Below are 57,671 nucleotides of genomic sequence, written 5' to 3'. Positions count from 1 at the left end.
GGACGCGGGCTGCGTGGACCCGGTCCGGCGTGGCAGGGAGTTCCTCCACCACGCCGTCGGGCTCCTCGCCGAGCACGGCCTGGAGCAGTTCCTGGACCTGGGCTGCGGTCTGACGACCGGCGCGCCCGGCACCGCGCTCGCCCCGATCCACAGCTCGGTCCTGGCCGCGCAGCCGGGCGCTCGGGTCGTCTACCTGGACCACGACCCGGTCGTCATGGTGCACGCCCGGGCGCTGCTCGACGCCCCGGCACCGGCCCGGATCCGACACCTGCGGGCCGACCTCGCCGCGCCCGGCGCGGTGCTCGCGACTCTGCGGGAGCAGGCGGGCCTGGTCTGGGAACGCCCCGTGGCGGCCGTGCTCGGCGACGTCCTGCACGAGCTGAGCGACCCGCAGGCCCGGTCCCTGCTCGCTGCGTTGCACCAGGAACTGCCCGCCGGCAGCGTGCTCGTGCTCGGCCACCGCACCGCGGGCACCCACAACCCGGGCCGCGCCGCACGCGTGGCCGCCTGCTGGGCACGGGCCGACCTGCCGTGGCACCCCCGCACCCCGGCCGCCGTCATTGCCCTCCTGGGCGGCTGGGAGCGGCAGGCGCTCGGCGCCGAACCCACGGGGGGCGTGCCGTGCCGGGCGGGTACGCGGTGGTGGCGGTCGGCGGCACGGCGCGCCCCCGTCACGCACGACAGCGGGGCCAGGGCGGCCCTCGAGCCGTAGGCGGCGCGGCGGCGTCGGGCCGGGGGGAGGGGACCTCCGGTCCGGCCGGCATCGATCGCCTGACACGCCGTCGGCCGTGTCCGGGTGTCCGCAGTCCGGTCCGCGGGAGTACGCGGTGTGACCCCGTCGACGAAGCTAGGCCGGCGGGCGGGAACTGGCGATCACCGAGGCGCCGTCCGTGCTCGGGCTGCGCCGAACCCGTCGGCGAGGCGGCCTCGATGGACCTCGCTCTGGCCACCGGCCGGGGCCCGCGATTCTCCCGGGACGAACGGCCCGGTGCTCGGATCAGAGCAGCTCTGATCATTCGATCTTCAGGTTATAGTGCGCACGTCAAAATGTACGGGCGGGCCTCTGCGGGGCCTGCCCTGACGCCGGATCACCTCCGCCGTCCCGAAGCAGGAACCGATACGACGTTGCCCAGAACGCGAGTTGCCGTCCCGGTCACGGCGCGGAGAGTCGAACTCACCCGCCCGGACACGGTGCACGGATCCGCGTTCCGCCGCCTCCGCCGCCCACTCGCGGGCGGGGCTCCTCGGTTCCTCGCCGCGGCCCGCGGCCCCGGCCGCCGGAGACCCCGCCGCCGCTCGGCCCTCGTCTGAGAGCGAAGTCGGCCGCTCACCCCTTACGTCACCGTCACCCGGCGCTCCTCGTGCGCCCGCGCTCTCCGAGAGGTCCGCCCCGTCATGGTCGACCCCCGCTTCAGCATCCTGTCCGAGGACCTCGCCGCCGAGCACGCCCCCGTCTCCACCGCGGACGGTACGCACACCACGGACCACCGCCGGCACGAGGAAAGAGGAGCCGCCATGGCAACCGTCGGAGAGCGGCTGAGCAGCGCCCGGGTCCGGGCCTTCATCGGCCGCGACGAGGAGCTCGCCCACTTCGCGCGCGCCCTGGCCGGGGACCCGCAGGCGCCGTTCGCGTTCTACCTGTCCGGTCCGGGCGGCATCGGCAAGTCGACGCTGCTGCGCCGCCTCACGGACCACGCCCGCGCGGCGGGACGGCCCCTGCTGGAGCTGGACGGCCGCTTCGTCAGCCGGGATCCGGCCGACTTCGAGCGCGTCGCCGCCTCCTTCCTGACCGTCCCCGGCACGGTGCTGTTCCTCGACTCGTTCGAGCACTGCCAGTGGCTGGAGAGCTGGCTGTGGCAGCGCTTCCTGCCCCGCGCCGCCGCCGACACCCTGGTGGTGCTGGCGGGCCGCCTCGCGCCCCAGCCGCAGTGGGCGGCCGATCCCGCCTGGGCCGGACTCCTCCACGTCAGTGAACTGGGGCAGTTCACCGAGGAACAGGCCCGGAGCCTGCTCACCACCGCCAGGTCCTGCCCGAACTGCGGGAGCGGGTGCTCCGTTTCGCCGGCGGCAACCCGCTGGCGCTCTCCCTGGCGGCCGCGTCCGGCATGGCGGACTGGACGAGGGAGGAGGTCTGGGCGCCCTCGGCGGATGTCCTGCGCACCCTGCTGTCGGGCCTGATCGGCGAGGTGCCGACGGCGGCCCACCGCCGCGCGCTGGAGCTGGCCGCCCAGGCCTACTCGACCTCCGAGGAGCTGCTCGCCGCCGTCCTGCCCGAGGAGGACGCCCACCCGCTCTTCACCTGGCTGCGCGACCTGCCGTTCATGGAGTCCACCCACCGCGGGCTCCACCCGCACGACGCCGCCCGCGAGACGTTGGCCACCGACCTCCGCTGGCGGGCCCCCAACGCCTTCGTGACGATGCGCCGGCGGCTGGCCGAGGAGTACCTGCGCATCCTGCGGGAGGCGCCGGAGGAGCGGGTCTGGACCGTCACCGACGAGCTGTTCTACCTCTTCCGCGAGGGGGAGATGGTCGCCCGTCTGCGCACCTTCTCCCGCGAGGACGAGGTGCACGACCGGCCCCTCCACCCGGACGACCTCGACACGGTGCTGCGGATGGCCGAGCAGACCGAGGGCCCGGCCTCGGCGGAGCTCGTCCGCTACTGGGCGCGGCGCCAGCCGCAGGCCTTCAGCGTCTACCGCCTGGTGAGCACGGGCCGCATCGTGGCCTTCACGGCCCGCCTCGCCCTGCCCGCCCCCGCCGACCCGGAGGACCTGGCCGCCGACCCGGTCGTGGCGGCCGCCTGGGAGTACGCCGAGGCCGCCGGGCCGGTCCGGCCCGGCGAGCACATCGGCGTCAGCCGCTTCTCGGTCTACCCCGAGCGGTACCAGGTGCCCTCGCGCGTCATCGACCTCAGCAGCTCCCGCGCCCAGGCGGAGTCCGCCCGCGCCCGCGGCCGCGCCTACGGCTTCGCCGTCTGGCGGGACGCCGAGACGTGGTCGGCGCGCGTCAAGGGCAGCCTCGCCGACACCGGCGCCCGGCCGCGGGTCGGCGAGCACACCTACGGCCTGTTCGCGGTCGACTGGCGCCAGGTGCCCGTCGAGACCTGGCTCCGCCACTTCATAGCGGCCACCGCCGTGCCGACCCGGGCCGGGCCGTCGGGCGTCTCGCGCGCCGCGTTCGACCAGGCCGTCCGCGATGCCCTGACGCACTGGCGCGACGCGGGCGCCTTCGCCGCCTGCGCGCTGCTCCGCACCCGCCTGGCGGCCGACTTCGGCGAGCCCGTCGAGGAGTTGCGCGCCCTGCTGCGCGGGAGCGTCGACGACCTCGCCCGCGATCCGCGCGGTGTCCGCGCCCGCGACGCCGTGACCGCGGGCTACTTCTCCGGTGCGCCCACCCAGGAGGCCGCCGCCCGCCGGCTCGGCCTCCCCTACGGCACCTACCGGCGCCACCTGCGGCAGGGGCTGGACCTGCTCAGTGAGGCGCTGTGGCGGCTGGAGCTGCACGGTCCCGGTCCCGAGTGAGGCGGCGCGAGCGCACGCGTGTGCCGGCCGCCCCCTCCCGGCACCGGCAGAAAGCGGCTGGTCACGGGCGCCGGACTGTGGTTCGATGCCGCGATGAGAATTGAGAGCGGGTCCGGCCCGGGGGTCCGGTGTCGTGACGACCGTGACCTCGGTGCGTGCGTGCGGGTCCTGGCGGAGGTCCATGCGCGGGACGGCTACCCGGTGAACTGGCCCGAGGCGCCGACGTCATGGCTCACGCCGCCCGTCCTCATCGGCTCGTGGGTGGCGGAGCTGGACGGCCGGATCGCCGGCCATGTCGTCCTGTCCCGCAGCGGCGCGGGCGACGCGGCGCCGGGGCTCTGGAGCGCTCGGGCGGGGGTGGGCGTCGACGGGACGGCGGTGGTCAGCCGGCTGTTCGTCGCCCCGTCCGCCCGTGGCCGCGGGATCGGCGCGCTGCTGATGGCGCGGGCGGCCGAGGAGGCCCGGGCCCGCGCTCTGCACCCGGTGCTCGACGTGGTGGCGTCCGACACCGCCGCGGCCGCGCTCTACGAACGCCTCGGCTGGCGGCTGCTGGCCACCGTCGAACAGCGCTGGAGCCCGGAGCAGCTGGTCGCCGTCCGCTGCTACGCCGCCCCGTAGCGCGCGGCGACGGCGGACGCTCCGCCCGGCCGCGAGGAGGCCCGGGCGAGCCCCGGGCTCACCGGCCGTAGGCCGTGTCGATGTGGGCGAGCACCGGGGCGGCGCCGTCCTCCGTGGCGATCCGCCGGGCGAGTTCGGCCGCGCGGCTCCGGTGGACCGGCTCGGTCGTACAGGCCGTGATCGCGGTCCCGAGGGCCTCGGCGCTCAGCTCCTCGAACGGCAGCACCAGCGGGGCGACGCCCAGCCGGTGCAGCCGGTCCGCCCAGAAGGGCTGGTCGGCCATGACGGGGACCGGTACGGCCGGTACCCCGGCGCGCAGCCCGGCCCCGGTGGTACCCGCTCCGGCGTGGTGGACGACGGCGGCCGTGCGGGGGAAGAGCCAGTCGTGCGGTACGTCGCCGATGGCGAGGACGTCGTCGCCACCGCCGCCGAGGTCGGCCCAGCCCGCCTGGACCACCGCGCGCACCCCCGCCCGCTTCACCGCCGCGGCCACCAGGTCACTGAGCCGTTCCCCGTGACCCGGGGCCATGCTGCCGAACCCGATGAACACCGGTGGCGGCCCGGCCTGGAGGAAGTCGACCAGCTCGGCCGGGGGCCGCCAGCCGTCCGGCCGGGCGGGCCACCAGTAGCCCGGGACCTCGACCCGGGTCGGCCAGTCCGCCGGGCGCGGCAGCACGGAGGGGCTGAAGCCGGCGAAGACCGGGCGGCGGTCGGTTTCCGACGGTGCCGGTGCCGCTTCGGGCAGCCCGAGGCGGGCCCGCAGCCGGGTGGCGGCGCCCGCGAAGAGCTGGTCCCGGCGGCGCACCACGTCGTGGCCCGCGGCCAGGTTGCCCTCCGGTCCCAGGCCCTCGGCGTCCGTCGCACCGGGCAGCGCGAACTCCCGGGTGGCGAACGCCGGTACGAGGTGGGTCTCGAGGACGGGCACGCCGAGCGCCTCCCCGGCCGTCTCGCTCAGCGGAGCCGGGGCGAAGGCGGTGAGCACCAGGTCGGTGCCGTCCGCCACGGCCCGCTCCACACCGTCGGCGAGCCCGTCCACGTACGCCCTCGTCAGTGCCCGGGCCTCCTCCCGCGACGCCGCCCGGGACCAGCCGCGGATCAGCTCCTCCGGGTCCCCCGGCAGCGGCCGGTACCCGAGGCCGCACCCGCCGACGAGTGCGGCGAAGGCCGGATGGGCCGCCACGGCGACCTCGTGTCCGGCGTCCAGCAGGCGTCGCCCCAGGCCGGTGAACGGTGCGACGTCGCCGCGCGACCCGGCGGTGATGATCAGAATCCGCATGCCGCGATTCTCCCCGACGGGCGCCGCCCCGTTCACCGTTCCCGGGAGCCCACCAGCCGCTCCGGGCGGGAGGCGGTACCGGCACCTCTCGTCGGCTGCCCCGGCCCGCGGGTTTCCCGGGGAGCGGCGAGCCGGGAGAATGCGGGCATGGTGATCACGGCGCGCGCCCTCAACCGCTCGACCCTCGCCCGGCAGTTGCTGCTGGCGCGGGAGCCGATCGACGCCGCCGACGCGGTGCGGCGGGTGGTCGCCCTCCAGGCGCAGGAGCCCGCCTCGCCCTACCTGGCACTGTGGAACCGGATCAGCGGATTCGACCCGGCCGGACTCGACAGCGCCGTGGCCGGGCTGCGGGTGGTGCGGTCGACGCTGATGCGGATCACGCTGCACCTGGTCCACAGCGAGGACTACCGGGCCTTCCGCGAGGCCGTGGAGCCGACCCTGCGCGCCTCCAGGCTCGGCGACGCGCGCTTCACGGCGTCCGGGCTGACCGCCGCCGACGCCGACGCCCTGCTTCCCGAGCTGCTGGACTTCGCCGACCGGCCGCGGACCGGCGCCGAGGCCCAGGCCTGGCTCGGCGAACGCCGCGGCACACCGGTCGAGCTCCCGGCGTGGCGGATGCTGCGGCAGTACGCGCCGCTGTGGCACGTGCCCGCCGGCGGGCCCTGGTCGTTCGCCTCCCGGCCGTCGTACGTCGCCGCCGCCACGCGGCCGGTGCTGACCGACCCGGACGCCGTCCTCGACAGCACGGGGCCGCTGATCCGCCGCTACCTGGAGGGCTTCGGCCCGGCCTCGGTGGCGGACATGGCGCAGTTCGCCATGATCCAACGGGCCCGCGCCAGAAAGGCCGTGCAGGCACTCCGCGACGAACTCGAAGAGCTGGAGGGCCCCGACGGCACGGTGCTGTTCGACCTCCCCGGCGCGCCCCGGCCGGACGAGGACACCCCGGCGCCGCCCAGGCTCCTGCCGATGTGGGACAGCACCCTGCTGGTCTACGCCGACCGCAGCCGGGTCCTCCCGGCCGCCTACCGCAAGCTGGTGATCCGGGTGAACGGGGACGTACTGCCGACCCTGCTGGTCGACGGCCACGTCGCCGGCGTCTGGCGGAGCGTCGACGCGGGGATCGAGGCCACCGCCTTCCACCCCCTCCCGGAGGAGGTCTGGGAGGCGCTGGCCGCGGAGGCCGGTGCGCTGTTCGCCTTCCTCGCCGACCGCGACCCGCGGGTCTACCGGCGCTACGACCACTGGTGGGTCAAGGGCCTGCCCGCCGCCGAGACGCGTCTGCTCACACCGGCCTGATGCCGTCTGATCCATCTATCGATAGTGAGCGCATGATCCGTCACCGAGGAGGCCGGAACCCTGCGCCCCCGCGACGCGCTCGCGGGGGCGGGGGCGGCGGGGATCCCGCACGGTTTCGACGTCGGCGGGGCGCGGAGGCGTGCCGTACATCCGACAGGCCACGGTGATGACGCGGGGGAACGACGCTGCTCGCCGAACCGGCGGGCCGGTACCGATCGGCCGTGCTTCCGAGGGTGCTCCAGAAGCTCCGACGGCCCGCGCGGCAGCGCCGCCCACGAACGACAAGCTACGGCCGCGTAGGCCTTGACACCTTTTGACCTCCCTGACACCTTCATGGTTAAAGCTGCTCACAAGGCGCTCGGTTCAATCATCTATAAGCAGGTTCGGCGCGCTCTTGCGTCATGTGCCTGATGCCGCCGCCCCACCGCGCGGCACCCGGCACGGCAGGAGATCCGGCGCTCCGCTCACCGGCGCACCGGGGGGGATGCCTCGGGGCCCGACACCAGCTGCCGAGCCCCCGAGTCACCGCCCCCGCCGACACCCACCACGCGCCTCCCCGACCGTCCACCCGGTGTTCGGTCCCGTGCCTTCTTGCCCGAGGAGTCAACATGCGCAGGTCGCACCGACGAGGCAGACGCCTCGTCGCACTCGCCACAGCCGTCGTCACCCTCCCGCTCACGGCCACGCTCTCCCAGGCCGCCGCCGCTCCTCCCGCCCCCAACCCCGCCCCCTACGCCCTGGTACCGCAGCCGGTCTCGCAGCAGGCAGTGGCGGGCGCCGGGTTCACCCTCACCCCGCGGACCCGCATCGCCGCCCTCTCCCGGGACTCGGCGGCGGTGGGCGTCGGCACCTACCTCGCCCAGTTGCTGGCCCCCGCCACGGGCTACACCCTCGCGGTGGTCAAGGACGACCGGGCGCCGAAGAACGCGATCGTGCTCGATCCCGACGGCCCCAAGAGCCTGGGGGACGAGGGCTACACCCTCACCTCCGACGAGCGCGGTGTCGTGGTCAGGGCGCACGGCGCCCAGGGCCTGTTCCGCGGCGTGCAGACGCTCCGGCAGCTGCTCCCCGCCGCCGTCGAGTCCCCCACCAGGCAGTCCCGTGCGTGGACGGTGTCGCCCGTGAAGATCTCCGACTCGCCCCGCTACGAGTACCGCGGCGTGATGCTGGACGTCGCCCGCCGCTTCTACCCCGTCGCCCAGGTCAAGCGCTACATCGACGAGGCGGCCGCGTACAAGATCAACACCCTCCACCTGCACCTGACGGACGACCAGGGGTGGCGCATCGCCATCGACGGCATGCCGAAGCTGACCTCGATCGGCGCCAGTACGCAGAGCGGCTTCACCGGCGGCAGCGACTGGTACTACTCGGCAGCGGACTACAAGGAGATCGTCTCCTACGCCACGTCCCGCTTCATGACCGTGGTGCCCGAGATCGACGGACCCGGCCACACGGAAGCCGCCCTCGCGTCGGTACCGGGCCTGAACTGCGATGACAAGGCGAAGACCCCCTACTCGGGCTTCGACGTCGGCATCAGCCTCTACTGTCTGGAGGACGCGGCCCACATCGGAAACACCAGACGCTTCCTGGCGAAGGTCATCAAGGAGGTCGCCAAGCTCACCCCCGGTCCCTACATCCACCTCGGCGGCGACGAGACCCCGGACGCGTCCCCGGAGGAGTACGCCGCCTACGTCAAGGCGGCCACCTCGGCCACCACCGGCCGCGACAAGACCGTGATGGGCTGGCACCAGCTCGGCCAGTCCAGCGTCCCCGCCAACAGCCTCCTGCAGTACTGGGGTGAGGACGAGGACCGGGAGAGCATCGGCACCACCGAGGAGACCAAGAGCATCCGCGAGGTCCGCCAGGGGGTCGCGCAGGGCGCCAAGTTCGTGATGTCCCCGTCTGACCACGCCTACCTGGACATGAAGTACGAGGTCGCCACCCCGTACGGCCTGAGCTGGTCCGGCTACGTGTCGGTGCAGCGCGCCTACGAGTGGGACCCGACAACCAGCACCGCCAAGCCCGACGGCACCGGCTCGGTCGTCCCGGCCGAGAGGATCGCCGGCGTCGAGGCCGCCCTCTGGGCCGACCGTGCCTACGAGGGCAGTAACGGCCTGCCGACCCCGGACACCCGCTGGCCCGCACCGCAGGACTACGCCGACTACATGAGCTTCCCCCGCCTCCCCGCGCTCGCGGAGGTCGGCTGGAGCCCCCGGTCCGCCCATGACTGGAACAGCTTCCGCCAGCGCCTGGCCCAGCAGGGCCCCCGCTGGACCGCCGCCGGGATCGGCTACTACGCCGCCCACGGCATCCCCTGGCCCGGCGTCGTGAAGACGGTGCCGGGCGCGCACAGCGTCGAGACCGGGGGCAAGGCGCTCGACAACCCCGGCGGCTCCACCACCGACGGCACCGCACCGGTGCTGTGGTCGCCGAACCGCGGCCCCAACCAGACCTGGACCTTCGCCCCCCAGCCCGACGGCTCCTACACCATGACCAACAAGTCGTCCGGCAAGTGCGCCGAGGCGACCGGCGCCGCCGGCGGCGCCGTCGTCCAGCGGACCTGCGACAACCAGACCGGTCAGCGCTGGAAGATCACCCCCGGCGACAACGACCAGTACACCATCGCCTCCGCCGCCACCGGCCTGCTCGTCACCGCCGCCTCGGCCGCCGACGGCGCCAAGGTGACCCAGCAACCCGACACCGGCTCCGCCCTGCAGCACTGGTCCATCGACTGACCGACCCCGCCCCGGACCACCGCCCGCCGCCGCCGCTCCCCACACCCCGACCGGAGCGGGGGCGGGCGGTGCCCGTTCCCTGACCGCCGCGCTCCCCGCAGCCGCGTCGGGCGCAATAGGGTCGGCGCATGCTCCTGTGGATCAACGGCCCCTTCGGCGGGGGCAAGACGCAGACCGCGCACGAGATCCGGCGGCGGCTGGCGGGCAGCGTCATCTGCGACCCCGAGCACGTGGGTTTCGGCCTGCACCGGATGATGCCGCCCTCGCTGCGCGGGGACTTCCAGGACCTTCCCGCCTGGCGGCAGGGAGTGTTCGAGGTGCTGGACCGTGCTCTGACCGAGCACGACGGCGTGGTGATCGCGCCGATGACGGTCGTGGAACCGGCGTACCTCCGCGAGACCGTCGGTCGGCTGCGGGAGCGCGGCCACGACGTTCGGCACTTCGCGTTGCTGGCGGAGCGCGCGACGGTGCTGCGACGGCTGCGCGAGCGCGGCTTCGGGCACGTCGTGCAGTTCGTCGCCGGGAAGGACACCGCTCCGCGCCGGGAGAGCTTCGCCCTGTCGAAACTCGACGTGTGCCTGGAGCGCCTGCGCCAGGACGAGTTCACCGAGCACCTGTGGACCGACCGCCTCACCGTCGCGCAGGTCGCCGAGCACATCGCCGCCGCCTCCGGACTGACGCTCGCCCCGAACACCGACAGCGCGCTCCGCGGACGCCTTCGGCGGATGTGGACGGGTGTGAAGCACATCCGGTTCGACTGAGCCGCCGCTACCTCCTCCCCCGGTTCCACGGCCCGCCGCCCGGACTGCCGCGGCGTCCGAAGCCCTGTGCGCTGCCGACGACCTGACGCCGCACCCGCACCCGCACCTGTTTCCGGCCCAGGCCCAGGCCGACGGAAAACGGCTTGCCTTCGAGCGGTGACCTCGATCAGGATCGGCCGCATGGACCTGTAACGGCTGCCACGTAGCGAGAACCACCCTGTCGCGCGATCGATCTCGGAGCCTGATGGCTCGGCCCCGAGGCGATCAGTCGCGCCCGCGTGTGCATCCGTCAGATCCAGGAGCCGCAGCACCGCCTGCGAGAGCTCCTGCCGAGTCCTGAAAGCAATCACCTCCATGCATACCGACCGCAAGGCCCTGTGGGCCGTGCGCCAGTCCGCCCTGCCCACCATCGTGCGCCCGTGCCCGGACTGCTACAGCACGCGTCACCGTCCCTCGGGCAAGATCCGCGTCAACGCGAACGGCAAGCTCCTCGACGTCTGGCTCCTCCTGAGTTGCGCGGGGTGCGACCGGACGTCCAAGGTGCCCGTCCACGAGCGCGTCCACGTCTCGTCGCTGGAGCCCGCCCGCCGGGTGGCGTACGAGACCAATGACCCCGCCGTGGTGCGGGAGTTGACGATCAGTGCGGCACTCGCCGCGAAGACCGGATACCGCCTCGACTGGACCGGCACCTGGGGCCTGGAGACCCGCACGCCCCTCTACGCGCTCGACGACCCGACCCCGCTCAGGGTGCTGGTCACCTTCGAGCTGCCCGCGCCGGTCCGCGTCGAGCGGCTCCTCGCGCTCGGGCTCGGGCTGAGCCGCGCGCGGATCCGGCGCATGCTCGGGGACGGGCGCATCCACCTGCCGCCGGCCCTGGGCGCCAAGGCGCACCGGGACTTCGAACTCACGATCCAGCGTCCCGGCTCCGTCGACGTGGCGAAGCCCGCGACGCTCCTCGGCACCGCTGCGCCGACCGGCGCGCGCACTGCTCCGCACCCTCTCGGGTCGCTCGACACGGCGCGGCAGCTGTCGCGGTCGGCGGGAGCGTAGGAGAGAAGCGGTGGGGCCTCCCTTCGAGTCGTCGGGAGGCCCCACCGCCGCGGCACCCGACCGGGCGCCGCCGTTGCCTCCCCGCAGCACCGCGGCCGGTCCCGTTCCGAGGCTGATGGTGCGGCGCGAGCTCGCGCCGCACCGTGCGGGGCGGGGCAGGTTCCCCGGTCCCCCGCGGCACCCCTGGGTCGCCCCGTCTCTGCGCCCCGTCGCGGTGCCCCGTCGCGGTGCCCCCGCAGGTTCTCCCGGACCAGTGGCCCGGGGCGGCCGTGCCCGGAGGCGTCGGCAGTCGTTGTCGAAACTGTCGACCCATTCCACACGAAGGCAGGCGGACACCGTGACCGACATCGACTGGGACCACCCCAAGGACCCCGCGCCGGGCACCTGGCAGCTGGACCACGTCAAGCAGTACGTGGGCTCGAACGGCGCCGAGGGGCAGCACTGGAAGGGCACCCAGACCCTCCTGCTGACCACCGTCGGCCGGGTCTCCGGGCAGGCCGTCCGCACTCCGCTCATCTACGGCGAGGACGGCGGCCGCTACCTCGTCGTCGCCTCCAAGGGCGGGGCCGACGACGCGCCCCTGTGGTACCGGAACCTGACGGCCGACCCCCGGGTCCGCGTCCAGGTCGGCCCGACGATCGTCCAGGGCACCGCGCGCACCGCCACCGCCGCGGAGCGGGCCGCCTTCTGGCCGGTCATGGTGGGCCACTGGCCCGCGTACGACGAGTACCAGGCCAAGACCGACCGCGAGATCCCGATCGTGGTCATCGACCCCGCCTGACCGGCGCGCATGGGCGCACCGCGGGCGGGCGGGTGGCCCCCGGTGCGCTCCACGCCCACCGCCGGCCGAACCGGGCGCGACGTCCGCACCGGCTCCGGGCGGCACCACCCTCACCCGGGTGGCCGCCGGTGGATCGGTACTGTGGCCGGACACCCCGTCGAGAGGCGCCCTCCCCATGGCCAAGAACGCCGCCGAACCACGTGCCGCGGCTCGCAAGCCCCTGCTGCAGCTGACCGGCGTCAGCCGCTCGTACGGCGAGCGGGAGGTGCTGCACCCCGTGAGCCTGTCGCTGGCCGCCGGAGAGTGCGTGGCACTGCTCGGCCACAACGGATCGGGCAAGTCGACCCTGCTCAGGGTCGCGGCCGGACGCGACGCCCCCAGCAAGGGCACCGTGGTCTTCGACGGCATCCCGATGGACGAGAACGACCCCCGGGTCCGGGCCCGGGTGGCGGTGGTCGGCGACACCGTCGCCTGCTACCCCGACCTGACCGTCCGCGAGCACCTGCTCCTGGTCGCGGTCGCGCACGGGGTCGCCGACGCGCCCGACTGGGTCTCCCAGGTACTGACCGACCGGATGCTCACGGCACGGGCCGACGCGCTGCCCTCGGCCCTCTCCTCCGGACAGATGCAGGCCCTGCTGCTGGCGTGCGCGCTGGTGCGCCCGCGCGACCTGCTGCTGCTGGACGAGCCCGAGCAGCGGCTCGACCCGGACGCCCGCCGACACCTCGCCGACCTGCTCAGGGCGGAGCTGGCCGACGGCGTCGCGGTGCTCCTGGTCACCCACCACACCGACCTCGCCCTGGACGTGGCCGACCGGGTGGTGGTGCTGGAGGACGGCAAGATCCTGAAGCAGGGCGCGACCCGCAAGGTCCTGGCAGCGGATCTCGCGGCCCGCACCGCCGCCGGCTCGGCGGGTGCCCGGTGACCACGACCCACCCGGAGGCCGACCGCGACCTCGCCGTCGAGGCCTGGACGGACGACGACGACTGGACCGACGAGACGCTCGCCCTGCTCCGCGCCCTGCGGGCCCCCCACCGGCGCAACCGTGCCAAGTCGGTCGGCTTCGCCGTCTACTGCGTGGTCCTCATCCTGATCATCTGGGGCGGCGTGCCCAGCCTCGGCCTGTTCCTCCAGGCCTCCATGGGCGCCGACTACACCGGCCACGGCGGCGATCTGCTCGCCGCCATGCCCGCCGGGATCACCGCGATCGGGCTGCTCACCTTCGTCCTGCTGGTCCGGGACGGCCTGTGGCGCGGCCCGGTGGTGCCGCCCCGGGCGGCGACCGACTGGCTGCTGATCCACCCCGTCCGGCCCCGTCCGGTGCTCCGACCGTGGTTCTGGCTGTCCTGCGCCGTGGCCGCCTTCCCCGGCCTGGTGGCGGCGGTCGGCGGCATGGTCGCGCTCGGGCTGACCGTTCGGGTCGGCCTGCCGGCCGCGCTCGGCTGGTGCCTCCTCGGGGGGCTCTGCGCACCGCTGCTGGCCACCTGCGCCGCGCTGGTCGTGGAGCGCAGCGACCGCGCCGCCCGCTGGGTGCGCCGGCTCACTCCGTACCTGACCGTGCTGATCATCGCGCTGGCCGGCCAGAGCGCGCTGGCCGTCGCCGGACACCCGGTGCACTGGCTGGAGCTGGTCGAACTGTGGTCGGGGCCGTGGGGCTGGGCCGCGATCGCCGCTCTGGCGCCGACGCCGGCCGCCGTGGCGGGCGGCTGGGTGGCCGCCGCACTGCTGTTGCTGTCGACCGTCGCCGCCCTGGCGCTCGCCGACCGGGCCGCCGCGACGGTGCCACTGGCCCGGCTGCGGGAGCGGGCCAGGACGGCCGCCGGGGTGCTGGCCGCGCTCCGCACGGTCGAGCTGCGCAGCGCACGACTGGCCGTGAACAGCGCCAACGGCAGCGACCGGCAGCGCAGGCTCCGGCTGCCGGCGCCCCGGCGGGCGTGGCAGGTCGTGCCGTGGCGGGACACCCTCGCCCTGCTGCGCTCGCCCGCCCGGCTGGGTCGCGCGGTGGTGCTGGCGGTGCCCGCGCTGCTCTGCGCCGTCCTTGCGCACGGCGCCACCGGTGGGCTGTCCTGGCTGACCACCGCCGCCGCCCTGGTGTTCGGCTACCTGGCCGTGGCACAGCTGCTGGAGCCGGCCCGGATCGAGACGGACGACGTCCGGCGGGCCTCCTGGTCGCCCTATCCGTTCGCCGCCCTGATGCTGCGCCACGCGATCGTCCCGACCGTGGCCGGGCTCCTGCTGGGGCTGGCCTGCGCCGTGGCGCTGCTGGCCGCGGGCAGCGGCCCGGCCGCCTGGCTCGCCCCGGCCGCCGCACCGGCACTGGTCGCCGCGGGGCTGGTGAACGCCTGCCGCGGGGTGCTGCGCAAGGACCTGATGCTGTCCCCGGCCCAGGGCGCGGGCGGCGGGACGGGCCCGCTGCTGTTCGCCGCCTGGTACGCGGCCGGGCCTGCCGTGGCGGTGGCGGTGCTGACGCCGATGTTCTCCACCGCCCTGCGCGGCGGGACGGCCGTCCCGGTCGGCAAGGCCGCCCTGATGGCGGTGGTGGTCGCCGTCCTGCTCCTGCGCTGGGCGCAGGCCAGGGCGACGAAGATGAGCAAGGCCCGCCCGGGGACGAGCGCTCCCTAGCCCCGTCCGTACGTCGCGGGTCGTCGCTCCGGACACGTCGGCGCACCACCACCCGGGCCGCTCGCCCTCACGACCACCGAGCCGCCGCCCACCGAGCCCGCGCCCCACCCTTGGGGCGGTGCAGAGCGCCTGCGTGACGACGCCGCCCTGCACCGAAGCCCACCCGGGCCGGGCCGGGCCGGGCTAGGCACATCGCGCTCGTCAACGTGCCGGACGTGAAGTCGGTCCGCCGGTCTGCCCCGATCGCCCTGGCGTCCGGGGCAGCCGGTTCAAACCCCTGCCTCGGCCTAGGAGGTGACGTCCAGCGGGCGCAGGAAGCGGCGCTCGTACCGCTTGATGCAGCCGGTGCTCCGGGCCAGTTCGAAGGCCGCCTGGCACTCCGGGTCGGTCATGCTGTCCGTGCGGTACCGCTCGTACGCGGCGAAGCCGGGAAAGGAGAAGAGGGCGTAGGCGATGTCGCTGTCTCCCTCGCTCGGCAGGAAGTAGCCGTGGTGCGTCCCGCCGAACCGGTTGACGAGCCCGACCCAGCGGCGGCCGTACTCCTCGAAGTCCGCCAGCTTGTCAGCGTCGATCTCGTACTTCAGATGAATGGTGATCATGCCCCCATGAAAGCGGCCGCGCGGACCCGAACGCAACGGGCGGCGATGTCCTCGACCAGATCGAAGCGCCCCCACGAGCTGAAGCTGCCGGCCGACGCCCGGGGGGCCGGGGGCCCGGAATCGGCCGACGACTCGGGCCGTCCGATCGTCCCCTATCCTCCAGCGGGAAGAGGAGGGTGGTTTGGCGATCACGGTGCAGTGGATCAGGACGTCATGGACCAAGGCATCCCGGGGCGGTGAGGCCGCGTGTTCCTGTCGGCACCGCCCGTCCTCGTCGACGAGTGCGGGCCGCTGCGCCAGCGTCACCGCGTCGCTCCCCCGTCTGACCTGCGGCGCAGCCGGTGCGGCCGGGTGACGGCGGGCGGCGCGGGGGCTCCGTTGTCGAGGCACCCCCGTGCAGTGTTGTCACAGGCCTCTTGGATAATGATCGTCTCGCCGTCGGCACGATTCGAGCACACTCTCCATCGAAACCGACGCGAAACGAGACATCACTCCCAAGGAGACCCACTGTGCCCATCCGACGCCGCGTCGGCCTGGCCGTCGCCGTCGCGAGTTCCGCGGTCGCCGGCGCCGTACTGCCGCCGCTCGCCCACGCCGACTCCGCCGACTCCGGCGTGCTCTACGTCGACAACGCCTCCCACGCCAACTGCTCGGACACCGGCGTGGGCACGAGCGCACAGCCGTACTGCACCATCCAGGCCGCCGCCGACGCGGCGCAGCCGGGTCAGACCGTCCGGATCGCGCCGGGCCGCGGCAGCTACGAGGAACAGGTCACTGTCAGGCGGTCCGGGCTGCCCGGTAAGCCGATCACGTTCAGCGGTGAGCTGGTCTACCTGTCAGGGACCGTCCCGGTCGGCGTGCGATCCTGGAGCGCCGGTACGCAGCCCGCTCCGCACGGCTTCGTCCTCGCCGGTGTGCACGACGTCACGGTGACCGGCCTGGGGATCGGAGGCCCGCAGGAGGGCGTGCTCGTCCAGGACTCCGAGCGGATCGTGCTGGACCGCAACAGCGTGGCCGCCGGCAACCCCGTCTCCAACGGCGTCCGCGCGTACCCGAACGCGGCCCCGGGTGTGCGCATCGTCGGCCGGAGCACGGCCGTCACGCTGAGCCGCAACGTCATCAGTGACGTGGGCACGGCCGGTGTGGCCGTCGACGCCGGCGTCACCGGGACGGTCATCACCACCAACCAGGTGACCAACAACCCGGCGGAGGGCGTGCTGATCACCGATGCCCCGGGCACGGTGGTGGTGAGCAACACCTTCGCGCAGAACTGCGGGAGCGACCTGTCGCTGGCCGGGAACTCCTCGGGCGCGACGGTCGAGAACAACATCATCTCCAAGCTCCCGGCCTTCTCCTGTGCGAACGGCCTGCAGTCGCCGTACGCCAACCTGACGGTGTCGGCGGGTTCGACCGCCGGCACCAAGGCCGACTACAACGTCGTGGCGCCCGCCATCGGCGGGTCCGGGTACTCCTGGGGCGGCGCGACCTACGCGAACCCGTACGCGTTCAAGGCCACCGGCCAGGGCGCGCACGACTACGGCGCCGACCCCCAGCTCGGGTACCGCGCCAGTGGTTTCGGCGTCGTGCAGTACGCGCCGGTCGCCGCCCAGGGCGTGACGGACGCGGCCGACGAGTCCGCGCCCGGCATGCTGGACAGCGATGTCTATGGCCGCCCGCGGGCCGACCACCCGAAGATCGCCGACACCGGAACCGGAACCGGCTTCGTCGACCGTGGCGCGGTCGAGCTCCAGGACACCATGTCCGCCTCCGTCTGGACGACGCCTTACCCCCGCGCCGGGCACCCGCTGCAGGCCCGGATCGGCTACGCCTACACGGGGGGCTGGGCCCCGGCCGGCGCTCGCCTGGACTTCGGCGACGGCAGCCAGCCGGTGTGGGCGAACCCCGGAACCGTCGAGATCGACCACGACTACCCGACCGCCGGTCCCTACACGGTGACGCTCACCGCCACCAGTGAGACCGGCCTGACCCGCACCTCGGTCAGCACGGTGAACATCGCTCCGGCCGGCCCCATCTCGGCCCGCCTGTCGGTCGCCCAGGACGACAACACCGTCGCCCGGATCAAGGTCACGGACAAGAGCGACGGCCCCTGGCCGGTGAGCCGCTACACGGTGGACTTCGGCGACGGATCCGCCCCCGTGGCGACCGACGGCTCGGCTCCGCCGAACGGCCTGACGCACGACTACGCCGTCTCCGGCACCTACACGGTGACCGAGACCGTCACCGACGACCACGGCCGCTCCGCCGGCGCGTCGGTGCAGCAGTACGTCCACGGTCCCCTGGCGGGCGTGCCGTTCACCGGCAGCTTCGCCGGCCCCAGCACCCACCTCGGCCTCTTCGACAACGGGCGCTGGGCGCTGTCCACCCAGAAGTCGTCGGCCCAGGCCGGCACGATCTGGATGTTCGGCAGCCCGGGCGACGTCCCCGTGGTCGGCGCGTGGGACAACGCCTGCCAGTGCCGGCTGGGCATCTACCGCCCGAGCACCGGCACCTTCGCCCTCAAGCACAACGACGGCTCGGTCTCCGCCGTGCAGTTCGGTGACCCCGGCGACATCCCGGCCGTCGGCGCGTGGGACCGAAACGGGCACGACCAGCTGGGCATCTACCGCCCGAGCATCGGCACGCTGGCCGTCCGGCACGACGACGGCTCGGTGACCACGATGCCCTTCGGCGACGCCGGGGACCTCCCGGTGGTGGGCGACTGGGACGGCGTGGGCCACGCCCAGTTCGGGCTGTTCCGCCCCGGTCGGAACCCGGGCGACCCGAACCTGTTCATCCTGCGTCACGACGACGGCAGCGTGTCGACCGCCACCTACGGCGTCAAGGGCGACCTCCCCGTGGTCGGCGACTGGCTGGGCAAGGGCCGGACGACGTTCGGTGTGTTCGGTCCGAGCACCCGTCTCTTCACCCTGAGCAACGCGTATGCGGGCCAGGCCGACGTGAGCTTCACGATCTACGGGTGACCTACGGCTGAACCGGACTCCGGTGAGCCGGAGTTCGACAGCGCGGAGTTCGACGGCCCGGAGTTCGACGGCCCGGAGTTCGACGGCCCGGAGTTCGACGGCCCGGAGTTCGACGGCCCGGAGTTCGACGGCCCGGGGCGCGAGGTTCTCGCGCCCCGGGCCGTTGTCGTGGTGACGGCTGCGGAGCGGAACCCGACGGCGCCGCCGCCGGGATGCTGACGCTTGGTCCGGTGGCGGGTTACCTGGCCGAGGCCCGCCGGTCACGCCCCCGGAGAGCCGGTGGCCTGCCGGCCGCGCCGAGCAGCCACCAGCCGCGGCAGGGCGTCGGCGGCCACGACGAGGGCGAGGTGGTCGTGGAAGTCCCGGCTGCGGACGATCAGACCGTCGCGGACGCTGCTGGCCGGAGCGCAGCAGGCCGGCGCGGTCGGCCCGGAGCTGCGCCTGCCGGAGCTGATCGCCTTGATCGCCGGCGCCAGTACGACGATGGAACTCCTCGGAACCGAACCGGCGGCCCAACAGCGGATCTTCGAAGTGGTCTTCGACGGCCTGCGGGCCCGCTGACCGGCAACACATAAGACGTTGCGGGTTACTGACGCTACGTCAGGACTCCTCGCCGGCAGGCCTGATCGGCCCAACTCTGCCCTCCAGCGGCAGGCGTCACGATACCCTCCGCCTCCTTTGCGTCGGGGGCTTCACGACAGCCAAGGGAAGCTTATACATCTGCGTCTGCCATGCTGTATTCCTTATGACTAGGCACCGCGCGGCGGCCGCGATGCCGCTCCGAGTCGATGTGAGGATGTGGCGATGCGGACGATCGGCCTGATCGGTGGGATGAGCTGGGAGTCGACGGCGGAGTACTACCGGTTGTTGAACAAGTTCACGCGGGAGCGCCTCGGCGGACTCCACTCGGCGCGGTGCGTGATCTACTCGGTGGACTTCGCGGAGATCGAGCGGTTGCAGGTGCAGGGCCGTTGGACGGAGGCCGGCGAGATCCTGGCCGCGGCCGCCCGGGCGCTTGAGGCGGCCGGCGCGGACATGGTGCTGATCTGCACCAACACCATGCACAAGGTCGCGGACCGGGTCGAGGCGGCGGTCTCCATCCCGCTGCTGCACCTGGCCGACGCCACCGCGACGGCCGTGCGGGCGTCGGGCCTGCGCCGGGTCGGTCTCCTGGGCACCGCGTTCACCATGGAGCAGGACTTCTACCGGGGCCGGCTCGAAGCCGGCGGACTCGATGTGCGCGTCCCGGACGCCGACGGGCGCGCGATCGTCCACCACGTCATCTACCAGGAGCTCTGCCTGGGCGTCGTGCGGGAGGAGTCACGCGCCGCCTACCGGAAGGTCATCACGGACCTGGTCGCCGACGGTGCGGAGGGGATCATTCTCGGCTGTACCGAGATCGAGCTCCTCATCGGTTCCGAGGACAGCCCCGTCCCGGTCTTCCCCACCGCGCGACTCCACGCGGCGGCCGCCGTGCACGCAGCGCTGTCCGGCACCCGGCACGAGGGACCCACCGCATCCCGCTGACCACCGCCGAGACGGAGTGCGGGGATCGCGGGCGGGATTCCCCCGCGCAGAGACGAGCGAACGAACGACCTACGAGAGGCGGGACCTTCCAACACCCCTACGCAGAGGAGACGTTCGCCGCCGACGTGGCCCGGGCCCGGGCGGCGGCCGACAAGTGCCGGGCGAAGGGGGGACGTGCTTGCGCAACTCGCGCAGCTTTCCGCGTCAGCACGATCCACGCGCCGAGGCGGACTCGCCGGGGCTCCCGGGACGGGGGCGATCAGATGCTGGTGAGGCTGACGCTCTCGAAGCTGGGCTGCGGGATGTTCGTCGCCGGCTGCGGGATGGACGGCACGATCGAGACGGTGAGCGGACCGTCCGGCATCAGCCCCTGGTCCTTGAGGCGTTGGACCTGCTCGGTGACGTCGTAGCTGGCGTCGTGCCCGCCGGCGCCGGCCATGCCGAAGAAGGAGATCCAGCCGACGAAGTAGGGGCCCTCCGGGTCGAGGTCGCCGCCGGGGCCGTTGAGGAAGACGTGGAACGGCGTCCCGGGCGGGATCTCGGTGTACACGTCGTGCACGGTGAGGATGAGGTTGGTCTGCGGCTCGTCGCGGGCGGCGAGCGAGCGCATGGCCCCCTCGACGCCGCTCGGTTCCAGGGACACCGTGGTCGCCGCCCGGACGTCGAGCGGCTGCCGGGGGTTGGCGACGGAGGCCGCCAGGACCCGCTCGCCCGCCCGTGGGGCCTGGACCGGCGGCAGGATCACCGGCCGGGTGCCCGACCCGTCGGTCAGCGACTCGTACGCGTAGTCGCGCGCGTCGTCCATGACCACCTTGCTGGTGGGCCGTTCCTCCTGTCCGTTCCCGTCGAAGAAGATGAACGCGTGGTCCAGCCAGGACGTGTGGTCCGGGTTCTGGTTGCCCTTGTCCAGCCAGCCCGACCAGAGCCGGTCGAGGTTGGCGTGGTGCAGCCAGAAGATCGGATCGCGGGCGGAGCCCTCCACCCGGCCCATCCAGCCGCCGACGCCACCGTGGACCTGGTTGTGCGGGACGTTCTCCAGCTCGCCGAAGCCGGGCTGGAAGTGGGGCATGACGGTGTAGCTGACCTCGCTGCCGAAGGTCGGCTGGACCGGCGTCCGGCTCTTCGTGGCGGCGAAGATCGTCTCGCTCATCGCCCTGAAGGGGTTGAGGTCCACGTAGGGGAGGACCTGACGGGCGCTGTTCTTGTCCTTGGCGCGATGCGGGGCGGCCCAGAACTCCGCCTCGGTCGTCGGTTCCAGGTCGTCCCGGAGGCAGAGCGGGTTGTCGACGGTCAGGGTGGTGCCGCCCGGGCGGTCCGGCATCTTCGGGCTGCGGAACGCCGCCGGGAGCGCGCGCGAGGTGAAGGTCGAGGGCGGGGTGGCGGAGGGCGCGTCCAGCGCGTAGTCCCAGTACGGCAGGGCCCAGGTGGTGGAGGGGTCGGGGGTGATGTGCTCCTCGGCGGCGATCTCCTTGATGGCCGCCCGGATGATCCGCTCGAAGTACCAGAGGTAGCCCCGGTGCCACGGCAGGAAGAACCAGCCTCCGTGCGGACACTGGCTGAAGGCTTCGTGCGTCTGCGTGACGGTGGGCGGGATGCCGTGGATGCACCCCTGGAAGACCCAGCTCGTCGGCTCGGTGGCGGGTCGCTGCTGCATCCTTCCGACGGCGCGGGCGTACCAGTACAGCACCGGATCCCACTCGGCCATCTTGCTGGCGTCTCTTCGCATGAACGTTCCGTTCGACATGTCACTCCTAGGGTGGGCCGGGCGCCTGGCCGGGCGGCCCGGATTCCCGGGGCGGCGGCGGCCGCCCCGTGGTGCTTCGTCCACAAGCCTTCGAGGAGGTAAACCGGGCCCGCTGTCCGGACGAGCAGCGGGTGGGCGGCACGGGGCGCCCGCAGGACCCTGGAACGAGGTGCCCGATCCGCCTCACCAGTCCAGGAGCCGCACTCGGGTGGCCCCGCCGGGCAGACCGCGAGCTTCCTGGCGGTGCGCCGCGACGGTGCGTGACCCGGTCACCGGACGGCCCGCCGTCAACTCATGCCGAGCAGCATGTAGGCCATGCCGATCGACATCACCGTGCGCCGCGCGGCGACCAGGTCGGATGAGGTCAGGGCGGCCGGTCCGTGGACACGGGCCGGCCGCCCTGCCGGTCGTTCCGCCCGCGGGCGGTCCCCGGCGGCCGGGCGCGGCAGGAGCGTGCCCGCGCCGCGGGCCGCGTGGACCAGGAAGTAGGCGACCAGCGCCAGCAGGGCCCACTCCGGCACCGCGGCATGGCCGCCCCCGTGACCGCCACCGGTGTGGCCGGTGCCCGCGTGGTGCTGCGCCGGTGCCATCAGCAGCACCAGGGCGGCCATCACCGCCGCGCTGAGGATGTGGTGCGGATAGTGACGCAGGGCGCCGATCGGGGCCGAGCGGTGGTGACGGCCCATCCGCCCCGCCAGCAGGAGCGCCGGCCAGGCCGCGGCCGCGGCGAGCAGGGCGGCCCACAGGACTCGCGGCAACGGGTCCGCCGCCGGTGCCACCATGGCGACCATGGCGAGGGCCGTCACGAACTCGATCGGCTCCAGCCGGCGGTCCGGACAGCCGCGCCCCGCGGCGGCGAGGGCGCAGTGGACCGCACACCAGCCGGTCAGAGCGATCAGCAGGGCGGTGGCGATCACGGGCTCTTGCACGGGAGACCCCCGTTCCATGGCCGTACCCCTCATCTCCACGGTAGGCCGCGGTGCGGCGGGGCGCACGGGGAAACGGGACCGCCCGGCCGGCGCTCACCGCCGGCCCCCTCGACCGTGGGAACAGGGAGTGACCGGGGCTGCGATGCAGCCGAACTGACGGAGCGTCATCGACTACGGAGCGTTGCCCGGCCACCGGTTCCCGGACCTGGCGCGCGGGCACACTCGCAGTCGAGCGGCGACACCACGGACGGCCATGACCCAGTAGGTGAGGATGCCCGCACCCAGCCCGGGCGAGACGCGCACCAGTGCACGCCCACCGGCCGGTAGCGCGAGCAGGCGAGGGCACCGGCGACGGCGTCGTCCGGGCGCGGTGGCGGACCGACCCGACCCCCGGCGACCGGGACTGGGCCGTCTTGAAGACCCTGCACCGTGGAGGTCGTCACCCGGCACGGTGACCGGGATAGCCGACTTCGGCGTCACGTTCGTGGACATCGGTGGCTTCACCGCGATGATCAACCGCGTCGAGGACCGCCAAGACGGCATCGAGGGGCCGGTACACACGACAACCAGCTCGCAGAGCCGCCGGCAGCCCGGCCCGAGGACGTCGTCGAGGTGGGGCGGCCTCCTCACTGTGACGATCCTCGACGTGGGCCTGGAGCGGCACCGCATCGCGCTCTTCGCGCTCGACCGGCGCCCGCGAGGGATCGCCGGAGGGCCCGTGACGGGAGCAGCCCCCCGTCACGCGGTGCCTCGGGTCAGCTGGGTGGGCCCGAGAAGACGAGATTGCCCTTGGCGTCCTTCACGATGGGCGTCCCCGATCCGTAGAGCGAGAGGTCGCGGGCCCGGTGTTGACGACCGTGATCCTCACCTGGACGATCCTGGCGTCCTTGGGGGGATCGAAGACCCGCCGCCTCCTCGGAGCCAGTCGATACCCGCACAGCAAGTACGTGCACGAAGTTGGCCGAGAATACACTCCCCCTTCATTGTCGTGCACGGGACAATTGGGCCGGATCCCGCACAGAAAGGACCTACCGATGAAGCTGTCCGTCCGCCGCTCCCTCCGCGCCACGGCCGCGGCCCTGGCCGCGCTGCTCGCGCTGGCCACACCCGCCCTCGCGGCCCCCACCACGACCGCCGCTCCGGCCGCCCCCGCGGCCTCGGCCGTCGACCAGCGCCAGGCCATCTACGCCATCGCGCACCGGGTCGACACCCTGGACGGCGTGGACGCCGCGCTCAACCACGGCGCCAACGCGATCGAGATCGACGTCTGCGCGTGGTGGAACCCGAACGAATGGCGTGCCTACCACGACTGTTCCTCGGCCGGTGAGAACCGACTGGGCCCCAGCTTCGACAGCATGATCGACCGTATCCTCTCCAACGCCGACGCGGGACGCCGGCTCGCCCTGGTCTGGCTGGACATCAAGGACCCGAACTACTGCGGGGAGCAGCCGAACCGTACGTGCAGCGTCGCCGGGCTGCGTGACAAGGCGCAGCGGCTGACGGCCGCCGGGATCCAGGTGCTCTACGGCTTCTTCGAGTACCACGGCGGCAGCACCCCGGACGTCGGCGGCCGGGGCTGGCAGAGCCTGGCGGGCAGGCTCGGCCCGCTGGAGGGCATCACCTCGACCGGGACCCGCGACCAGGTCCAGGGTGCCTTCAACCGGTCCGGCAACGGATTCCCGGCCGGGCACCGGGCGATGGACTACGGCGACTCCGACATCACCAAGGGGTTCGGCAACTGCACGGAACCCACCTACAACACCTGCGCGGAGCTGAAGAAGGGCGCCGGTGACCGGGCCGCCGGGCGGCTCGCGGCCACGCTGTCCTGGACGACCACGTACAACGACCCGTGGTACGTCGACAAGCTCCTCGGCGATGCCCGCGTGGACGGCATCATCGCCGGCTACGGCGCCTTCACCGGGGTGCGCGAGTACGACAACAGCTGGCAGTGCGCCAACGCCGTCAACCTGATCCGTGACTGGGTGAACCGCCACAGCGGCACCCACCGGATGGCCAACGCCGGCGACCGCCTCTTCCGGTAGCGGGACCGTCGCGGCCGGGAGCCCCCGGTCCCGCGACCGGCGCCGCCCGTGGACCGGTCCGACAGCCGTCGGGCGGGACTACGGGCGGCGTCCCCATGCGGAGATCATCGGAGCGGTGGCGAGGTCGAGCCGCCCGGTGGCGACGTTCGCCAGGTGCCGGTCGATCTCCTCGTCGGTGGCGAGCCCGTGCTCGACCAGACGGTGGCGGATCTGCCGCACCGTCGCGTCCTCCAGTACGGCGCACGCCGGTGAGGTGATCGGGAAGTACGCGTCGGCCCGCACGTCCTCCAGGCCGGCTTCGCGCAGCACCCTGGGCAGGGTCCGCCCGTAGGCGAGGTCCGCGCCGCGCGCCGCCATCAGGGTGCGAAACCCCGTGCGCAAGCGGTTGGCGAGCCGCTGTTCGGGACCGGACTCGTCCGGGCAGAGCAGCGGCTGCAACGCGGGATCGGCGTCCTCCAGGAGCAGCCGGCCACCGGGGCGCAGCGCGCTGACCATCCTGCGCAGGGCCTCGGCGCGGTCGGCGACGTGCACCAGGACCAGCCGGGCGTGCACCAGGTCGAAGCCGCCGGGCGGCGGTGGATCGGCCGCCACGTCGTGGACCAGCACCTCGATCGCGCCGCCGGCGATGTCCCTGGTCCAGCCGACCTCGAGGTCGGTGGCGACCACCGCACCGGTCGGGCCGACGCGTTCGGCCAGACCGAGGGGGACGGAGGGTCCGCCGGCGCCGACCTCCCAGCACCGCATGCCGGGGCCGATGCCGATCCGGTCGACGTGCCGGAACGTCACCTGGTCGAACAGCTCGGCGAGGGCGCCGAAGCGAACGCCCGCCTCGGCCTGCTTGTTGTCCAGCAGGTAGCCGTGGTCGGTGCCGTGCTCACTCATGGGGCGATTGTGGCACCTGCGCCTGTACCCGCGCCCGCACCGGCTCCGCTCGCCGGCCGCCGGCCGCCAGCCAGGTGGGCGGTGCGTTCGTCGGTGGAGCGCGCCACGATGGGTGCGGCCGCTCCGGGGGCCCGGTCCGACCCGCGACGGCGGAGCGGCGGCGCCAGGTGGCGGGCCAGCGCGAGGGCGGCGAGGAGCGCCACCAGAGCGCAGACGGCCGGCCATCCGGCGAGGCCGTAGACCCGGACGCCGAGCCAGGAGTTGACGCTGCCGCCGAGGTGATCGGAGGTCATGCAGGCGGTGTCGAGCCGGGGGCGGGCGTCGGGGCGGAGCTCGTAACCGACTGCCCGGCCCCGGGGGTGACGGGAGGTCGACCCCGAGCTGTCGGGCCATCAGCCGCACAGGGCGGCCGTCTGCGCCTCCATCAGTCCCGTACTCCGCGGGACGGGCGGCGCGCCCTTGAGGTCGGCACCGAGGTCGTAGAGGTTGACGGCCAGGACGAGCTGCCGTTCACCGTCGACGGTGGTGAGGGACACGCTCGTGTAGCCGGGGCCGCCGCCGTCCGTCGCCCAGGTACCGACCTGCCTGGTGTCCGGCTCGGTGCCGCACTCCACGTCCCGGCGCTGCACGCCGAGTCCGTAGGCCGGTTTGTCGGGGAAGTCGACCGTGGTCAGGAGTTCGCGCTGCTGGGCGGGGCGCAGCAACCTGCCGGCGAACAGGGCCCGGTGGAACCGGGACAGGTCGTCGACGGTGGAGATCATGGCGCCGGCGGTCCAGTCGTACGACGGGCTGAACCGGGTGACATCGTGCCCCGCGAGGTCGTAGCCGTGCAGATGGGGACCGTGGATGTCGGGGTCGGTCACCGGGAAGGAGGTGTCCTTGAGGCCGAGCGGCGCGATGATCCGCCGCTGGATCTCGGCGGGCGCGCTGCGATGGGTGACCGCCTCGATGACCAGCCCGGCGAGCAGGTAGTTGGTGTTGGAGTACGCCCAGTCGGTGCCGGGGGCGAAGAGCGGCGCGTGCCGGACGGCCAGCGCGACCACCTCCCGCGGGGTGTAGACGTAGTCCCGGTCGTGGTGTTCCAGGTAGGGGGCGAAGAACGCCGGCTCGGTCGTGGGGTCGTAGATGCCCGAGGTGTGGTTGAGCAGTTGGCGGACGGTCACGGCCGCGCCGTCGTTGCCGTTCCCCCGGACCGTGCCCGGCAGCCACCGCTCCACGCTGTCGTCGAGGGAGAGCCGCCCCTCGCCCTCCAGTTGCAGCAGCACCGTCGACACGAACGACTTGGTGTTGCTGGCGATTCGGAAACGCTGGTCGGGCCGGGCCCGCTCGCCGCTCGCGGTGTCGGCGAGCCCGGCCGCCGCGCGGGACTCCCGCTCGCCGTTCCGGGTGTACGCCACGACACCCGGGAACCCGTCCGCGACCGTCTGTTCCAGGGCCGCCTTGAGGCCGGCCGGTGGGGCCGCCGGGCGGTCCGCCGCGGCCGCGGCCCCCGGGAGGATGCCCGCTGCCGCCACCACGCACACCCCCACCCACACTGCCGCGGCCCCCGTACGTACCTTCATTGGTTGCTCCTGTCCTCGTTGCCCGTGTTCGTCCTGACTCATCGTGCCGGGCCGCCGCACCGGCTGCCCATCCCGCTGACGCCCGTGTTGGTACGGGGGTTGTCCCCACCCCGCACCCTCCGGTTCGCTCCATAGCCCGTTCGAGGGGATCCGGGGCAGGTCGGGGTAGGCACCGCGCGGAACGGGGAAAGCAGCCGCCGTGTCCACCGGGACACGGGCGCACCGCTCGTGCGTCCGCCCACCACCCCACCAGGCATCGGGAACGTGATGACGAACATCGACCGCAGGCACGCCCTGCGCGTGGCATCCGCGGCAGCAGTCGGCATGGGTGCGACCCTCGGCGCGACCGGGACCGCCAGGGCGAGCCGACGGGCCTCGACCCTGAACCTGAAGGGCAGGCGAGCGGCGGCCGACATCCCGGGCGTCCTCACCGCCGGCGCACCGTACTTCGTCCACTACGAACTCCGCGACACCGACGACAATCCGGTCGGCACCGAAAGCGCGCACAGCCTGCCGATCACCGTCGGGCCGACCGGGTCCCTCGTCCTGGCCACCGTGGCGCTGCGCCTCACCGACGGGATGCTCACCGCCGCCGGTGCCTTCGAGCGGCCGCTTCCGGCGGTGACCGAGGTGGCGCTGGGCTACCAGCCGTGGTCCCACACCTTCGCGATCACCGGCGGGACGGGCGACTACACCGGCGCCTCCGGCGAGCTCCGGATCGACCACCTCAGCCGCGACGACTCCGCCCTCACCATCACCCTGGCCTGAATCCGAACCCGAACCCGAACCCGGTCCGGCCCGAGCGCCCCACGGCCCCCGGGAGTCGCCAACCGGCCTTCCCAGCCAGGATTTTGGACTTGCCGGTCCATTTTGAGCCGCCTAACGTGCTGACCGTTCCCTCACGAAGAAGCCCTGCAGAGAGGCGGCACCATGCACGCGATCCGGATCGAGAAGCACGGCGGCCCCGAGGTCCTGCACTGGACCGAGCTGCCAGACCCCACCCCCGGTCCCGGCGAGGCACTGGTACGCCTGGGGGTCGCCGGGGTCAACTACATGGACATCGGTGCCCGCACCCAGGGCGGTCCCGGCTGGGCGGCCCCGACGGTCCTCGGCGTCGAGGGCACGGGGTACGTCACCGCGCTCGGCGACGGGGTCCGGGGCCTCGCCGTCGGCGACCGGGTGGCCTGGTTCTACCACCCGGGCAGCTACGCCGAGTTGCTCGCCGTCCCGGCGGACTCCCTGGTCAAGGTACCCGACGGCGTCGACGACGAGACGGCGGCCGCCCTGATGATGCAGGGCCTGACCGCCAGCCACCTCAGCACCGAGACCTACCCGATCGGCCCGGGCGACACCGCCGTGGTGCACGCCGCGGCGGGCGGCGTCGGCCAGTTGCTCACCCAGATGGTCAAGGCCCGTGGCGGCGACGTGATCGGCCTGGTCTCCCGCGAGGAGAAGGCCGCCGCCGCGAAGGAGGCCGGCGCCGACCACGTCCTGGTCCACTCCGGCGGCGGCTTCGAGGGCCGGATCAAGGAGCTGACCGGCGGACGCGGCGCCGACGTCGTCTACGACGGCGGTGGCGCCGACACCTTCCGCTCCTCCCAACTGGCCCTGCGCCCGCACGGCGTGCACGCCTACTACGGCCCCTTCATGGGCGTCCCGACCCTGCGGCCCACCGACCTGCCCAACAGCATCCTGCTGACCTATCCCGTGGTGCACCACCACGTCGCCACCCCCGAGGCGCTCGTCCGGCGCACCGGTGAGGTCTTCGACCTGGTCCTGGCCGGCCGCCTCACCCCGCGGGTCGGCGGCCGGTACCCGCTCGCCGACGCGGCCCGCGCCCACGCCGACCTCGAATCCCGCCGCACCACCGGCAAGCTGCTGCTCCTGCCGTGACACCGCCGGGCCGGATCCGCTTCGATGGGAGCCGACAGCTCGTACCGGGAGGACACATGCCGCTCACCCGCAAGGGCGCCGCGACCAGGCAGCGCATCGTCGAGGGCGCCGCCGAGCAGATCCGCGTCCAGGGCGTGTTCGCGCTGCGGCTGGAGGACGTCATGGCCCACACGGCGACCAGCAAGAGCCAGCTGTTCCACTACTTCCCCGACGGCAAGGACGAGCTGCTCCTCGCCGTGGCCCGGCACGAGGCGGCCCGGGTGATCGACGACCAGCAGCCGGAGCTCGGCTCCCTCACCTCGTGGGCCGCCTGGCAGCGGTGGCGCGACAAGGTCGTCGCCCGCTACCGCGCCCAGGGCACCAACTGTCCGCTGCACACCGCCCTCGCCCAGCTGGGCCCGGCCACCGACGCCACGCGGACCGTGGCCGGCGGCCTGCTCGACCGGTGGCAGCAACAGCTGGCCGCGGGCATCCGCCACCTGCGGGACGCCGGCGAGACCGACCCCCACCTGGACCCCGACCGCGAGGCCGCCGCCCTGCTGGCCGGCATCCAGGGCGGCGTGCTGATCCTCCTCACCACGGGCGCGACCACCCACCTGGAGGCCGCTCTGGACGTGGGCATCGCGCGCCTGCGCGGCCGGACCGCCGCGGCCGTCGAGAACGACACCTGCCGCGCGGCCCGCTCGGCCGTGGCCGAGTGAACCCGCCCGGCGGTGGCCGGTCCCCCCGCGATCGCATCGCGCGGGGACCGGCCACCGTGCCGCGGTCAGGACACCGAGGACCTGGGCGGCCCGGGCGGCCCGGGCGGCCCGGACGGCCGGTACGCGGCGACCTCTAGTAGAGCGTGACGGAGCTCGCCTTGTCGTTGACCCCCCACGGGACGTTCACCGGTGCGCCGTAGGGCCCGGAGCCGATCAGGTACCCGGTGTAGCCGGAGCCGTCGAACAGGCTCAGGGTGCCGCCGCTCCTGTTCCAGAAGGCGCTCGTCCTGTCGTTCATCCCGAAGTTGGCGAGCTTGAAGGACCCGGCGCTGGGCACCACCCAGAGCTGGCCGCCGCCGTTGGTGTCCGAGAACAGGCACGCCTGGCCGTGCAGACAGTTGTCCCACACCGTCGCCAGGGAGTCGGCGCCGACGGCGATCGGCTGGATCACGGCGGGAGCGGCGCCGGTCTCGCCGGCGGGGGCCTGGGCCGCGGCGGTGCCGGCCGCGGAGGCGATCATCAGGACGGCACCGGCCGTGGCCAGGGCGAAGTGCTTCACCATGTGTGCTTCCTCTTCCTCGTGGATCGTGCGGTTTGCCGTACTCTCCGTGCGCGGTACTCGGACGACCGGCGGTGCTGGGGACACCCGGCGGTGCTGGGGACACCCGGCGGTGCTCGGACGCCCGGCGGTACTGGGACCACCGGCGCCCCCTGCCGAACGGGCTCACGCCCCGGGGACCTCGTGCTGCCGGTGTCGGCCGTCCCGCGCTGCGTGGACCGGACCAGTTCCCGGGTGCGGTGCCGTTCGCGACCGAGCGCCGGAACCCGAGGATGCCGCGACGTGTGCCGGCCGTGCTCCTCGGCAGGAACGGCTGCGCCACGGGACCCACCACCCCGTCCGAAGAACCGGTGGTGGCCCCACCCTGCGACCCGATGTGATTGTCCATCTACAGGAAGGCGGCAACCGGCAGCTGGGCGGCGGACAACCCGGATTGGCCGCGGACAAGGCAGCGGTACCGGCGGGCGGCGCCGCACGTACGCGGCGAGGACGCCGGCGGCGGGCCCGACGGGTGACGCCCGCGCGGGTCGGGGGCCGATAGGGCGGGGCACCGGGGCTCCCGTGCCGATACTGCGGGGATGAGACCCTCCCGCCGGACCTCCCTGCTGTGCCTCGCCGCAGCCACCGCGCTCGTCGCCCTCGGCGCCCCGGTCACGACCGCCAGTGGTGCGGCCGGAACCGCCGGCCACCACCGACCGTGCGTCAGCTCCGCCGCCCCCACCGAGGGCGCCGCGCTCGACGTGCTGCGGATCGCCGAGCAGGCCAGAACGGAGATGGACCTCAAGTCCGTGATCCTGCGGGTCACCGTCGACGGGCGCGAACTCCTCACCTCCGCCCTCGGCGAGTCGATGACCGGGGTCCCCGCCGAGCCCGCGATGCACTTCCGCAACGGCAACATCGCGATCAGCTACCTGGGCACCGCACTCCTGCGGCTGGTCGACGACGGCAAGGTCCGCCTCGACGACCCGATCGGCCGCTGGCTGCCCGACCTCCCGCACGACTACGGCGACCGGATGACCCTGCGGATGCTCGGCGCCTCCACCACCGGCCTCGTCGACTACGTCACCAGCCCCGGCTTCGGCGAGACGGTCTACGCGGACCCGTTCCGCCAGTGGACCCCCGAGGAACTGGTGGGCATCTCCACCGGCCAGGACCTCTGGTACGAGCCGGGGACCAACTGGAGCTACTCGCACGCCAACTTCGTCCTGCTCGGCGCCGCGCTGGAGAAGATCACCGGCACCCGGCTGGACGTCCTGCTCCAGCAGCTGGTCACCGGCCCGCTCGGACTGCACGAGACCAGCAACAGCTTCACGCCCGACATCCCGACACCCGTCCTGCACGCCTTCACCTCCGATCGCGGCACCTACGAGGAGTCCACCTTCTGGAACCCCTCGTGGACCACCGCACCCGGCGCGGTGGAGACCACCGACATCTGCGACCTGGCCCGCTCGGCCGTCGGCCTCGGCTCGGGCGAACTGCTCTCCCCGTCCTCCTACCGGGAGTTCCTCAACCCGGGGACGGTGGGCCTGGGCACGCCGACCGAGAAGTGCCCCGCCACGGTCTGCATCGCGCAGACCCCGGCCACCCACTACGGGATGGGCGTGCTCGTGCTGAACGAATGGATCTCCCAGCACCCGCTGTTCTTCGGCTACTCGGCCTCGCAGAACTACCTCCCGTGCGAGCACCTGGCCATCGCCGTCTCCACCACCGACGGCCCCACCGCCCCCGGCGGCCACAGCGCCCACACCATCGCCCAGCGCATCGCCGCCGCACTCGCCCCCGACCACCCCATCCCCGACTTCGGCTGAGAACGTGTCGGGCAGCGGTCGGCCGGCGCGCGCCGGCCCGGGTGGGCGACCGTCCGCGGTCCGGGGTTCGACGGGCGACCGGATGACCGCAGGTAGGGCGAAGGGCCTGCCCCTCCGGGGAGAGGCGCAGGCCCTTCGCCCTACCAGGTGGAACGCCCGCGGCAGTGTGCGGGTACGTCAGTTGTCCTGCCTCGCACCGGAGTCGGCCTGCGCGACGGCGCTCCCAGCGGCATCCACCTTCTGCCGCATCTCCTGGGCCTGGCCGTCGTTCGCCGTGGCGGCGGCCAGGCCGGGCGGGCCGGCGCGGTCGGGGCCGTGAGCGGCACCTGCGGGGCCGGGTACCGCGGGCGGTCGCGCAGGCCCTGTGCGCCGTCGAGGGTGAGCGTCCCGGAGAAGTCGAACATGACACCCTTGATCACGCCCGCGATCCCCGCCGCAGCCGCGGGCCGGACGCAAGCCCGTGGGCACGCCCGGGCACCGCGACCGTGTCGCGGTCCGGACGTCGTCACGCCCGCGAAGCCCCGACCGCGTCGAGGGCCGGGGCCAGGACGGCGAAGGCGTGGTCGATCAGCGCGGCCGGGTCCTCGGCGCCGTCGCTGTCGCTCCATCGGCGGAGCACCGTGTCGAAGGCGGACAGTGCCATCCCCGCCGCGAGGGGCGGGTACATCGCGGTGGCGGGATCGAGCCCGAGGCGGGCGGCCAGCTCGGCCGCCAGCTCGTCGCGCCACTGCGCCTGCCGTTCCAGGAAGCGGCCGAGCAGCGCGGGCGTCCGCACGATCAGCTGCACCACGCGCAGGGCGCGGTCACCGTGGCCGGCGTGGTCCGGGCCGTCGGCGCAGGCGGCGAGCGTGGTCCAGACCGCGTGACGGAGCGCCACGGAGGGCGGTTCCGCGGCGGGGCGGGCGGCGAGTTCGGCGCACATCCCGGGGCCGAGATCGGCCAGCACCTGGACGACCACGTCCTCCTTCGAGGCGAAGTACCGGAAGAACGTCCGCTTGGACACCCCGGCGGTGACCGCGATCTCGTCGATCGTGACGGCCTCGAAGCCCTTCTCCGCCAGCAGGAGCAGCGCCGCCTCGGCCAACTCGGCGGCGACGAGCCGGCGTTTGCGCTCGGCCATGGTCAGACCGGGGCGGCCGGCGGGCCGGGTCGGTTCGGGACGGTCCGGGGCGGGACGGTCCGAAGCGGGGCGGTCCGGAGCAGGACGGTCCGAAGCGGGGCGGGAGGTCACCGGGTCATGGTAGCGCGATGCCCTGGGCGGCACTCGGGCGCATCTTGACACCGAGTGACAGCAACGTCAGCATGTGCCGCATGACTGAACATCAGAAGTGGACCGCCGAGCAGATTCCGGACCAGACCGGGAGGCTCTTCGTCGTCACCGGCGCCACCAGCGGCCTCGGCCTGGCCACCGCCCGCGCGCTGTCCCACCGCGGTGGCCACGTCGTGCTGGCGGTGCGCGACGAGGAGAAGGGCCGGCGGGTGGTCGCGGAGCTGCGCGCCGACCAGCCCGGCGCACGACTGGAGGTGCGCCGACTCGACCTCGCCGACCTCGCCTCGGTCCGCGCCTTCGCCGCCGGCCTGCGCGCCGACCACGGCCGGCTGGACGTCCTCGTCAACAACGCCGGCGTCATGGCGCCGCCACGCACCTTGAGCGCCCAGGGCCACGAGCTGCAGTTCGCCGCCCATCACCTCGGCCACTTCGCCCTCACCGGGCTGCTCCTCGACCTGCTCGCCGAGGGCCGCGACCCCCGGGTGGTCACCGTCACCTCTCTCAACCACCGGCGCGGGCGGATCCGCTTCGACGACCTCGCCGGTGAGCGGCACTACGCGCCGATGGCCTTCTACAACCAGTCCAAGCTCGCCAACGCGGTCTTCGGCCGGCAACTGCACCTGCGGCTGACCGCCGCCGGGAGCCCGGTGCGCAGCCTGCTCGCCCACCCTGGCTTCAGCGCCACCGACATCGTCACCGGCACACCGACCGCCCTGTACCGCTTCCTCTTCGGCCGGCTGGCCCGGCCGCTCGGCCAGCACCCCGACCGCGGCGCACTCCCCCAGCTCTACGCGGCGACCCGGCCGGGACTGGCGAGCGGCGAGTTCATCGGCCCGAGCGGCCCCGGCGAACTGCGCGGCGCCCCGGTTCGGGTCGCACTCGCACCCGCCGCGGCCGACACCGAGACCGGGCGCCGGCTCTGGGAGCTGTCCGAGCGGCTGACCGAGGTCCGGTACGGGCTCCCGGACGCCGGTTGAAGGGTCGTCAGCACCGTGACAGGACAGCAGGACGACGAAGGGACTCCATGGTGGACCTCCGGACACCTCGACCGAGGACTGGGGGCCGGGAGGCCGGGAGGCCGGGAGGCCAGGGGCCAGGGGCCAGGGGCCAGGGGCCAGGGGGCCGGGGGGCCGGGGGCCAGGGGGCCGGGAGGCCGGGAGGAGCCTTACGGCAAACCCCTGAATCGTCCGATACCACCGGCTACCCTGTCGCGGTGACGACCTCCCGAGTACTGTCGATCGCCCTCCAGGACACCGACCGGCCCCGGCTGCGGCCGCTGCCGATCGAAGCAGCCGAACTGCTGCACGATGTCGACGCTCCGCCACGTCTGGTCGCCCATCTCCGCGTGGTCCACGACGTCGCGGGGCAACTCCTCGAATGGCTCGCCACCCGCGGCCTCGATCTGGGGATCGACCCGGATGCCGTCCTGTTCGGCGCCGCCACGCACGACATCGGCAAGACGCTGCACCCCGCCGAGCTGTCCGCTCCGGGCGCACGGCACGAGGAGGCCGGCCGGGACCTCCTCCTCGCCCGGGGCGTCGATGCCGACCGGGCACGCTTCGCCGCGACGCACGCCGCCTGGGCCACCGAGGCGGCCGGGACGGAGGACCTCCTGGTCAGCCTGGCCGACACGAGCTGGAAGAACAAGCGCGTCCCCGGGCTCGAAGACCTCGTCGTCGCCAGGCTCGCCGCGGCGAGCGGGAGGTCGGCCTGGGAGGAGTTCATCGACCTGGACACCGTGCTCTCCCGCATCGGCGACCGGGCCGACGAACGGCTCGCCTTCCAGCTCGCCCACCCCACGGCGGGGGGCAGCCCACGGCTGCCGGACCTCACCCACGCGCTCGCCGACTGGTTCGCCGCGAACGAGCCGGCTGTCCGCGCACGCGGGATCGCCACCGAACTGGGGCACTCCCCGGACGACGGCCGGCTCAAGAACAGCGCCTGGCTGACCCTCGAAGCCGGCCGCCGGGCCGTCATGATCACCGTCTGGAGCAGCGGCGAGACCGAACTCGACGACGTGGACCTCGACACCGGCGACAACCGCCCCGAGCACCGGTACCTGACGACCACTCAGGAGCTGCACGACATCCTCGCGTCCGCCCTCGACCGGGCCGACCCCGGCACCGACGCCTGACCGCGCGGAAGGGGCGGGGCCGCCTGCCGTGACGCCCGCGCCGGGGCAGCTCGACTTCGGCCCCGGGTGCGTCGAACGGGTGAACGCCGCGCCCCCGCCGCCGAACCGGCCGCCAGAACGTCCGGCAGCGGCCCCTCGGCCCCCATATTCGAGGAAGGACTGGACCCGCCCCGCACTCGATGGGAGATCCCGGTGACCATGGCTTCCACCGTAGGGCGGTCGGGGCTGGCGCTCGCGCTGGCCGTGTCCGGGGCGCTCGCCGGGGCTCCCGCCGGCGCGGCCGCCGGGCCGGCGTTCGATCCCGGTCCGGCGGCCGCCGCTCTGGCGCGTCTGCTGCCGGCGCAGCACGACCAGTTCACGCTGGTCCCGGTCGCCAAGGGGGCGGGCGGGGACTCGTTCTCGGTGTCCGGCACGGCAGGGGCCGTCACGGTGTCCGGGACGTCGCCGGCGAGTCTGCTGACCGGAGCCGGCTGGTACCTGGAGAACGTCGCCGACGTGGACATCGGCCTGCCGGGAGACTCGCTGGGCGCGCTGCCCGCCGTCCTGCCCGGCGTCGGCTCCCCGGTCGGCCGCACCGCCGTCGTCCCGCACCGCTACGCGCTCAACGACACCGACGCCGGCTACTCGGGCGCCTACCGGGACTTCGCCGCGTACCAGCACGAGGCGGACGTCCTGGCGCTCCACGGCTTCAACGAGGTGTTCGTCCAGACCGGCGCCGAACTCCCCTACTACCAGGCGCTCCAGGGCTTCGGCTACAGCGCCGCCGAGCTGCGGTCGTGGATCCCGGCCCCCGCGCACCAGAGCTGGTGGCTGCTGCAGAACCTGAGCGGGGTCGGCGGGCCGGAGTCCGAGCGGCTGCTCACCGCCCGGGCGGCCCTGGGCCGACGGATCGCGGACCACCTCCGCGGTCTGGGGATGACACCGGTGCTGCCCGGCTTCTTCGGCACCGTTCCCCCCGGCTTCGCGGCGAGGAACGCCGACGCCAGGGTGGTACCGCAGGGCACCTGGGTGGGGCTCGACCGTCCCGACTGGCTCGACCCGACGAGCGCGGCCTTCCCGAGACTCGCGGCCGCCTACTACCGCGCTCAGCGCGAGGCGTTCGGCGACAGCGCGATGTACAAGATGGACCTGCTGCACGAGGGCGGCACCGCGGGGCCGGTGGACGTGAGCGCCGCGGCCGGGGCCGTGCAGCGGGCCCTGCTGGCGGCGCACCCGAAGGCCACCTGGGCGATCCTGGGCTGGGAGAGCAACCCGTCGGGCGCCGTGCTGTCGGGGGTGGACCGCGGCCGGATGCTGATCCTGGACGGCCTGGCCGACCGCTACGACGGGCTCGACCGCGAGCCGCAGTGGCAGGGCGCCCCGTACGCCTTCGGGACGATCCCGAACTTCGGCGGCCACACCTCGCCGGGAGCGAACTCGGCCGTGTGGGTGCGGCGGTTCCAGCAGTGGCGGACCAAGCCGGGCAGCGCACTGCAGGGCATCGCGTACCTGCCGGAGGCGGTGGGGACGGATCCTGCGGCGTTCGAGCTGTTCGGCCGGCTCGCCTGGGAGCCCGCCGGAATCGATCAGGCCGCGTGGTTCGCCGCCTACGCGGCGCGCCGCTACGGCGCGGCCGACCCGCATGCGGCGGCGGCGTGGGAGGCCCTTCGGCAGGGCCCGTACAGCATGCCGTCCGGCCGGTGGAGCGAGGCGCAGGACAGCCTGTTCGCGGCGCGCCCGAGCCTGACCGTGGCGACCGCCGCGACGTGGAGCCCCCCGGCGATGCGCTACGACCCGGCACGGGTGCGCGCCGCGCTCGACGAACTGCTGCTGGTGCCACCGGCGTTGCGGTCCTGCGACGCGTACCGGTTCGACCTGGTGAACGTCGCCCGGCAGGCGCTGGACAACCGGGCACGAGCGCTGCTGCCGCAGATCGCGAGCGCCTACCACGCGCGGAACCGGACGCTGTTCCGGTCGCTGGTGCGCGAGTGGGAGACCGACCTCGCGCTGGTCGACCGCCTGTCCGGGACCGACGCGCGGTCCATGGTCGGGCCGTGGATCGCCGCCGCCCGCTCGTGGGGCGCCGACGCGGCGGAGCGCGACCGGCTGGAGTACGACGCACGGTCGGTCCTGGCGAACTGGAGCGGCCGCGTCCCGAGCGACGTCCACGGGCTGCACGACTACGCGAACCGGGAGTGGGCGGGCCTGGTCGCCGGCCTCTACGCCCGGCGGTGGAGCTCCTACTTCTCGTCGCTGGACGAGGCTCTGACGAGCGGCGCGCCGCCGGCGGCGATCGACTGGTTCGCCATGGACGACGCATGGTCGCGGCAGACCGGGCCGCTTCCGACCTCCCCCTCGGGGAACCAGGTGGACCTGGCGCGGGAGGTCGCGAAGGCCCTGCCGGGCTGAACGGGGCGGTGAGCGCCACCCGTTCCACGCGGTTCCGACAACGGCCGGGCCCTACCGGTGACATGCCCCGTTGGCGGACCGCGGGGCCGGCACCCTTCCGGGTACCGGCCCCGCGGGTCAATCCAGCCGGCGGATCAGTAGAACCAGACGGAGAGGCGGGCCGTGTTCGGGGCCGCGTCACAGAAGTAGGTGACCGCCTGGCCCGACGACACGTAGGCCTTGCCCGCGGTCTCGCACGCGGCAGCGCTCGGGTACATCCCGACGTAGGTGAAGCCGGTCGCCTGGGCGGCCGGGGCCGCCAGGAGCGCGCCACCGGCCAGAACGCCGGCCAGGGCCACGGAGGAGACCACTCTGCGAATCGCCATGATGGTGTAGTCCAATCTCGTAGAGGAACACCTGGAGGCCGCACCCTCGCTGTCTGAAGGGGAGCCTCCACCAGTCCCGGCACCGGCGGCAATGGGCCTCGGGAAGTTCGGCCGGAAGCCATCGGATCATGGAGCACCGCAAACCGGAACCGGCGCCGCCACCTGTGAAAACGCCTGCACAACCCACCCGGGTCCGACGCGGCTCGGCCGAAAACAGCAGCACCACTGGTGCGGACCCGGAACGTGCCCACCTCACGCACCACGCCGGGCGAACCACCCCACCCGCCCCACCCGCTCCACCTCCGGATCCGGCGGACGGCGGTGGGCCCGCACGGGCGAGAAGCTCGCCATTCCATCGCACGGGAATGGGCCCGGAAATGGCGAAGGCAAGGAGAGAACTCTCCTTGCCGTTATCAAGATATAGCGCAGCGGGGGGCTTGCCGCAAGGCCCCCGGCACGGTGCAGAATCGTCGGCCGAAGCCACCACCTGCGGAAATCGGGGTGCGCCGGCCGTGTGTCGCTGTCGACGCACGGCGGGCACGGTGGCGTCGAATCAGGGGCAGGACCAGTGGCAGGACCAGTGGCGGGGCCAGCGGTGGAGTCGCCGGTGACCGGTGCGGATGCGTGGGGGTACGCCCCGGCCGACGCGCCGGCGGAACGGCCGGCGGGAATGAGGAACGTGCTCGACAGGAAGTTCGACGAAATCGCGGGCGCCGGTGATCCGACCGGCCGCCGCAGCGCAAGGGAAGACGGCTGCCCCGGAGGTACGGCAATGAATGAGCAGTACGTGCGGGATCTTCATGAGGCGGACGAGAGCCAGAGCGCGATCGTCGGCGGCAAGGGTGCGCACCTGGGCGCGCTCGCGCGGATCGAAGGCGTCCACGTACCGGACGGCTTCTGCGTGACGACGGACGCCTTCCGGCGGATCATGGCGGAGGCTCCGTCGATCGACGGTCTTCTCGACCGACTCTCGCGCCTGGACCCGGACGACCGCGAAGGGGTCCGCACCCTCAGCGCGCGGATTCGCCGGGCCGTCGAGGAGATCGCCCTCCCCCACGACCTCGCGGCGGAGATCACCGGCGCACTCGGCCGGTTCGGCGAGCGGGCCGCCTACGCCGTCCGCTCCAGCGCGACGGCGGAGGACCTGCCGACGGCCTCCTTCGCCGGCCAGCAGGACACCTATCTGAACGTCGTGGGGCCGGCGGCGGTCCTCCGGCACGTCAGCCTGTGCTGGGCCTCGCTGTTCACCGAGCGGGCGGTGGTCTACCGCCGGCGCAACGGCATCGACGACCGTACGGTCCGGATGGCCGTGGTCGTGCAGCGGATGGTCCTCCCGGAGGCGGCCGGCATCCTGTTCACGGCCGACCCCGTCACGGGCGACCGGACGGTCGCCACCGTGGACGCCGGTTTCGGCCTCGGCGAGGCCCTGGTCTCCGGGCTGGTGAACCCGGACGTCTTCAAGGTGCGCGGCGACGAGGTCGTCGTCCGGACGATCGCCGCCAAGGAGCGCGCCCTGTACGCCCTGCCGGGCGGCGGTACGCGGGAGGTGGCGGTCGAGCCGCGGCGCCGCGAGCAGCCCGCGCTGACGGATGCGCAGGTCCTCCGGCTCGTGCGGCTCGGGCGGCGGATCGAGGCACACTTCGGCACCCCGCAGGACATCGAGTGGTGCCTGGTCGACGACGGCTTCCGGATCGTGCAGAGCCGGCCGGTCACGACGCTGTTCCCCGTCCCCGAGCGCGGCGACCGGGAGAACCACGTCTACGTCTCCGTCGGTCACGGTCAGATGATGACCGACCCCATGAAGCCGCTGGGGTACTCCATGTGGCAGCTGACGGCCATGGTGGCGATGCACGAGGCCGGCGGCAGGCTGTTCGTGGACGTCACCCCGCGCCTTGCCTCGCCCACCGGCCGGGTCGCTCTCCTGGACCTCATCGGGAGGGGCGATCCGCTGGTCAGGGACGCGCTGGAGACCGTCCTGGACCGCGGTGACTTCGTCCCGACGGTCCCGGACGCGGCGCCCGTCGGCCCGCCGGCCGGTGGCGCGCCCACCCCGATCGCGACCGATCCGGCGATCGTCACCGGGCTGATCGAACGCAGCCGGGCATCCGTCGCCGCTCTGGAGCGCGACATCCGGACGAAGACCGGACCGGCGCTGTTCGACTTCCTGCTGGAGGCCTTCGAGGAGCACAAGCGGGTGCTCCGCGACCCGCTGAGCCTCCAGGCGATCATGGCGGGGATGGAGGCCACCTGGTGGCTCAACGACAAGCTGCGGGAGTGGCTGGGCGAGAAGAACGCGGCCGACACCCTGACGCTGTCCGCCCCCGGCAACGTCACGTCGGAGATGGGGCTGGCGCTGCTCGACGTCGCGGACGTGATCCGCCCGCACCCGGAGGTGGTGGCGTTCCTGCGGGGCGTCGGGGACGAGGACTTCCTGGACGACCTGGCGAAGCTCGCGGGCGGGACCGAGGCGCGGGACGCCATCGAGGCCTACCTCGACCGGTACGGCATGCGCTGCGTCGGCGAGATCGACATCACCAGGCCGCGGTGGCGCGAGCGCCCCGACACGCTGGTGCCCGTGATCCTCGACCACGTCCGGAACTTCGAACCGGGCGCCGCCGCGCGCCGCTTCGAGCAGGGGCGGCGGAAGGCCGAGCAGAAGGAACAGGACGTGCTCACCCGCCTGCGGGCCCTGCCGGAGGGGGACCTCAAGGCCGCCGAGACCAAGGCGATGATCGACCGGGTCCGCACCTTCATCGGGTACCGGGAGTACCCCAAGTACGGCATCATCAGCCGCTACGCCGTCTACAAGCAGGCCCTGCTCCGGGAGGCCGAACGCCTGGTGGAGGCCGGTGTGCTGACCGAGCGGGAGGATGCCTTCCACCTCACGTTCCAGGAACTCCACACCGTCGTGCGAACGCACCGGGTGGATGCCGGGCTCCTCCGGCGGCGCGAGGACGCGTTCCGCTCGTACCACGCGCTCACGCCGCCCCGGGTGCTCACCTCGGACGGTGAGGCCCTCACCGGGTCGTACCGGCGCGACGACGTGCCGGCCGGGGCCCTGGTCGGCGTACCGGTGTCCGCCGGGACGGTCGAGGGAAGGGCCCGTGTCGTCCTCGACATGGCGAAGGCCGATCTCGAAGCGGGCGACATCCTGGTCACGGCCTTCACGGACCCCAGCTGGTCGCCGGTGTTCGTCGGCATCGCGGGGCTGGTGACGGAGGTGGGCGGCCTGATGACCCACGGCGCGGTCATCGCCCGGGAGTACGGCCTGCCGGCCGTCGTCGGCGTCGAGCGGGCCACCCGGCTGATCCGGGACGGGCAGCGGATCCGCGTGCACGGGACCGACGGGTTCGTCGAGATCCTGTCCTGACCGACGCCCCGGCCCGGCCCGGCCCGGCCGGGGCGGGCCGGGGCGGGGCGGGCCGGGGCGTTGGCGCCCTGCCGTCGTGGTGCCCGGCGCTAACCCCGGCTCGGGGCGGTGGCCGGCGGAGCGTCCAGGACGGTGAAGCGCAGACCGGCCGCGGTCAGGCGGTCGATCAGCGCGCTGCCCATCGCCACCGCCGGGGTGACCTGGCCGGCGGTGGGCGGCAGTTCGTCGTAGGCGAGGCTGAGCGCCGACTCGGCGAGCATCTTGGCGGTCTCCGTGTAACCCGGGTCGCCCCCGGACACCTCGGTGAAGACCCGGTGCCCGGGGCCGGTCTCACCGACGAAGCGGACGGTGAACCAGGAGGCCGCGCGCTGCTCGGCGCTGGGCCCCGCGCCGGGCTTGCGCAGGCCGGTCAGCGCCCTTCGCAGCGGCGGCAGTTGGGCGGCGAGCGCCAGCAGGGCGAGTCCGGCGCCGCCGGCCAGCAGCACCGGAAGCCGCCGGACCGCCGCGTAGTGGCCGTAGCGGAAGACCGGGCCGTAGTCCGGCCGTGCGGCGGCCGAGCGGGCGACCACCAGCGGATCGATGGTGGGCATCGGCACCGCCCAGGCGCGGGCCTCGGCCGACCGCCGGACCGGGCCGGCCTCGGCGCTGATCCTGCGGCCGGCCGGATGGGGGTCGGCGGCGCGGCGCTCCCGCGCGGCCCGGGCGGCCGCGCGGGGGCGGGACATCGCGGTCAGCGCGGAGGCGAAGGTGCCGCCGGAGAACGTCCCGCCGGCCCGGACGAAGCCCCGTACCGAGACCGCGGCGCCGTCGGGCAGGGCGCCGAGTTCGCGCATCCGCTCCAGGGTGAAGAGCACTCCCAGGTCGTGCGGCACCGAGTCGAAGCCGCAGGAGTGCACCAGCCGGGCGCCGGTCTCGACGGCCCGGCGGTGGTGCAGCAGGTACATCCGGTCGACGAACTCGGGTTCGCCGGTGAGGTCGACGTAGTCGGTGCCGGCGTCCGCGCAGGCGGCCACCAGCGGCTCCCCGTGGCTGAGGTAGGGGCCGACGGTGGAGACCACCACCCGGGCCGCGGCCGCCACTTCCCGCAGCGAGCCGGGGTCGGTGGAGTCCGCGATGAGCAGCGGGAGGTCGGCGCAGCCCGGCTCCAGGGTGGCGAGGTGCGCGCGCAGCGCCTCCAGCTTGCTCCGGTTGCGGCCGGCCAGCGCCCAGCGGCAGCCGGCCGGCGCGTTCCGGGCCAGGTACTCGGCCGTCAGCGCGCCGGTGAATCCGGTGGCACCGAACAGGACCAGGTCGTACGGGCGTTCGGCATCCATGAGCGTTCCCTACCGGCCGGTAATGACGGAGCGCCTCACGCTAGGGACCGGGGCACGACGGTGTCAACCGTCCACGCCGGGGCCCGGCGCCGCCGGCAGCGGCGGGGCAGGCCGCCCGGGGGCGATCTGGCGGAGCGTCAGCAGACCGATGTAATGTCACACTTCATGACATGCACCCGCTATCTCCTGGCCGCGAGCCTCGTCGGCGCGCTCGCCCTCCCCCTGGTCCCGACCAGCGCGGCTGCCCAGGCCCAGCCCGCCTGTCGCACCGCCACCGCGCCCCCGGTCGACGCCGAACAGGCACGGCTGGCGGATCCGAGGGCGGCCGCCTTCACCGAGCGGGCCGGGCTCGGTGACTTCGTCGGGAGGTTCCCCGCCGCCCTGTGCTCCGCGCGGAACGCCGCCGAGGCCCGGGAACTCGTGGACGCCTGGGGCCGGGCGCTCTGGCGGGCGGCGGTGGACCGCGCCCAGGACCGGCGGCGCGGCGGCGACCTGCCCGCCCGGGACGACCGCCCGCTCTACTGGACGCGGCTGGCCATGACCGTCCGGCTCGCCCAGTGGCAGCCCGCCTTCCCCGTCGACACCGCCGACCTCCGCTCGCGGTTCGAGGACGCCTCCCGCGGGCTGCTGGACAACGAGTTCAGCGGGACGCCGGGCCTGCGCCGGGTGTTCGTCAGCGGCTTCGACCCCTTCGGCCTCGACGGCGAGCTCCGTCGCGCCAACCCCTCCGGCGCCGCCGCCCTACGGCTGAACGGTCTGCGGATCACCCTGGCGGACGGCACCCGGGCCGAGATCCGGGCCGTACTGCTCCCCGTCCGCTACGCCGACTTCGACCACGGCATCGTCGAGCGCGCCTTCGGTCCGCGCCTCTCCCCCGGCCCGCGGTCCGCCGACCAGATCACCACCATCAGCCAGGGCTACCCCGGGCTGTTCACCGTGGAGGCCTGGGCCGGCCGCGCCCGCTCCGCCGACCCGTACCCGGACAACACCGGCACGCTCTCCGGCGGCACCCGGGAGCACCCGGTGACCGCCCCGGGCATGGGGCCCGGTGCCGAGTTCATCGCCACCACCCTGCCCGCCGCGGCCATGACCGCCGTGCAGCAGCCGTACCCCGTCCAGCTGAACACCGTGGTCACCGAGATCCCCGCCGGGGGCGGCGCGCCGGTCGACCGCGAGGACGGTCCCACCCCGGGCTCCCGGGCCGTCGAGGGCGGGGGCGGCGGGTACCTGTCCAACGAGGTGGCCTACCGCTCCAACCGACTGCGGCTGGAACTCGCCCCGCGGCTGCCCGGCGGCCACCTCCACACCCCCGTGCTCACCGGCCTCCCCGAGCACGCCGACCGGCTCACCGGCCCGGACCTGGAACGGAACGAGGCCGCGATCACCGACGAAGTCCTCGACATCCTCCGCCACGCCACGCCGTGAACCCCCGGACCGCCGGGGTGTCCGGCGCCGGCGCCGTGCGGCGGCGTCGGCCACCCCGGCCGGTCGGCCCCGGGCTAGCCGCTGAGCGCGTCGACCTCCGCGTAGCCGGGGATGCCGGCGGGCAGCTGTCCGCCGTCCCGGACGGCGACCGCCGTACCGACCGCGGCGCCCAGGGCCGCACGGAACAGCAGGGAGCCGGTGCTGACCCGGCGCACGCCCAGCTCCGCCAGCCGGTCCAGGCCGAGCGCCGGCAGGTGCAGGACGTTCACCGGGACCGGCACCGCGGCCGTCACGGCGGCGATGTCCCCCTCGCGCGCCAGGCCGGGCACGAAGACGCCGTCGGCGCCCGCGTCCACGTACCGTCGCGCCCGGTCCAGCGTCGCGGGCACCGAGGCCTCGACCCCGAGCCAGTAGGTGTCCGTGCGGGCGTTGAGGAAGATCCCCGGCGCCCGGCGCTTCACCTCGCGGACCAGCGCCTCCTGCGCCGCGGGGTCGGCCAGGTGGTCGTCGCGGCCGTCCTCCAGGTTGACCCCGGCGACTCCCAGCTCGGCCAACTCGACTGCCAGGTCGCCCACTTCGGCCGGGTCCGCACTGAAGCCGGCCTCGATGTCGACGGTGACCGGACAGGGCAGCCGGACCAGCCGCCCGGCCAGTGCCACGGTCTCGTCCCGGGCCAGGCCCGCGGCGTCGGGAATGCCGTTGGCCGCGGCCACGCCGAGGCTGGTGGTGCCGATGGCGGCGAACCCGGCGGCGGACAGCGCCGCGGCCGAGGCGAAGTCCCAGGCGTTGGGCAGCAGCAACGGCCGGTCCGCGTGGTGCAGGGCGTGGAAGGCGGTGGTCATCGGGCCGTCGCCTCCACCAGGCCGGCCGCGAGGGCGAGCGCGTGCGCACGGCCGGGGCAGGCGTGCGGGCCGGCGCCGAACGGTTCGTCCGCCAGGCCGACCTCCACGAGCGTGCCGTCCGGCGCCACCCGGCGGGTCAGGGGCACCGGCGGATCGGTGCGCCCCGCCACCGTGTGGGCCACCAGGGCCTTGGTCGCGTCGCAGGCCTGGACGAGCAGCCCGATCCGGTTGGCCGTGGCCTCGTCGGCGACGCCTCCGCACACCTCGACCAGCCGGGCGAGCGCCCGGTCCGCCTCCTCCGTGACCGCGGTGTGCGGCTGGTACGACGCCGCCACGACGGCGACGTCCCCGGCCACCTCCGGCGGCAGGCCGAGCGCCTCGGCGAGCACCTCGACCGGCCCGTCCCCCCGCTCGGCCGCCCGCAGCCGAAGAGCGTCCGGGTCGACGGACGCCAGCTCGGCCTCCGCGAGCGCACGTCTGCGGCGGTGGGCCGCGCCGCTGCTGAAGCGCGCGACGGACGACCTCAGCCAGGCGACGCCGCCCGGCGGGGAGTCGGGGACCGGTGGGACGAGGAACTCCGGGTCGGTCAGCACGGCGTGACTCAGCAAAGGCATGGCGCCAGGCTAACGGGCGCCTCCGACACCGCCCCTGAGCCGCCGGGCTGCCGGGCCGCCCGGTTGTCCGGCAGCCCGGCGACGGGAGAACCACGGCAGGTGGTCGGGGCGCGCACCCTGACCAGCCGCGGGCGTCAGCGCTGCGGACCGGCCGGGGTGGTGGCCGGCGGAGCGGACGGCGGGGTCGAGCCGCTCGCGTTGGGGTCGGTCTTCGGCGCCGGGTCGGGGATGTCGGCCATCTTCAAGGACTTCTTCGGCTCCCCGCGAAGGGCCAGGTTCATCGCCAGCTGCCAGATCGGGCCGGGGCCGTCGGCACCGAACACCTCCGAGAAGTGCTTGCCACCGATGGTGATGTTGCGCATCTCGACACCGCCGGCCGGCCCGCCGAGCCAGACCGACGTGGCGAGCTGCGGGGTGTAACCGCTGAACCAGGCGGCCCGCTTCTTGTCCGAGGTGCCGGTCTTGCCGGCGATCTGCCGGTCGCCCTCCAGGTTGAGCGCCGAGCCGGTGCCGTCCGCGGTCACGCCGTTGAGGATGGTGTTCAGCACCTGGGCCGTCGACTCGGAGAACGCCTGGCCGCAGTTGGCGGCCGGGACGGCGATGTCCTTGCCGTCCACGGTGGTGATCTTGTTGATCGCGGTCGGGGCGCAGTACTTGCCCCCGGCGGCGAAGGTCGCGTAGACGTTGGCCATGGTCAGCGGGCTCATCTCCTCCACGCCCAGCGCCATCGCCGGCACCTCGTCCAGGGGCTTGCCGCTGGCCCGGGTGGTGATGCCGAGCTTGTTCGCCATCTGCTTGACCGAGCAGAGGCCGATCTCCTGCTCCATCTGCACGAAGTAGGTGTTGATCGAGCGGGCCATCGCCTCCTTCAGCTGGTAGGGGCCCTTCTCACTGGCGGACTCGTTCGGCACCACGGTCTTGGGCTTGTCGGTGTTCTTCCAGGTGCCCGCACAGGTCTTCATCGTCGGGTACTCGAGCTTGTTCGGGGAGGAGTACTCGGTGACCGGCGACAGGCCCGCCTCCATCGCGGCGGCCGCGACGATCGGCTTGAAGGTCGACCCGGGCTGGAAGCCGTTGCCGCCGCCCATCGCCGCGTCGACGTTGAGGTTGACGACCGTCTGGTTCTTCTTCGCGTCCAGGCCGTAGGGGCGGGTCTGGGCCATCGCCAGGATCTTGCCGGTACCCGGCTCCATCATCGTCGCGGCGGCCGACACCGAGTCGGTGACCTTCACTTTGGTGGTCACCGCGTTCTGGGCGGCGGCCTGCTTGTCCGGGTCCATGGTGGTGTAGACGTTGAGACCGCCCTGGTCCCAGAACTTCTTCCGCTCGGCGGCACTCGCGCCGAACGCCGGGTCCTGCTTCACCACGTGCCGGACGTAGTCGCAGAAGAAGCCCATGCCCGCCTGGGCGGTGATGCAGCCGTTCTGCGGCTCCCGGTACTGCAGACCCAGGGGCGCGGCCTTCGCCTCCTTGGCCTGGTCCGCGGTGAGGTGCTTGTTCTCGACCATCTTGTCGAGCACCACGTTCCGGCGCTTCACCGTGTTCTCGGGGTAGCGCACCGGGTCGTACAGCGAGGGGTTCTGCACCATGCCGGCCAGCGTGGCGGCCTCGGCGACGGTGAGGTCCTTGTTGCTCTTGCCGAAGTAGCGCTGCGAGCCCGCCTCCACCCCGTACGCGCCGTGACCGTAGAAGGTGATGTTCAGGTAGTTGGTGAGGATCTCGTCCTTCGTCATCTCCTCTTCCAGTTTGATGGCGACCTTCAGCTCCTGGATCTTGCGGCCCAGCGTCTTGCGCTGCGCCTCCAGGACGGCCGCCTGGTCCTCGCCGGCCTTCTCCACATTGACGTTCTTCACGTACTGCTGGGTCAGCGTCGAGGCACCCTGCGAGGCGGTGCCGCTCTCCGCGTTCTTGCCGGCCGCCCGCAGCACGCCCTTGAGGTCCACGGCGCCGTGCTCGTAGAACCGCGCGTCCTCGATGTCGACCTGCGCCTGGCGCATGAACGGGGACATCTGGTCGGCAGGGATGACGGTGCGGTCGCGCTCGTAGACCTTGGCGATCAGCCCGCCCTTGGCGTCGAAGATCTGCGTGGCCTGCGTCAGCGGCGGCGTCTTGAATTCGCCCGGAATGTCCTCGAAGCTCTCCGCCGTGCTCTTGGCGGTCAGCCCGAACGCGCCGACGGCGGGCAGCGCCACCCCGGCCAGCAGCGCACCGGACACCACGCTCACGCCCAGGAAGGTCCCACCGTGGCGGACCAGCCGCAGCGGCGAACTTCGCGCCGGCGGGTTCTCTCCGGCGTCGGACGCATTCCATATCGGGGGAAGTTGAGAAGCCATGCCGGAATGCTAGCGCCCATTTCTGACGCATCGAACGATCAGTCGAACAGCAATGTCCCGGCCGTGTCACAGATACCCGGAGTCCAGCCGTGAATTCCGCCGCGCATTTCTTCGGACGGCATGCGGGAAAAGGGCCTCCGGTGAATTCCCGAGAAGGCCCCGCCGATGAGGAGAACGCTGACAGACCACCGGTCCGGCGGCGACCGGGCGCCGGCACCCGCCCCGGGCCCGCGTGTCCGTGACTACACCTGAAGCACCCCTCCCCCTCACAGCACCCTGACATCAGGTAGATGCGGTGAGCGGGTCGAAAGGTTGCACGCACACCGGGTTTCCGCTTCACGGTGGCCGGAGCCTCACATCGGAGCGTTCTCACGGAGTGCCCACGCGAGATCGCCGCGACGTCGCCCCGGACGCCACGGTCAGTGATCGTCAAGCGGCCGGCCGGCGCATCCCGCGGTGCGCCGGCCGGTCCTGGTGGTGCGGTGGGGACTACTGCGGGGTGACGTAGGCGCCGGAGATGCCGCCGTCGACGAGGAAGGTGTTGGCGGTCATGAAGGACGAGTCGTCGGAGGCCAGGAAGGCGACCGCCGCGGCGATCTCCTCCGGCTCGGCGAAGCGGCCGACGGGGATGTGGACGAGGCGGCGGGCGGCGCGCTCCGGGTCCTTGGCGAAGAGCTCCTGGAGCAGCGGGGTGTTGACCGGCCCCGGGCAGAGGGCGTTGACGCGGATGCCCTCGCGGGCGAACTGCACGCCCAGCTCGCGCGACATCGCCAGTACCCCGCCCTTGGAGGCGCTGTAGGAGATCTGCGAGGTGGCGGCGCCCATCACCGCCACGAAGGAGGCGGTGTTGATGATCGAGCCCTTGCCCTGGCGCTGCATGTGCGGGATCGCGTACTTGCAGCAGAGGTAGACGGAGGTCAGGTTGACCTCCTGGACGCGCTTCCAGGCGTCCAGACCGGTGGTGAGGATCGAGTCGTCGTCCGGCGGGGAGATGCCCGCGTTGTTGAAGGCGATGTCGAGCCGCCCGTACTCGTCCACGGCCCGCTGGAAGAGGTCGCGGACGGCGTCCTCGTCGGTGACGTCGGCCTGGATGAAGAGGCCGCCGACCTCGTTGGCGGCCTTGGACCCGGTCTCCGGGTCGAGATCCACGCAGACCACCTTGGCGCCCTCGGCGGCGAACCGCCGGGCGGTGGCCAGACCGATGCCGCTGCCCGCGCCGGTGATGACGGCCACCCGGCCGTCGAGTCGCTCGCTCATGCTGATCATTCCTCCGTGGAGATGAAGACGTTCTTGGTCTGGGTGAAGGCGGCGAGGGCGTCCGGGCCGAGCTCGCGGCCGAGCCCGGACTGCTTGAAGCCGCCGAAGGGCGTCGAGTAGCGCACCGAGGAGTGCGAGTTGACGGAGAGGTTGCCGGCCTCGACGCCGCGGGAGACCCGCAGTGCGCGGCCGACGTCCCTGGTCCAGATGGACCCGGAGAGGCCGTACTCGGTGGCGTTGGCGATCCGCAGCGCGTCCTCCTCGTCGCGGAACGGGACGACGGTGACGACCGGTCCGAAGATCTCCTCGGTGAACGCCGGGTCGTCGTGCCGGACGGGCGCCAGCACCGTCGGCGGGAACCAGAAGCCGGGGCCGTCCGGGGCGGTGCCCCGGAACGCGACCGGCGACTCGTCCCGGACGTAGGAGGCGACCCGGGCGTGGTGGGCGGCGGAGATCAGCGGGCCCATCTCGGTCTTCTCGTCGGCCGGGTCGCCGACCCGCACGGCCCGCACGGCCGGCTCCAGCAGCGCCATGAACTCGTCGTGGACGGAGGCCTCGACGAGAATCCGGGAGCGGGCGCAGCAGTCCTGGCCGGCGTTGTCGAAGACGGCGTAGGGGGCGGTGGCGGCGGCCTTGGCGAGGTCGGCGTCGGCGAACACGAGGTTGGCGCTCTTGCCGCCGAGTTCGAGGGTGACCGGCTTCACCTGGGCGGCGCAGCCCGCCATGATCTCCTTGCCGACCCGGGTCGAGCCGGTGAACACCACCTTGCGCACGTCCGGGTGGGTGACGAAGCGTGCGCCGACCACCGGGCCGCGGCCGGGCAGGATCTGCAGCACGCCCTCGGGGAGGCCGGCTTCGAGGGCGAGTTCGCCCAGCCGCAGGGCGGTGAGGGGGGTGAGTTCGGCGGGCTTGACGATGACGGTGTTGCCGGCGGCCAGCGCCGGGGCCAGGGCCCAGGCGGCGATCGGCATCGGGAAGTTCCAGGGCACGATGACGCCGACGACGCCGAGCGGTTCCTGGAAGGTGACGTCAAGGCCGCCGGCCACCGGGATCTGCCGGCCGAAGAGCCGTTCGGGAGCGGCGGCGTAGTACTCGATGACGTCGCGGGCGTTGCCGGCCTCCCAGCGGGCGTTGCCGATGGTGTGGCCGGCGTTGGCCACCTCCAGGGCGGCGAGGTGCTCCCGGTCGCCGTCGACGGCGGCGGCGAAGGCGCGCAGCAGCCGGGCCCGGTCGGCGGGGGCGACCCGGCGCCAGGTGTCGAAGGCGGCCCGGGCGCGGGCGACGGCGGCGTCGGTCTCGGCGAGGCCGGCCAGTTCGACGGTGCTGATCACCTCCTCGGTGGCGGGGTTGACCACCTGGTAGAGGTCGGGGTCGGTCATCGGGTCGTCTCCCTGGGGCGTGCGCAAGCGCGATCGGCGGGAAGGCGGCTCGCCTCGACGAGCGCGCGGAACAGGCGCGGGTCGTCCGGGTCCGTCTCGGGGTGCCACTGGACACCCAGCGCGAAGCGGTGGCCGGGCAGTTCGAGTGCTTCGACCGTCCCGTCGTCGGCCCGGGCGGTGACGCGCAGCCCGCTTCCGGTGCGGTCGGTGGCCTGGTGGTGGTAGCAGTTGACCTCGGCGGCCGGTCCGAGGACGGCGGCCAGTCGGCTGCCCGCCTCGACGTCGACGCGGCGGCGGACGAACTCGGCCGGGACGATCTGGTGGCTCCGCTCGGGCAGGTGCTGCCGGAGGGTGCCGCCGAGGGCGACGTTCAGCAGCTGCATGCCGCGGCAGACGCCGAGCACCGGCAGGTCGCGGTCGAGGGCGCCGCGCAGCAGGGTCAGCTCCCAGTCGTCGCGGGCCTGGTGCGGTGGGCCGGTCCGCGGGTCGGCCTCGGCGGCGTAGCGGGCGGGGTCGATGTCGGGTCCGCCGGCCAGCACCAGGCCGTCCAGCGCGTCCAGCAGAGGGCCGGCGTCGCCGGGCTGCGGCGGTAGCAGCACGGGTGTGCCGCCCGCCGCGGCGACGGAGTCCACGTAGGTCTGCGGGACGAGGCTGGCGCGCTGGCGCCAGACGGACCAGGCGGCCTCGTCCTGGTAGCTGGTGATGCCGATCAGGGGGCGTCGGTCAGGGTTCACGGTCGCTCTCTGTGGTCGCGGTCGCCGGGGGCGGGGTCGGTGTCGGGCTCGGTCGTCGGTGTCGGTCGCCCGGGGTCGGTCGCCCGGGGTCGGGTCGGTGTCGGGTCGGTGTCGGGCGGGGCATCGGTGTCGGTCGGGGTCGTCGGGCGCGGTCACAGCCGTTCGAAGCCGCGGCGGCGCTCCCAGTCGGTCACCGCCCGGTCGTAGGCGGCGAGTTCGACCCGGCCGGCGTGGGCGTAGTGGCGGACGACGTCCTTGCCGAAGGCCTCGCCCGCGGCGGCGCTCCGCTCGAAGGCGGTGACCGCGTCGCGCAGGTTGGCCGGTACCCGGGGGGCGTCGGAGGCGTAGGCGTTCCCGGTGAACTCCGGTTCGAGCTCCAGCTGTTGCTCGATGCCGTGCAGGCCGGCCGCGATCAGGGCGGCGACCGCGAGGTAGGGGTTGACGTCGCCGCCGGGGACGCGGTTCTCGAAGCGCAGCGAGGGACCGTGGCCGACCACCCGCAGGGCGCAGGTGCGGTTGTCCCGTCCCCAGGCGATCGCGGTGGGCGCGAAGCTGCCGGGTACGTACCGCTTGTAGGAGTTGACGGTGGGGGCGAACAGCAGCGCGAAGTCCGCGAGGCAGGCGAGCTGTCCGGCCAGGAAGTGCTCCATGGTGCGGGAGAACCCGTTCGGCCGGTCCCCGGCGAACACCGGCGCGCCCTGTTCGTCGCGGAGGCTGAGGTGGATGTGGCAGGAGTTGCCCTCGCGCTCGTCGTACTTGGCCATGAAGGTGAGGCTGTAGCCCTCCTGCGCGGCGATCTCCTTGGCGCCGGTCTTGTAGACGGAGTGGTCGTCGCAGGTGGTGAGGGCGTCGGCGTACTTGAAGGCGATCTCGTGCTGGCCGAGGTTGCACTCGCCCTTCGCCGACTCCACGGTGAGGCCGGCGCCCGCCATGCCGTTGCGCAGCCTGCGCAGCAGGGGTTCGATCCGGCCGGTGCCGAGGACGGAGTAGTCCACGTTGTACTGGTTGGCCGGGGTGAGCTTGGTGTAGTCCTTGTCCCAGGCCTGTTCGTAGGTGTCCCGGAAGACGATGAACTCCAGCTCGGTGGCGGCCTGGGCCTGCCAGCCGTACCCGGCCAGCCGGTCCAGCTGGCGGCGCAGCACCTGGCGCGGGGAGACGGCGACGGGCGTGCCGTCGTGCTGGGTGATGTCGCACTGGACCATGACGGTGGCCGGGTGCCAGGGCACCGCGCGCAGGGTGGCGAGGTCGGGGCGCAGGGTGAGGTCGCCGTAGCCGCTCTCCCAGGAGGAGATGTCGTAGCCGTCCACGGTGTTCATGTCGATGTCGACGGCGAGCAGGTAGCCGCAGCCCTCGGCGGCGTTCGGGACGACGTCGGTCAGGAAGTAGCCGGCGGCGACCCGTTTGCCCTGGAGGCGGCCCTGCATGTCGGTCATCGCGAGCACGACGGTGTCGACGGAGCCGTCGGCCACGCGGGCGCGCAACTCGTCGAGGGTGAGCCTGCTGTTCAACGGATCTCCAGTTCGGCGTCTTCGGCGTCCGGTGCGGCGGGCCCCGGCGGGGTCTCGTGGATGCGGGGGCCGGTGAACCAGTGGCGGGCGGAGGCGAGCCACCAGAGGCCGGCGAAGCCGACCACCACGGTGACGGCGACGGGCGTGTAGTTGAAGCTCTCGGCGGTGATCGGGCTGACGGTGGGGAGCATGAACAGGACGGTGATCACGGCGGTCCAGCCGACCGCGACGGTGCCGATCACCCGGCTCCAGCGGCCCAGGTGCCACGGGCCGCGCGGGAAGGTCTCGCCCTGGCGCAGCCGCAGGTAGACCGGGATGACGTAGGAGATGTACAGGCCGATGACCGAGATCGAGGTGACGGCGGTGTACGCGGTGGAGTTCCAGAGCGCGGGCAGACCGAGCAGGAGCGCGCCGCCGGTCGCCAGCCAGACCGCGTTGGTGGGAGTCTGGGTGCGCGGGTCGATGCGGTGCCAGAGGGCGGAGCCGGGCAGTGCGCCGTCACGCGAGAAGGCGTAGATCATGCGGGAGTTGGCGGTGACGGAGGCCATGCCGCAGAAGAACTGGGCGCCGATGACGATCAGCAGGAGCAGCTCGGCGCCGTTGGTGCCGATCGCGTCGATGAAGATCTGGGCGGGCGCCACCCCGGTGTCGCTGTGCAGCGCGCCGTCGTAGTCGCGGATGGCGAAGGTGATGCCGAGCAGCAGGATCCAGCCGGCCACCAGGGAGACGGTGATGGCGTTGACGATGCCGCGCGGGCCGGAGCGGGCCGCGTCCTGGGTCTCCTCGGTCATGTGCGCGGAGGCGTCGTAGCCGGTGAGGGTGTACTGGGCGAGGAGCAGACCGAGCATGGCCACGTAGAGCTGGTTGTGGAAGCCGGTGTTGTTGACGAACTCGGTGAGGACGAAGGACGCGGAGGCGTGCCGGTCCGGCACGAGGACGAGCACCCCGACGATGACGGCGACGCCCACCAGGTGCCACCAGACGGACAGGTTGTTGAGGAAGGCGACGAGCCGCACGCCCCGGGTGTTGAGCAGGCCGTGCAGCACCAGGATGACGGCGAAGATCTCCACGGTGTGCGCGGGGCCGGCCGCGAAGCCGAACTGGAGGCTGAGGAAGGCGTTCGTGAAGAAGGCGGCGCCGTAGTCGACGCCGGCGGTGACCGCGACCTGGCCGAGGAAGTTGAACCAGCCGGTGAACCAGCTCCAGGCCGGGCCCCGGCTGCGGGCGAGTTTGGCGGACCAGTAGTAGAGGCCGCCGGCGGTCGGGTAGCTGGAGCAGATCTCGGCCATCGCCAGCCCGACGCAGAGCGTCAGCAGGCCGACCACCGGCCAGCCCCAGATGATCATGGCGGGTCCGCCCGCGTTCATCCCCGTCCCGTACAGGGTGAGGCAGCCGGACAGGATCGAGACGATGGAGAAGGAGACGGCGAAGTTGGAGAATCCCGACATCGAGCGGGCGAGCTCCTGGGTGTAGCCCAGCTCGCGGAGGCGTTGTTCGTCGGCGGAAACGGGTGGTGCGGCGTCCGGAAACACCGGCGGGGCAGGGTGGTCGGGTGAGCGTTCGTCGGTCATGGGCACCCCTGGGGGTTGAGGGTGTGCCGGGCCGTGCGCGACCACGGCGGTGTGGTGCGCGGCTCCCGGCGGGTCAGACGGTCGGGCGGCTCTCCAATGGTCTGGAACCAGACCATTGAGGTGGGTGAGCAGCATCGTTCACCCAGCGGCAGGGCCGCGTCAAGGGCCCCGGGAGCGCGAGTCGGAACGTGCATGCCGGAGGGCGCTCATAGGTACGATTCCGGCGTGGACGTCGACGAAGCACGCGAACAGGCGCGCCTGGACTGGCAGGCCGGAGCGATCTTCCGGCCCGTCCGGACCGGCAACGCCTTCGAGGAGACCGTCGAACGCCTGCTGCAGGCGATCAAGCTCGGGGTCTTCGGGCACGGCGACCGCCTGCCCGCCGAACGCGACCTCGCCGCCCGGCTCGGGGTCAGCCGCGAGACCCTGCGCGAGGCCCTCCACACGCTCCAGGAGGCCGACTGCGTCGAGTCGCGCCGCGGCCGCTACGGCGGCACCTTCGTCACCTACCGGATGCCGCCGCCGGACGTCGGCGAGCTGCGCCGCGCCGTCCGCGACCTCGGCGGCGAACTGGAGGACGCGCTGACCTACCGCCTGGTGCTGGAGACCGGCGCCGCCGAGGCCGCCGCCCGGCGCACCCTCTCCCCCGACCAGCGCGCCTACCTGGAGCGCCGGCTGGCCGACCTGGAGGGCGCACCCGCGGAGCGGTACCGCCAGCTGGACTCGCGCTTCCACCTCGCCGTCGGCGAACTCACCGGCTCGCGCACGCTGGCCACCGGCATCGCCGAGGCCCGGATGCGCCTCAACGACCTGCTGAACGCCATCCCGATGCTCGACCGCAACATCGAGCACGCCGCCGACCAGCACCGGGCGATGGTCCGGGCGATCCTGGACGGCGACGGCGAGGCCGCCCGCCGCGCCACCGAGGAGCACCTCGCCGGGACGGCCGCCCTGCTCCGGGGCTTCCTTGCCTGAGGGGCCGTCACCTACGGCGACAGCAGCGTCTCGATGGCCAAGGGCAACGGGATGCTGGTCAGGAACAGCTACCTCCAGATCCAGCACGGGACGCTCTCCATTTCCTCCGGCGGCAACCCGCCGCAGGTCCGGGAGCTGTGAGGAACCCCGCGGTACCTGACCGGCGCCAGGCCCCGCCCCCCGCGGTCTCGGGGGGCGGGGCCGTCTCATGTGTGCCTCATGCGCCGGGACCGGGGCCGTCTCATGGACCAGAACCAGCCGAATGACGAATGTTGATCAATGACTGCCAACTCGTGCTCGTAGTCCATTGACATCGATCAGGTGTTTGCACTGTACTTCCGACGCAAGGTGCGTGCTATTGGTCTAGACCACGGGCATCACAACGCCCTGCCCCACCAAGGAGGATCACCCATGAAGGGTCTTCGACTCCCGGTACGCCTACTGGGCGTACTCGCTCTGGTCGTCGCGGGGGTGACGGCCACCACCCCGCCGCAGGCCGTCGCGGCGGGCACCGCCCCGCAGACGATCCCCGCGCTCCAGCAGTGGAGTGCGGGCTCCGGCCCCTCGTACACGCTCGGCACCGGCTCGCGGATCGTCATCGACAGCGCCTACGCCTCCCAACTGTCCGACGAATCCGCCGTGTTCGCCGAGGACATCGCCGCGCTGACCGGCATCACCGTGGCCCGGACCACCGGATCGGCCGCCTCGGTCGCGACCGGCGACATCTTCCTCACGCTGGGCTCCGCCGACACCGGTCTCGGCAGCGAGGGCTACTCGCTCACCGTCGGCCCGTCCGTCCGGATCCAGGCCGCGACCGACGGCGGCGCGTTCTACGGCACCCGCTCGGTGCTGCAGTTGCTGAAGCTCTCCCCCACCATCCCGGCCGGCACCGCCCGCGACTGGGCGGCCTACCCCGAGCGCGGCCTCATGGTCGACACAGGCCGCAAGTTCTTCCCCATCCCCTGGCTGCGGAACCAGATCAGGGACATGGCGTACACCAAGCTCAACACCCTGCACCTGCACCTCAACGACACGTTCGGCTTCCGTCTGGAGAGCTCCACCCACCCGGAGATCGTCTCCGCCGACCACTACAGCAAGCAGGAGATCACCGACCTCGTCGCGTTCGCCGCGAAGTACCACGTGACCGTCCTGCCCGAGCTGGACATGCCCGGGCACATGGACGCCGTCCTCGCCGCGCACCCCGAGCTCAAGCTCCGGGCGGCCAACGGAAGCACCCCGGACGGCAGCAACATCGACCTCTCCAACCCCGCCTCCTACGTCCTGATGAAGGACCTGATCACCGAGTTCATGCCGCTGTTCCCGCACGGCACCTGGCACCTGGGCGCCGACGAGTACGGCGTCGACTACGGGTCCTACCCCCAGCTGCTCGCCTACGCCAGGCAGCAGTACGGCGCGAACGCCAAGGCCAAGGACGTCTACTACGGGTTCGTGCGGTGGGCCGACGGCATCGTGCGCGCCGGCGGCAGGACGGCACGCATGTGGAACGACGGCATCACCGGCGGCGACGGCACCATCCCCGTGAACGCCGACATCACCGTCGACTACTGGTACGACCTCGGGATGACCCCTCAGCAACTGCTGAACACCGGCCACCGGATCGTCAACAGCTCCTGGACGCCGACCTACTACGTCCTCGGTGGCGCGAAGCCCAACACCACCTACATGTACGAGCAGTGGAACCCGGGGATCTTCCAGAACGGGGGCACGATCGACGACCGCTCGCGCAACAGCGGGTCGCTCCTGCACGTGTGGTGCGACCGGCCCGACGCGGAGACCACGACCCAGATCGCGGCCGGCATCAGGAACCCCCTGCGGGCCCTGGCCCAGCAGACCTGGGGATCACCGAAGCCGGCGGCCTCCTACACCGGGTTCCAGCAGGTGATCGCGGCCGTCGGCGGTGCTCCCGGGCAGCCCACCGACACCGGCCCGGGTGACCTGGCACTGAACCGGCCGACCACCGCGTCCTCCACCGAGACGGCGGGCCTGCCGGCCACCGGCGCCACCGACGGCAGCTACGGCACCCGGTGGTCCAGCCAGTACACCGACCCCCAGTGGCTGCAGGTCGACCTCGGCGCCACCCGCACCGTCCACGAGGTGAAGCTGACCTGGGAGGCCGCCTACGCCCGGGCCTTCCAGATCCAGGTCTCCGACGACGCCGTCACCTGGCGCACCGTCTACTCCACCACCACCGGCACCGGTGGAACCAGCACCCTCACCGGACTCGACGGCACCGGCCGCTACATCCGGGTGTACGCCACCCAGCGTGCGACCACCTGGGGATACTC

The 57,671-nt window shown here is 73.3% G+C and carries 44 protein-coding genes (2 of these 44 running past the window's edge); 25 read left to right on the top strand and 19 right to left on the bottom strand.

Annotated elements, in window-relative coordinates:
• The 3 genes from ACIF6L_RS12925 to ACIF6L_RS12915 form a co-directional block, all read left to right on the top strand.
• Positions 1-712, top strand: the 3' portion of a protein-coding gene (locus ACIF6L_RS12925; RefSeq protein ID WP_396489475.1) for an SAM-dependent methyltransferase. 272 nt of this gene lie to the left of the window's left edge; only the last 712 of its 984 coding nucleotides appear in the window; its start codon lies off the left edge, out of view; the stop codon is at positions 710-712.
• 683 nt (positions 713-1,395) lie between these two features.
• Entirely contained in the window at positions 1,396-2,178 is a 783-nt protein-coding gene (locus ACIF6L_RS12920; RefSeq protein WP_396489207.1) for an AAA family ATPase, read from the top strand.
• Positions 2,179-3,614: 1,436 nt separating this feature from the next.
• A complete protein-coding gene (locus ACIF6L_RS12915; RefSeq protein WP_396489209.1) occupies positions 3,615-4,139 on the top strand; it encodes a GNAT family N-acetyltransferase in 525 nt (174 codons plus the stop codon).
• A gap of 58 nt (positions 4,140-4,197) precedes the next feature.
• On the opposite strand, the gene ACIF6L_RS12910 is transcribed toward ACIF6L_RS12915, so the two are convergent.
• Positions 4,198-5,415, bottom strand: coding sequence for a glycosyltransferase (locus ACIF6L_RS12910; protein ID WP_396489211.1), 1,218 nt, complete (start codon positions 5,413-5,415; stop codon positions 4,198-4,200).
• Between the two features lie 147 nt (positions 5,416-5,562).
• Between ACIF6L_RS12910 and ACIF6L_RS12905 the strand changes: the two genes are divergently transcribed.
• The 7 genes from ACIF6L_RS12905 (at position 5,563) to ACIF6L_RS12875 (ending at position 14,660) form a co-directional block, all read left to right on the top strand.
• Positions 5,563-6,711: a winged helix DNA-binding domain-containing protein gene (locus ACIF6L_RS12905; protein WP_396489212.1), complete on the top strand. Its 1,149-nt coding sequence runs from the start codon at positions 5,563-5,565 to the stop codon at positions 6,709-6,711.
• Positions 6,712-7,319: 608 nt separating this feature from the next.
• Positions 7,320-9,446 carry a family 20 glycosylhydrolase gene (locus ACIF6L_RS12900; protein WP_396489214.1) on the top strand — a complete coding sequence of 709 codons (2,127 nt, stop codon included), beginning with the start codon at positions 7,320-7,322 and terminating at the stop codon, positions 9,444-9,446.
• 128 nt (positions 9,447-9,574) lie between these two features.
• Positions 9,575-10,207, top strand: a complete 633-nt coding sequence (locus tag ACIF6L_RS12895) for an AAA family ATPase (protein ID WP_396489216.1) — start codon at positions 9,575-9,577, stop codon at positions 10,205-10,207.
• 354 nt (positions 10,208-10,561) lie between these two features.
• The gene (locus ACIF6L_RS12890; RefSeq protein WP_396489217.1) at positions 10,562-11,257 is read left to right on the top strand and encodes a DUF1062 domain-containing protein; all 696 of its coding nucleotides are present in this window, start codon (positions 10,562-10,564) and stop codon (positions 11,255-11,257) included.
• Positions 11,258-11,594: 337 nt separating this feature from the next.
• Positions 11,595-12,038: a nitroreductase family deazaflavin-dependent oxidoreductase gene (locus ACIF6L_RS12885; protein ID WP_352286738.1), complete on the top strand. Its 444-nt coding sequence runs from the start codon at positions 11,595-11,597 to the stop codon at positions 12,036-12,038.
• Positions 12,039-12,213: 175 nt separating this feature from the next.
• Positions 12,214-12,963 carry an ABC transporter ATP-binding protein gene (locus tag ACIF6L_RS12880; protein WP_329485388.1) on the top strand — a complete coding sequence of 250 codons (750 nt, stop codon included), beginning with the start codon at positions 12,214-12,216 and terminating at the stop codon, positions 12,961-12,963.
• Positions 12,960-14,660 (top strand): hypothetical protein, encoded by a 1,701-nt coding sequence (locus ACIF6L_RS12875; protein ID WP_396489220.1) that lies wholly within the window; start codon positions 12,960-12,962, stop codon positions 14,658-14,660. Before ACIF6L_RS12880 ends, ACIF6L_RS12875 begins: the two co-directional genes overlap by 4 nt.
• Positions 14,661-14,947: 287 nt before the next feature.
• Here the strand turns inward: ACIF6L_RS12875 and ACIF6L_RS12870 are convergent, their stop codons facing one another.
• The gene (locus tag ACIF6L_RS12870) at positions 14,948-15,259 is read right to left on the bottom strand and encodes an NIPSNAP family protein (protein ID WP_329485390.1); all 312 of its coding nucleotides are present in this window, start codon (positions 15,257-15,259) and stop codon (positions 14,948-14,950) included.
• Between the two features lie 509 nt (positions 15,260-15,768).
• On the opposite strand from ACIF6L_RS12870, the gene ACIF6L_RS12865 reads away from it, so the two are divergent.
• From ACIF6L_RS12865 to ACIF6L_RS12855, 3 genes are all read left to right on the top strand, one after another.
• Positions 15,769-18,240: a PKD domain-containing protein gene (locus ACIF6L_RS12865; RefSeq protein WP_396489221.1), complete on the top strand. Its 2,472-nt coding sequence runs from the start codon at positions 15,769-15,771 to the stop codon at positions 18,238-18,240.
• 279 nt (positions 18,241-18,519) lie between these two features.
• A complete protein-coding gene (locus ACIF6L_RS12860) occupies positions 18,520-18,801 on the top strand; it encodes a hypothetical protein (protein WP_396489223.1) in 282 nt (93 codons plus the stop codon).
• Between the two features lie 243 nt (positions 18,802-19,044).
• Positions 19,045-19,767 (top strand): aspartate/glutamate racemase family protein, encoded by a 723-nt coding sequence (locus tag ACIF6L_RS12855; RefSeq protein WP_396489224.1) that lies wholly within the window; start codon positions 19,045-19,047, stop codon positions 19,765-19,767.
• Between the two features lie 259 nt (positions 19,768-20,026).
• Here ACIF6L_RS12855 and ACIF6L_RS12850 read toward each other — a convergent pair whose 3' ends face one another.
• Positions 20,027-21,511 (bottom strand): tyrosinase family protein, encoded by a 1,485-nt coding sequence (locus ACIF6L_RS12850; protein ID WP_396489226.1) that lies wholly within the window; start codon positions 21,509-21,511, stop codon positions 20,027-20,029.
• Between the two features lie 287 nt (positions 21,512-21,798).
• Positions 21,799-22,440 (bottom strand): DUF5134 domain-containing protein, encoded by a 642-nt coding sequence (locus tag ACIF6L_RS12845; RefSeq protein WP_396489227.1) that lies wholly within the window; start codon positions 22,438-22,440, stop codon positions 21,799-21,801.
• A gap of 1,034 nt (positions 22,441-23,474) precedes the next feature.
• On the opposite strand from ACIF6L_RS12845, the gene ACIF6L_RS12840 reads away from it, so the two are divergent.
• Positions 23,475-24,482: a phospholipase gene (locus ACIF6L_RS12840; protein ID WP_396489229.1), complete on the top strand. Its 1,008-nt coding sequence runs from the start codon at positions 23,475-23,477 to the stop codon at positions 24,480-24,482.
• Positions 24,483-24,560: 78 nt separating this feature from the next.
• Here ACIF6L_RS12840 and ACIF6L_RS12835 read toward each other — a convergent pair whose 3' ends face one another.
• From ACIF6L_RS12835 to ACIF6L_RS12825, 3 genes are all read right to left on the bottom strand, one after another.
• Entirely contained in the window at positions 24,561-25,364 is an 804-nt protein-coding gene (locus tag ACIF6L_RS12835) for a methyltransferase domain-containing protein (protein WP_396489231.1), read from the bottom strand.
• Positions 25,361-25,657: a hypothetical protein gene (locus tag ACIF6L_RS12830; RefSeq protein ID WP_396489233.1), complete on the bottom strand. Its 297-nt coding sequence runs from the start codon at positions 25,655-25,657 to the stop codon at positions 25,361-25,363. Before ACIF6L_RS12830 ends, ACIF6L_RS12835 begins: the two co-directional genes overlap by 4 nt.
• A 99-nt stretch (positions 25,658-25,756) precedes the next feature.
• Entirely contained in the window at positions 25,757-26,926 is a 1,170-nt protein-coding gene (locus ACIF6L_RS12825; RefSeq protein ID WP_396489234.1) for a serine hydrolase domain-containing protein, read from the bottom strand.
• Between the two features lie 267 nt (positions 26,927-27,193).
• Here ACIF6L_RS12825 and ACIF6L_RS12820 point away from each other — a divergent pair, with 267 nt between their 5' ends.
• From ACIF6L_RS12820 to ACIF6L_RS12810, 3 genes are all read left to right on the top strand, one after another.
• Positions 27,194-27,694 carry a hypothetical protein gene (locus ACIF6L_RS12820; protein WP_396489236.1) on the top strand — a complete coding sequence of 167 codons (501 nt, stop codon included), beginning with the start codon at positions 27,194-27,196 and terminating at the stop codon, positions 27,692-27,694.
• Between the two features lie 162 nt (positions 27,695-27,856).
• Entirely contained in the window at positions 27,857-28,819 is a 963-nt protein-coding gene (locus ACIF6L_RS12815) for a quinone oxidoreductase family protein (protein WP_396489238.1), read from the top strand.
• 56 nt (positions 28,820-28,875) lie between these two features.
• Positions 28,876-29,520, top strand: coding sequence for a TetR/AcrR family transcriptional regulator (locus ACIF6L_RS12810; RefSeq protein ID WP_396489239.1), 645 nt, complete (start codon positions 28,876-28,878; stop codon positions 29,518-29,520).
• Positions 29,521-29,653: 133 nt separating this feature from the next.
• On the opposite strand, the gene ACIF6L_RS12805 is transcribed toward ACIF6L_RS12810, so the two are convergent.
• A complete protein-coding gene (locus ACIF6L_RS12805) occupies positions 29,654-30,082 on the bottom strand; it encodes a peptidase inhibitor family I36 protein (protein WP_359836164.1) in 429 nt (142 codons plus the stop codon).
• 575 nt (positions 30,083-30,657) lie between these two features.
• Between ACIF6L_RS12805 and ACIF6L_RS12800 the strand changes: the two genes are divergently transcribed.
• Positions 30,658-31,887 carry a serine hydrolase domain-containing protein gene (locus ACIF6L_RS12800; RefSeq protein WP_396489240.1) on the top strand — a complete coding sequence of 410 codons (1,230 nt, stop codon included), beginning with the start codon at positions 30,658-30,660 and terminating at the stop codon, positions 31,885-31,887.
• A gap of 505 nt (positions 31,888-32,392) precedes the next feature.
• Here ACIF6L_RS12800 and ACIF6L_RS12795 read toward each other — a convergent pair.
• Positions 32,393-33,007: a TetR family transcriptional regulator gene (locus ACIF6L_RS12795; protein ID WP_396489242.1), complete on the bottom strand. Its 615-nt coding sequence runs from the start codon at positions 33,005-33,007 to the stop codon at positions 32,393-32,395.
• A 191-nt stretch (positions 33,008-33,198) separates the two neighbouring features.
• On the opposite strand from ACIF6L_RS12795, the gene ACIF6L_RS12790 reads away from it, so the two are divergent.
• The 3 genes from ACIF6L_RS12790 (at position 33,199) to ACIF6L_RS12780 (ending at position 37,679) form a co-directional block, all read left to right on the top strand.
• Positions 33,199-34,134, top strand: a complete 936-nt coding sequence (locus ACIF6L_RS12790; RefSeq protein ID WP_396489244.1) for an oxidoreductase — start codon at positions 33,199-33,201, stop codon at positions 34,132-34,134.
• A gap of 236 nt (positions 34,135-34,370) precedes the next feature.
• Entirely contained in the window at positions 34,371-35,291 is a 921-nt protein-coding gene (locus ACIF6L_RS12785; RefSeq protein ID WP_396489245.1) for an HD domain-containing protein, read from the top strand.
• Positions 35,292-35,489: 198 nt separating this feature from the next.
• Positions 35,490-37,679: an alpha-N-acetylglucosaminidase gene (locus ACIF6L_RS12780; protein WP_396489246.1), complete on the top strand. Its 2,190-nt coding sequence runs from the start codon at positions 35,490-35,492 to the stop codon at positions 37,677-37,679.
• Positions 37,680-37,813: 134 nt separating this feature from the next.
• Here ACIF6L_RS12780 and ACIF6L_RS12775 read toward each other — a convergent pair whose 3' ends face one another.
• Positions 37,814-38,044, bottom strand: a complete 231-nt coding sequence (locus tag ACIF6L_RS12775; RefSeq protein ID WP_359808499.1) for a hypothetical protein — start codon at positions 38,042-38,044, stop codon at positions 37,814-37,816.
• A 772-nt stretch (positions 38,045-38,816) separates the two neighbouring features.
• Between ACIF6L_RS12775 and rph the strand changes: the two genes are divergently transcribed.
• Positions 38,817-41,414: a rifamycin-inactivating phosphotransferase gene (gene rph / locus ACIF6L_RS12770; protein WP_396489248.1), complete on the top strand. Its 2,598-nt coding sequence runs from the start codon at positions 38,817-38,819 to the stop codon at positions 41,412-41,414.
• A gap of 89 nt (positions 41,415-41,503) precedes the next feature.
• On the opposite strand, the gene ACIF6L_RS12765 is transcribed toward rph, so the two are convergent.
• Positions 41,504-42,727, bottom strand: coding sequence for a saccharopine dehydrogenase family protein (locus tag ACIF6L_RS12765; protein WP_396489250.1), 1,224 nt, complete (start codon positions 42,725-42,727; stop codon positions 41,504-41,506).
• Positions 42,728-42,892: 165 nt separating this feature from the next.
• On the opposite strand from ACIF6L_RS12765, the gene ACIF6L_RS12760 reads away from it, so the two are divergent.
• Positions 42,893-44,152, top strand: a complete 1,260-nt coding sequence (locus ACIF6L_RS12760) for a pyroglutamyl peptidase (protein ID WP_396489251.1) — start codon at positions 42,893-42,895, stop codon at positions 44,150-44,152.
• Positions 44,153-44,226: 74 nt separating this feature from the next.
• Here the strand turns inward: ACIF6L_RS12760 and ACIF6L_RS12755 are convergent, their stop codons facing one another.
• The 8 genes from ACIF6L_RS12755 to ACIF6L_RS12720 all read right to left on the bottom strand — a co-directional run bounded on the left by ACIF6L_RS12755 (position 44,227) and on the right by ACIF6L_RS12720 (position 54,390).
• Positions 44,227-44,994 carry an isocitrate lyase/phosphoenolpyruvate mutase family protein gene (locus tag ACIF6L_RS12755; protein WP_396489252.1) on the bottom strand — a complete coding sequence of 256 codons (768 nt, stop codon included), beginning with the start codon at positions 44,992-44,994 and terminating at the stop codon, positions 44,227-44,229.
• Positions 44,991-45,608: a hypothetical protein gene (locus ACIF6L_RS12750; RefSeq protein WP_396489254.1), complete on the bottom strand. Its 618-nt coding sequence runs from the start codon at positions 45,606-45,608 to the stop codon at positions 44,991-44,993. Before ACIF6L_RS12750 ends, ACIF6L_RS12755 begins: the two co-directional genes overlap by 4 nt.
• A gap of 134 nt (positions 45,609-45,742) precedes the next feature.
• Entirely contained in the window at positions 45,743-47,833 is a 2,091-nt protein-coding gene (locus tag ACIF6L_RS12745; RefSeq protein ID WP_396489256.1) for a transglycosylase domain-containing protein, read from the bottom strand.
• Positions 47,834-48,430: 597 nt separating this feature from the next.
• Positions 48,431-49,198: a 3-oxoacyl-ACP reductase gene (locus ACIF6L_RS12740; protein WP_352286669.1), complete on the bottom strand. Its 768-nt coding sequence runs from the start codon at positions 49,196-49,198 to the stop codon at positions 48,431-48,433.
• A 5-nt stretch (positions 49,199-49,203) separates the two neighbouring features.
• Complete coding sequence (locus ACIF6L_RS12735; protein WP_396489258.1) at positions 49,204-50,577, bottom strand: aldehyde dehydrogenase family protein; 1,374 nt, start codon at positions 50,575-50,577, stop codon at positions 49,204-49,206.
• Positions 50,574-51,311, bottom strand: a complete 738-nt coding sequence (locus ACIF6L_RS12730) for a gamma-glutamyl-gamma-aminobutyrate hydrolase family protein (protein WP_396489260.1) — start codon at positions 51,309-51,311, stop codon at positions 50,574-50,576. Before ACIF6L_RS12730 ends, ACIF6L_RS12735 begins: the two co-directional genes overlap by 4 nt.
• A 152-nt stretch (positions 51,312-51,463) precedes the next feature.
• The gene (locus ACIF6L_RS12725; protein ID WP_329485423.1) at positions 51,464-52,819 is read right to left on the bottom strand and encodes a glutamine synthetase family protein; all 1,356 of its coding nucleotides are present in this window, start codon (positions 52,817-52,819) and stop codon (positions 51,464-51,466) included.
• Positions 52,816-54,390: an amino acid permease gene (locus tag ACIF6L_RS12720; RefSeq protein ID WP_396489261.1), complete on the bottom strand. Its 1,575-nt coding sequence runs from the start codon at positions 54,388-54,390 to the stop codon at positions 52,816-52,818. Before ACIF6L_RS12720 ends, ACIF6L_RS12725 begins: the two co-directional genes overlap by 4 nt.
• Positions 54,391-54,615: 225 nt before the next feature.
• Here ACIF6L_RS12720 and ACIF6L_RS12715 point away from each other — a divergent pair, with 225 nt between their 5' ends.
• Both ACIF6L_RS12715 and ACIF6L_RS12710 read left to right on the top strand, forming a co-directional pair.
• A complete protein-coding gene (locus tag ACIF6L_RS12715; protein ID WP_329485424.1) occupies positions 54,616-55,365 on the top strand; it encodes an FCD domain-containing protein in 750 nt (249 codons plus the stop codon).
• Between the two features lie 411 nt (positions 55,366-55,776).
• Positions 55,777-57,671, top strand: partial view of a family 20 glycosylhydrolase gene (locus ACIF6L_RS12710; protein WP_396489262.1) — the 5' portion only. Its footprint extends 31 nt past the window's final position; the window shows 1,895 of its 1,926 coding nt (coding positions 1-1,895); it begins with the start codon at positions 55,777-55,779; the stop codon falls past the right edge of the window.

Source organism: Kitasatospora sp. NPDC086009, from assembly GCF_044540385.1.
In the GTDB taxonomy this organism is placed as follows: Bacteria; Actinomycetota; Actinomycetes; order Streptomycetales; family Streptomycetaceae; genus Kitasatospora.
The sequence above is the reverse complement of the archived record's forward strand: the minus strand, read 5'-3'. Positions and strand labels throughout refer to the sequence as shown.

Bases quoted from the DNA above. Each gene is read 5' to 3' on its own strand.
- ACIF6L_RS12775 (WP_359808499.1), bottom strand. From the start codon at position 38,044: ATGGCGATTCGCAGAGTGGTCTCCTCCGTGGCCCTGGCCGGCGTTCTG.
- ACIF6L_RS12880 (WP_329485388.1), top strand. From the start codon at position 12,214: ATGGCCAAGAACGCCGCCGAACCACGTGCCGCGGCTCGCAAGCCCCTG.
- ACIF6L_RS12790 (WP_396489244.1), top strand. From the start codon at position 33,199: ATGACTGAACATCAGAAGTGGACCGCCGAGCAGATTCCGGACCAGACC.
- ACIF6L_RS12900 (WP_396489214.1), top strand. From the start codon at position 7,320: ATGCGCAGGTCGCACCGACGAGGCAGACGCCTCGTCGCACTCGCCACA.
- ACIF6L_RS12890 (WP_396489217.1), top strand. From the start codon at position 10,562: ATGCATACCGACCGCAAGGCCCTGTGGGCCGTGCGCCAGTCCGCCCTG.
- ACIF6L_RS12810 (WP_396489239.1), top strand. From the start codon at position 28,876: ATGCCGCTCACCCGCAAGGGCGCCGCGACCAGGCAGCGCATCGTCGAG.
- ACIF6L_RS12750 (WP_396489254.1), bottom strand. From the start codon at position 45,608: ATGCCTTTGCTGAGTCACGCCGTGCTGACCGACCCGGAGTTCCTCGTC.
- ACIF6L_RS12740 (WP_352286669.1), bottom strand. From the start codon at position 49,198: ATGAGCGAGCGACTCGACGGCCGGGTGGCCGTCATCACCGGCGCGGGC.
- ACIF6L_RS12765 (WP_396489250.1), bottom strand. From the start codon at position 42,727: ATGGATGCCGAACGCCCGTACGACCTGGTCCTGTTCGGTGCCACCGGA.
- rph (WP_396489248.1), top strand. From the start codon at position 38,817: ATGAATGAGCAGTACGTGCGGGATCTTCATGAGGCGGACGAGAGCCAG.
- ACIF6L_RS12820 (WP_396489236.1), top strand. From the start codon at position 27,194: ATGACGAACATCGACCGCAGGCACGCCCTGCGCGTGGCATCCGCGGCA.
- ACIF6L_RS12830 (WP_396489233.1), bottom strand. From the start codon at position 25,657: ATGACCTCCGATCACCTCGGCGGCAGCGTCAACTCCTGGCTCGGCGTC.
- ACIF6L_RS12755 (WP_396489252.1), bottom strand. From the start codon at position 44,994: ATGACCACCGCCTTCCACGCCCTGCACCACGCGGACCGGCCGTTGCTG.
- ACIF6L_RS12870 (WP_329485390.1), bottom strand. From the start codon at position 15,259: ATGATCACCATTCATCTGAAGTACGAGATCGACGCTGACAAGCTGGCG.
- ACIF6L_RS12915 (WP_396489209.1), top strand. From the start codon at position 3,615: ATGAGAATTGAGAGCGGGTCCGGCCCGGGGGTCCGGTGTCGTGACGAC.
- ACIF6L_RS12895 (WP_396489216.1), top strand. From the start codon at position 9,575: ATGCTCCTGTGGATCAACGGCCCCTTCGGCGGGGGCAAGACGCAGACC.
- ACIF6L_RS12850 (WP_396489226.1), bottom strand. From the start codon at position 21,511: ATGTCGAACGGAACGTTCATGCGAAGAGACGCCAGCAAGATGGCCGAG.
- ACIF6L_RS12720 (WP_396489261.1), bottom strand. From the start codon at position 54,390: ATGACCGACGAACGCTCACCCGACCACCCTGCCCCGCCGGTGTTTCCG.
- ACIF6L_RS12920 (WP_396489207.1), top strand. From the start codon at position 1,396: ATGGTCGACCCCCGCTTCAGCATCCTGTCCGAGGACCTCGCCGCCGAG.
- ACIF6L_RS12910 (WP_396489211.1), bottom strand. From the start codon at position 5,415: ATGCGGATTCTGATCATCACCGCCGGGTCGCGCGGCGACGTCGCACCG.
- ACIF6L_RS12795 (WP_396489242.1), bottom strand. From the start codon at position 33,007: ATGGCCGAGCGCAAACGCCGGCTCGTCGCCGCCGAGTTGGCCGAGGCG.
- ACIF6L_RS12855 (WP_396489224.1), top strand. From the start codon at position 19,045: ATGCGGACGATCGGCCTGATCGGTGGGATGAGCTGGGAGTCGACGGCG.
- ACIF6L_RS12825 (WP_396489234.1), bottom strand. From the start codon at position 26,926: ATGAAGGTACGTACGGGGGCCGCGGCAGTGTGGGTGGGGGTGTGCGTG.
- ACIF6L_RS12735 (WP_396489258.1), bottom strand. From the start codon at position 50,577: ATGACCGACCCCGACCTCTACCAGGTGGTCAACCCCGCCACCGAGGAG.
- ACIF6L_RS12760 (WP_396489251.1), top strand. From the start codon at position 42,893: ATGACATGCACCCGCTATCTCCTGGCCGCGAGCCTCGTCGGCGCGCTC.
- ACIF6L_RS12815 (WP_396489238.1), top strand. From the start codon at position 27,857: ATGCACGCGATCCGGATCGAGAAGCACGGCGGCCCCGAGGTCCTGCAC.
- ACIF6L_RS12805 (WP_359836164.1), bottom strand. From the start codon at position 30,082: ATGGTGAAGCACTTCGCCCTGGCCACGGCCGGTGCCGTCCTGATGATC.
- ACIF6L_RS12905 (WP_396489212.1), top strand. From the start codon at position 5,563: ATGGTGATCACGGCGCGCGCCCTCAACCGCTCGACCCTCGCCCGGCAG.
- ACIF6L_RS12840 (WP_396489229.1), top strand. From the start codon at position 23,475: ATGAAGCTGTCCGTCCGCCGCTCCCTCCGCGCCACGGCCGCGGCCCTG.
- ACIF6L_RS12780 (WP_396489246.1), top strand. From the start codon at position 35,490: ATGGCTTCCACCGTAGGGCGGTCGGGGCTGGCGCTCGCGCTGGCCGTG.
- ACIF6L_RS12800 (WP_396489240.1), top strand. From the start codon at position 30,658: ATGAGACCCTCCCGCCGGACCTCCCTGCTGTGCCTCGCCGCAGCCACC.
- ACIF6L_RS12835 (WP_396489231.1), bottom strand. From the start codon at position 25,364: ATGAGTGAGCACGGCACCGACCACGGCTACCTGCTGGACAACAAGCAG.